53 protein-coding genes and 1 riboswitch (1 of these 54 only partly in view) are annotated in these 56,262 nt (G+C 70.2%); of the genes, 33 read left to right on the forward strand and 20 right to left on the reverse strand.

The genetic code is table 11. The annotated features are described in order from the left end of the window. Window positions 1-162 precede the first annotated feature (162 nt). Window positions 163-1,236, forward strand: a complete 1,074-nt coding sequence (locus tag BGO45_RS08670) for a hypothetical protein (RefSeq protein ID WP_292692962.1) — start codon at window positions 163-165, stop codon at window positions 1,234-1,236. A 233-nt stretch (window positions 1,237-1,469) separates the two neighbouring features. Here BGO45_RS08670 and BGO45_RS08675 read toward each other — a convergent pair whose 3' ends face one another. Both BGO45_RS08675 and BGO45_RS08680 read right to left on the reverse strand, forming a co-directional pair. Then, window positions 1,470-1,679 carry a DUF1653 domain-containing protein gene (locus BGO45_RS08675; RefSeq protein WP_292692965.1) on the reverse strand — a complete coding sequence of 70 codons (210 nt, stop codon included), beginning with the start codon at window positions 1,677-1,679 and terminating at the stop codon, window positions 1,470-1,472. 343 nt (window positions 1,680-2,022) lie between these two features. After that, window positions 2,023-2,280, reverse strand: coding sequence for a hypothetical protein (locus BGO45_RS08680; protein WP_292692968.1), 258 nt, complete (start codon window positions 2,278-2,280; stop codon window positions 2,023-2,025). A gap of 90 nt (window positions 2,281-2,370) precedes the next feature. On the opposite strand from BGO45_RS08680, the gene BGO45_RS08685 reads away from it, so the two are divergent. From BGO45_RS08685 to BGO45_RS08695, 3 genes are all read left to right on the forward strand, one after another. Then, a complete protein-coding gene (locus tag BGO45_RS08685) occupies window positions 2,371-3,270 on the forward strand; it encodes a LysR substrate-binding domain-containing protein (protein ID WP_292692969.1) in 900 nt (299 codons plus the stop codon). A gap of 150 nt (window positions 3,271-3,420) precedes the next feature. Continuing rightward, window positions 3,421-3,978, forward strand: coding sequence for a hypothetical protein (locus BGO45_RS08690; protein ID WP_292692972.1), 558 nt, complete (start codon window positions 3,421-3,423; stop codon window positions 3,976-3,978). After that, entirely contained in the window at window positions 3,975-4,817 is an 843-nt protein-coding gene (locus BGO45_RS08695) for a nucleotidyl transferase AbiEii/AbiGii toxin family protein (protein ID WP_292692974.1), read from the forward strand. The genes BGO45_RS08690 and BGO45_RS08695 overlap by 4 nt, the downstream gene beginning before the upstream one ends. A 54-nt stretch (window positions 4,818-4,871) precedes the next feature. Here the strand turns inward: BGO45_RS08695 and BGO45_RS08700 are convergent, their stop codons facing one another. From BGO45_RS08700 to BGO45_RS08710, 3 genes are all read right to left on the reverse strand, one after another. Beyond that, window positions 4,872-5,372, reverse strand: coding sequence for a small multidrug efflux protein (locus BGO45_RS08700; RefSeq protein WP_292692976.1), 501 nt, complete (start codon window positions 5,370-5,372; stop codon window positions 4,872-4,874). Window positions 5,373-5,516: 144 nt separating this feature from the next. Beyond that, on the reverse strand, window positions 5,517-6,179 hold the full coding sequence (locus tag BGO45_RS08705; protein WP_292692979.1) for a hypothetical protein: 663 nt from the start codon (window positions 6,177-6,179) through the stop codon (window positions 5,517-5,519). After that, the gene (locus BGO45_RS08710) at window positions 6,176-6,823 is read right to left on the reverse strand and encodes a hypothetical protein (protein ID WP_292692981.1); all 648 of its coding nucleotides are present in this window, start codon (window positions 6,821-6,823) and stop codon (window positions 6,176-6,178) included. Before BGO45_RS08710 ends, BGO45_RS08705 begins: the two co-directional genes overlap by 4 nt. A gap of 163 nt (window positions 6,824-6,986) precedes the next feature. On the opposite strand from BGO45_RS08710, the gene BGO45_RS08715 reads away from it, so the two are divergent. The 6 genes from BGO45_RS08715 (at window position 6,987) to BGO45_RS08740 (ending at window position 11,636) form a co-directional block, all read left to right on the forward strand. After that, the gene (locus BGO45_RS08715) at window positions 6,987-8,114 is read left to right on the forward strand and encodes a histidine kinase (protein WP_292692983.1); all 1,128 of its coding nucleotides are present in this window, start codon (window positions 6,987-6,989) and stop codon (window positions 8,112-8,114) included. Next, window positions 8,111-8,713 carry a DNA-binding response regulator gene (locus BGO45_RS08720; RefSeq protein WP_292692985.1) on the forward strand — a complete coding sequence of 201 codons (603 nt, stop codon included), beginning with the start codon at window positions 8,111-8,113 and terminating at the stop codon, window positions 8,711-8,713. The genes BGO45_RS08715 and BGO45_RS08720 overlap by 4 nt, the downstream gene beginning before the upstream one ends. A 70-nt stretch (window positions 8,714-8,783) precedes the next feature. Further along, window positions 8,784-9,461 carry a GyrI-like domain-containing protein gene (locus BGO45_RS08725; RefSeq protein ID WP_292692987.1) on the forward strand — a complete coding sequence of 226 codons (678 nt, stop codon included), beginning with the start codon at window positions 8,784-8,786 and terminating at the stop codon, window positions 9,459-9,461. Between the two features lie 16 nt (window positions 9,462-9,477). Then, the gene (locus tag BGO45_RS08730; protein ID WP_292692988.1) at window positions 9,478-10,371 is read left to right on the forward strand and encodes an alpha/beta fold hydrolase; all 894 of its coding nucleotides are present in this window, start codon (window positions 9,478-9,480) and stop codon (window positions 10,369-10,371) included. A 374-nt stretch (window positions 10,372-10,745) separates the two neighbouring features. After that, window positions 10,746-11,108 carry a hypothetical protein gene (locus BGO45_RS08735; protein ID WP_292692990.1) on the forward strand — a complete coding sequence of 121 codons (363 nt, stop codon included), beginning with the start codon at window positions 10,746-10,748 and terminating at the stop codon, window positions 11,106-11,108. Window positions 11,109-11,303: 195 nt separating this feature from the next. Next, the gene (locus BGO45_RS08740; RefSeq protein ID WP_292692991.1) at window positions 11,304-11,636 is read left to right on the forward strand and encodes a hypothetical protein; all 333 of its coding nucleotides are present in this window, start codon (window positions 11,304-11,306) and stop codon (window positions 11,634-11,636) included. 22 nt (window positions 11,637-11,658) lie between these two features. On the opposite strand, the gene BGO45_RS08745 is transcribed toward BGO45_RS08740, so the two are convergent. Both BGO45_RS08745 and BGO45_RS08750 read right to left on the reverse strand, forming a co-directional pair. Continuing rightward, window positions 11,659-12,234, reverse strand: coding sequence for a TetR/AcrR family transcriptional regulator (locus BGO45_RS08745; protein WP_292692993.1), 576 nt, complete (start codon window positions 12,232-12,234; stop codon window positions 11,659-11,661). Then, window positions 12,231-12,830 (reverse strand): NADPH-dependent FMN reductase, encoded by a 600-nt coding sequence (locus BGO45_RS08750; protein ID WP_292692995.1) that lies wholly within the window; start codon window positions 12,828-12,830, stop codon window positions 12,231-12,233. The genes BGO45_RS08745 and BGO45_RS08750 overlap by 4 nt, the downstream gene beginning before the upstream one ends. A 130-nt stretch (window positions 12,831-12,960) precedes the next feature. Here BGO45_RS08750 and BGO45_RS08755 point away from each other — a divergent pair, with 130 nt between their 5' ends. Beyond that, window positions 12,961-13,446, forward strand: coding sequence for a nucleoside deaminase (locus BGO45_RS08755; RefSeq protein WP_292692997.1), 486 nt, complete (start codon window positions 12,961-12,963; stop codon window positions 13,444-13,446). Next, the gene (locus BGO45_RS08760; protein ID WP_292692999.1) at window positions 13,443-13,760 is read left to right on the forward strand and encodes an antibiotic biosynthesis monooxygenase; all 318 of its coding nucleotides are present in this window, start codon (window positions 13,443-13,445) and stop codon (window positions 13,758-13,760) included. Before BGO45_RS08755 ends, BGO45_RS08760 begins: the two co-directional genes overlap by 4 nt. 24 nt (window positions 13,761-13,784) lie before the next feature. On the opposite strand, the gene BGO45_RS08765 is transcribed toward BGO45_RS08760, so the two are convergent. Further along, entirely contained in the window at window positions 13,785-15,026 is a 1,242-nt protein-coding gene (locus BGO45_RS08765; RefSeq protein WP_292693001.1) for an FAD-dependent oxidoreductase, read from the reverse strand. Window positions 15,027-15,272: 246 nt separating this feature from the next. On the opposite strand from BGO45_RS08765, the gene sucC reads away from it, so the two are divergent. Both sucC and sucD read left to right on the forward strand, forming a co-directional pair. Then, window positions 15,273-16,436, forward strand: a complete 1,164-nt coding sequence (gene sucC, locus BGO45_RS08770) for an ADP-forming succinate--CoA ligase subunit beta (protein WP_076491137.1) — start codon at window positions 15,273-15,275, stop codon at window positions 16,434-16,436. Between the two features lie 17 nt (window positions 16,437-16,453). Then, entirely contained in the window at window positions 16,454-17,356 is a 903-nt protein-coding gene (sucD, locus tag BGO45_RS08775; protein ID WP_076491136.1) for a succinate--CoA ligase subunit alpha, read from the forward strand. A gap of 337 nt (window positions 17,357-17,693) precedes the next feature. Here sucD and BGO45_RS08780 read toward each other — a convergent pair whose 3' ends face one another. Next, window positions 17,694-19,145, reverse strand: coding sequence for an NCS2 family permease (locus BGO45_RS08780; protein WP_292693005.1), 1,452 nt, complete (start codon window positions 19,143-19,145; stop codon window positions 17,694-17,696). A 65-nt stretch (window positions 19,146-19,210) separates the two neighbouring features. Between BGO45_RS08780 and BGO45_RS08785 the strand changes: the two genes are divergently transcribed. The 4 genes from BGO45_RS08785 (at window position 19,211) to purH (ending at window position 23,544) form a co-directional block, all read left to right on the forward strand. Beyond that, window positions 19,211-19,648, forward strand: a complete 438-nt coding sequence (locus tag BGO45_RS08785) for a nitroreductase family deazaflavin-dependent oxidoreductase (protein WP_292693008.1) — start codon at window positions 19,211-19,213, stop codon at window positions 19,646-19,648. Between the two features lie 135 nt (window positions 19,649-19,783). Then, window positions 19,784-21,280, forward strand: a complete 1,497-nt coding sequence (locus BGO45_RS08790) for a DUF6350 family protein (RefSeq protein ID WP_292693010.1) — start codon at window positions 19,784-19,786, stop codon at window positions 21,278-21,280. Window positions 21,281-21,284: 4 nt separating this feature from the next. Beyond that, the gene (gene purN, locus BGO45_RS08795; RefSeq protein WP_292693013.1) at window positions 21,285-21,878 is read left to right on the forward strand and encodes a phosphoribosylglycinamide formyltransferase; all 594 of its coding nucleotides are present in this window, start codon (window positions 21,285-21,287) and stop codon (window positions 21,876-21,878) included. A 55-nt stretch (window positions 21,879-21,933) separates the two neighbouring features. Further along, complete coding sequence (purH, locus tag BGO45_RS08800) at window positions 21,934-23,544, forward strand: bifunctional phosphoribosylaminoimidazolecarboxamide formyltransferase/IMP cyclohydrolase (RefSeq protein ID WP_292693015.1); 1,611 nt, start codon at window positions 21,934-21,936, stop codon at window positions 23,542-23,544. Window positions 23,545-23,780: 236 nt separating this feature from the next. Here purH and BGO45_RS08805 read toward each other — a convergent pair whose 3' ends face one another. Further along, window positions 23,781-24,296: a DUF1697 domain-containing protein gene (locus BGO45_RS08805; protein ID WP_292693018.1), complete on the reverse strand. Its 516-nt coding sequence runs from the start codon at window positions 24,294-24,296 to the stop codon at window positions 23,781-23,783. 64 nt (window positions 24,297-24,360) lie between these two features. Next, window positions 24,361-25,788, reverse strand: coding sequence for an NAD(P)/FAD-dependent oxidoreductase (locus BGO45_RS08810; protein ID WP_292693021.1), 1,428 nt, complete (start codon window positions 25,786-25,788; stop codon window positions 24,361-24,363). A gap of 214 nt (window positions 25,789-26,002) precedes the next feature. Here BGO45_RS08810 and BGO45_RS08815 point away from each other — a divergent pair, with 214 nt between their 5' ends. The 6 genes from BGO45_RS08815 (at window position 26,003) to BGO45_RS08840 (ending at window position 33,371) form a co-directional block, all read left to right on the forward strand. Further along, the gene (locus tag BGO45_RS08815) at window positions 26,003-27,028 is read left to right on the forward strand and encodes a LacI family DNA-binding transcriptional regulator (protein WP_292693024.1); all 1,026 of its coding nucleotides are present in this window, start codon (window positions 26,003-26,005) and stop codon (window positions 27,026-27,028) included. Between the two features lie 38 nt (window positions 27,029-27,066). Then, complete coding sequence (locus BGO45_RS08820; protein ID WP_292693027.1) at window positions 27,067-28,350, forward strand: extracellular solute-binding protein; 1,284 nt, start codon at window positions 27,067-27,069, stop codon at window positions 28,348-28,350. Between the two features lies 1 nt (window position 28,351). After that, window positions 28,352-29,326, forward strand: coding sequence for a carbohydrate ABC transporter permease (locus BGO45_RS08825; protein ID WP_292693029.1), 975 nt, complete (start codon window positions 28,352-28,354; stop codon window positions 29,324-29,326). After that, the gene (locus BGO45_RS08830) at window positions 29,323-30,150 is read left to right on the forward strand and encodes a carbohydrate ABC transporter permease (protein ID WP_292693031.1); all 828 of its coding nucleotides are present in this window, start codon (window positions 29,323-29,325) and stop codon (window positions 30,148-30,150) included. Before BGO45_RS08825 ends, BGO45_RS08830 begins: the two co-directional genes overlap by 4 nt. A gap of 2 nt (window positions 30,151-30,152) precedes the next feature. Then, window positions 30,153-31,220: a glycosidase gene (locus BGO45_RS08835; RefSeq protein WP_292693034.1), complete on the forward strand. Its 1,068-nt coding sequence runs from the start codon at window positions 30,153-30,155 to the stop codon at window positions 31,218-31,220. Between the two features lie 141 nt (window positions 31,221-31,361). Further along, window positions 31,362-33,371: a hypothetical protein gene (locus tag BGO45_RS08840; protein ID WP_292693037.1), complete on the forward strand. Its 2,010-nt coding sequence runs from the start codon at window positions 31,362-31,364 to the stop codon at window positions 33,369-33,371. Between the two features lie 148 nt (window positions 33,372-33,519). Here BGO45_RS08840 and BGO45_RS08845 read toward each other — a convergent pair whose 3' ends face one another. Then, window positions 33,520-34,392: a LysR family transcriptional regulator gene (locus BGO45_RS08845; protein ID WP_292693040.1), complete on the reverse strand. Its 873-nt coding sequence runs from the start codon at window positions 34,390-34,392 to the stop codon at window positions 33,520-33,522. A gap of 81 nt (window positions 34,393-34,473) precedes the next feature. Between BGO45_RS08845 and BGO45_RS08850 the strand changes: the two genes are divergently transcribed. The 5 genes from BGO45_RS08850 (at window position 34,474) to BGO45_RS08870 (ending at window position 42,038) form a co-directional block, all read left to right on the forward strand. Next, window positions 34,474-35,706 (forward strand): MFS transporter, encoded by a 1,233-nt coding sequence (locus BGO45_RS08850; RefSeq protein ID WP_292693043.1) that lies wholly within the window; start codon window positions 34,474-34,476, stop codon window positions 35,704-35,706. Window positions 35,707-35,931: 225 nt separating this feature from the next. Further along, window positions 35,932-37,449 carry an AlkA N-terminal domain-containing protein gene (locus BGO45_RS08855; protein ID WP_292693046.1) on the forward strand — a complete coding sequence of 506 codons (1,518 nt, stop codon included), beginning with the start codon at window positions 35,932-35,934 and terminating at the stop codon, window positions 37,447-37,449. Beyond that, on the forward strand, window positions 37,446-37,943 hold the full coding sequence (locus tag BGO45_RS08860) for a methylated-DNA--[protein]-cysteine S-methyltransferase (protein WP_292693049.1): 498 nt from the start codon (window positions 37,446-37,448) through the stop codon (window positions 37,941-37,943). Before BGO45_RS08855 ends, BGO45_RS08860 begins: the two co-directional genes overlap by 4 nt. A gap of 391 nt (window positions 37,944-38,334) precedes the next feature. Beyond that, the gene (locus BGO45_RS08865) at window positions 38,335-40,224 is read left to right on the forward strand and encodes an ABC transporter ATP-binding protein (RefSeq protein ID WP_292693052.1); all 1,890 of its coding nucleotides are present in this window, start codon (window positions 38,335-38,337) and stop codon (window positions 40,222-40,224) included. After that, window positions 40,221-42,038 carry an ABC transporter ATP-binding protein gene (locus BGO45_RS08870; protein ID WP_292693055.1) on the forward strand — a complete coding sequence of 606 codons (1,818 nt, stop codon included), beginning with the start codon at window positions 40,221-40,223 and terminating at the stop codon, window positions 42,036-42,038. The genes BGO45_RS08865 and BGO45_RS08870 overlap by 4 nt, the downstream gene beginning before the upstream one ends. Before the next feature lie 328 nt (window positions 42,039-42,366). On the opposite strand, the gene BGO45_RS08875 is transcribed toward BGO45_RS08870, so the two are convergent. Further along, window positions 42,367-42,819 (reverse strand): GNAT family N-acetyltransferase, encoded by a 453-nt coding sequence (locus tag BGO45_RS08875; protein ID WP_076491118.1) that lies wholly within the window; start codon window positions 42,817-42,819, stop codon window positions 42,367-42,369. A 242-nt stretch (window positions 42,820-43,061) separates the two neighbouring features. Here BGO45_RS08875 and BGO45_RS08880 point away from each other — a divergent pair, with 242 nt between their 5' ends. Beyond that, entirely contained in the window at window positions 43,062-45,281 is a 2,220-nt protein-coding gene (locus tag BGO45_RS08880) for an NADP-dependent isocitrate dehydrogenase (RefSeq protein ID WP_292693058.1), read from the forward strand. 183 nt (window positions 45,282-45,464) lie between these two features. Here the strand turns inward: BGO45_RS08880 and BGO45_RS08885 are convergent, their stop codons facing one another. From BGO45_RS08885 to BGO45_RS08895, 3 genes are all read right to left on the reverse strand, one after another. Beyond that, window positions 45,465-46,865 (reverse strand): L,D-transpeptidase family protein, encoded by a 1,401-nt coding sequence (locus BGO45_RS08885; protein WP_292693060.1) that lies wholly within the window; start codon window positions 46,863-46,865, stop codon window positions 45,465-45,467. Window positions 46,866-46,964: 99 nt separating this feature from the next. Continuing rightward, on the reverse strand, window positions 46,965-48,329 hold the full coding sequence (locus BGO45_RS08890; RefSeq protein WP_292693063.1) for an FAD-linked oxidase C-terminal domain-containing protein: 1,365 nt from the start codon (window positions 48,327-48,329) through the stop codon (window positions 46,965-46,967). Further along, window positions 48,326-48,712 carry a YrdB family protein gene (locus BGO45_RS08895; RefSeq protein WP_083696525.1) on the reverse strand — a complete coding sequence of 129 codons (387 nt, stop codon included), beginning with the start codon at window positions 48,710-48,712 and terminating at the stop codon, window positions 48,326-48,328. The genes BGO45_RS08890 and BGO45_RS08895 overlap by 4 nt, the downstream gene beginning before the upstream one ends. 94 nt (window positions 48,713-48,806) lie before the next feature. Then, a riboswitch (ZMP/ZTP riboswitch) is annotated at window positions 48,807-48,892 on the forward strand. Between the two features lie 58 nt (window positions 48,893-48,950). On the opposite strand from BGO45_RS08895, the gene glyA reads away from it, so the two are divergent. From glyA to BGO45_RS08910, 3 genes are all read left to right on the forward strand, one after another. Further along, window positions 48,951-50,225 carry a serine hydroxymethyltransferase gene (gene glyA, locus BGO45_RS08900; protein WP_292693068.1) on the forward strand — a complete coding sequence of 425 codons (1,275 nt, stop codon included), beginning with the start codon at window positions 48,951-48,953 and terminating at the stop codon, window positions 50,223-50,225. 182 nt (window positions 50,226-50,407) lie between these two features. After that, window positions 50,408-51,292 carry a bifunctional methylenetetrahydrofolate dehydrogenase/methenyltetrahydrofolate cyclohydrolase gene (locus tag BGO45_RS08905; RefSeq protein ID WP_292693070.1) on the forward strand — a complete coding sequence of 295 codons (885 nt, stop codon included), beginning with the start codon at window positions 50,408-50,410 and terminating at the stop codon, window positions 51,290-51,292. Between the two features lie 199 nt (window positions 51,293-51,491). Next, window positions 51,492-51,980 carry a cytochrome C5 gene (locus BGO45_RS08910; RefSeq protein WP_292693073.1) on the forward strand — a complete coding sequence of 163 codons (489 nt, stop codon included), beginning with the start codon at window positions 51,492-51,494 and terminating at the stop codon, window positions 51,978-51,980. 50 nt (window positions 51,981-52,030) lie between these two features. Here BGO45_RS08910 and BGO45_RS08915 read toward each other — a convergent pair whose 3' ends face one another. The 4 genes in view from BGO45_RS08915 to hpaE are tightly spaced (at most 9 nt apart) and all read right to left on the reverse strand, a layout consistent with a single transcriptional unit that may run on beyond the window. Then, window positions 52,031-52,831 (reverse strand): aldolase/citrate lyase family protein, encoded by an 801-nt coding sequence (locus BGO45_RS08915; protein ID WP_292693075.1) that lies wholly within the window; start codon window positions 52,829-52,831, stop codon window positions 52,031-52,033. Beyond that, window positions 52,816-53,601, reverse strand: coding sequence for a fumarylacetoacetate hydrolase family protein (locus BGO45_RS08920; RefSeq protein WP_292693076.1), 786 nt, complete (start codon window positions 53,599-53,601; stop codon window positions 52,816-52,818). Before BGO45_RS08920 ends, BGO45_RS08915 begins: the two co-directional genes overlap by 16 nt. 9 nt (window positions 53,602-53,610) lie before the next feature. Continuing rightward, window positions 53,611-54,756 carry a 3,4-dihydroxyphenylacetate 2,3-dioxygenase gene (gene hpaD, locus BGO45_RS08925; RefSeq protein ID WP_076491108.1) on the reverse strand — a complete coding sequence of 382 codons (1,146 nt, stop codon included), beginning with the start codon at window positions 54,754-54,756 and terminating at the stop codon, window positions 53,611-53,613. 1 nt (window position 54,757) lies between these two features. Further along, window positions 54,758-56,262, reverse strand: the 3' portion of a protein-coding gene (hpaE, locus tag BGO45_RS08930) for a 5-carboxymethyl-2-hydroxymuconate semialdehyde dehydrogenase (protein WP_292693080.1). The gene runs 10 nt beyond the window's last position; 1,505 of the gene's 1,515 nt are visible here — the last part of the coding sequence; its start codon lies off the right edge, out of view; the stop codon is at window positions 54,758-54,760.

A 56,262-nucleotide genomic window follows, 5' to 3' on the forward strand; every position in this document is an offset into this window, starting at 1 on the left:
CACACGGTGACCCGGCTTCAATCATCTCCAACACGGCCTCCGAGGGGATTTCCTGCGACGACCCCTACTTCGCCACCGATTCCACCGGATCAATTCCGGGGTTTGGCAACACGCCCTAGTGGGCTGGCCGTCGCCGGAAAAGAATCCACCGAGACCCTGCGGGTGGAGCTGAAGCAGAGGTATCAGCGCATCATAAACGAAGTTCAGTTGGCGCGCTTGAACAAAATGATGGACGTGCTGGACGAGGACATCTTGAGCTCGACGCAGGATTTCACGTACATAGTTATCGATGACCTAGACAAAGACTGGGTCGACGCAAAGCTCACCAACGAACTGATCATGGCTCTCTTCAAGACTGTGCACGATCTGAAGCGAGTCCGAAACCTCAAAGTGCTTGTCGCTTTGCGGACAAACATATTCCAGCACCTTGATTTCGGCGCCGCTAGCGGCGGGCAGGAGGAGAAGTTTCGGTCGCTTGTCCTGCCGATGAACTGGACCCGACAGCAACTTACGGACCTGATTGATCAGCGAATCCGCGTCGCGAGCCAGCGTCAAGATGCCGCCGTCGCCCGAGTTGTGGAGATTCTACCGAATCCCAACGCGCGGCGTGGTAATGCGTTGGAGTATCTGCTTGATCGGACACTGCTGCGTCCCCGCGATTTTATCTCTTTTGTTCGTGAATGCCTCGCGCAAAGCGAGGGGAAGTCGCAGATATCTTGGGATTCTATCCATCGCGCAGAGATTGTATATTCGGAGAACCGGCTTCTCGCGCTCCGAGACGAGTGGAAGACAAACTACCCAGGAATCGATCTTGTATTCGAGACGTTCCGGAACGCTGACGGTCGCATGTCTCGCGAGAACATGCAGCGGCGGCTGGATGACTGTATTATGTTGCTCGCCGAAGATCGATTCACCGGAGTTGGTTGGCTGACACCGCTTGGGGATGCCGTCTTGGGCGGCGCGGCCGAGCTGTCGTGGGCGCGGCGTTATGGTCCGATACTTCGAATGCTCTTCGACATAGGCTTCTTGGGTGTAAGTGCGGCCGGGAAGAGAACGCCTGTTTTTGCCGTGGACGAGCCAAACGCGTTGAAGTTCGATCAGCAGATCGACCGCATAGAGGCCTTCTACGTGGCGCGGGCCTATCACTCGGCGCTAGAGGTGAGGACCGCGGACTCTCGAAACGTTGGTTGGTCTAACGAGAGCCGCGACGATTCGGACGCGTCATTAGCTCTGTAATGCACCTCTTCTGGGATGGAGGCGACGTGCAAGTACCGATTCACTGCGGCGGTTCCTTCCCGCGGCGCGGTGACGATGGGGCGGCAATTGCTCGGTATTTCATTGAGGTTGCGCGCGGGCACGCGAGCGGGCACCACGCCCAGTCGCTGTAAATCTTCGTGCGCGTAAGCGTGGTTGTGGGCGTACTGGTTCGGCGGCGACTGGTGCCCCTGGTTGAGCGGGGCCGCGTCGAGCTACACAACCCGCCGAAACCGCGGCCCCGCATACCCGTCCCGCTCCACATCCCCCAGGAACATCTCCACCGGCCGCACCCAGTACGAGTAGTCGTCGTAGAGCTTCCGGTACGAGACGAAGACCTCCTCGGTCTCGGAGTGCCGCGCGATTCCGAACACCTCGTACCGCTGGCCCTTGAAGTGCTCGTAGATGCCGGGCTCGATCTTCATGCAGGCGTCTCCCATTCGTGGCGGTGAACCACGAAAGAGTCTGTCAGCCGGGCGAACCTTGGCACTGCGCCGACCCCTGTCGAGGCTCTCGGTGATCGTGATCCTCCGCCGTTCGTTCTCGCGCGGACCGCAGGGAGGGAACGATCACGGTCGCATCGAGCACATCTGGGGCCCGCGCACACCGTTCGCGCGAGGGGAGCGGTGGCCTGTCCGCGTCGACCTGAAGCCTGCGGACGCCCTGACCGAGGCCAACGTCGATCGCTGGGTGCAGTCCGTGTGCGTCCTATGCAGCAATGGGTGCGGTACCTCGACTAAATGATCAGTGGGTATGGGGTGCGCGCAGTCACTCCACCGGCGCGGACGCCGCACGGCGACTGTGCACGAGCCCTGCCGCGCCGATGCCGAACCAGACGACATTCAGGGCAGCGGACGGCCACGCCGACAATGAGACGCAGTTGACCAGGAGCGCGAGGCCTCCCACCAGGTTCATCGTCTGGTAGACCCATCCCCCGGCGGCCAGCCGACCGGCGGTCAACAGCGCGTAGGCGGCGACGAGAAGCACCGTACCCGCCCAGCCGACGATTCCCATCACGATCTCCACGGTGTTCTCCTCTGCTTGTTCGGGCAGGATGGCATTTACAGAGGCTTACGCGGTATCCGCTCTGCGTGAAGCAGGAGTAAAGGTGGGCTTATGGATGCTGACGTGCCGCGCTTGATGGTGTTGCGTGCCGTGCGTGATGCGGGCGGCATCCTCGCGGCGGCCGACGAGCTGGGCGTGAGTTCGTCTGCGGTGTCGCAACAGGTGTCGAAGCTCGAACGTGAGACCGGGCTCGTCCTCGTCGTCCGCAGCGCGAGCGCTGCGGCCCGGCTCACGCCCGCGGGGCGACGGCTCGCGGAACGCGCCGACGCGATCGCCGCCGAGCTCCGGTCCGTCCGGGATGACATCGCTCAGCTCGCGGGGGAGGGTCGGCGGACGGTGCGCGTCGGCGCGTTTCCCTCGGCTTTGCAGGCGCTGGTCATCCCTGCCGCGGCGGCTCTGTCTTCGACACTCGCGCTGGACGTTAGGGCGATCGAGATTCGTGATGAGGCGGTTGCGCTCGACGCTCGGCTTCGCGCGGGAGACTTCGATCTCGTGCTCACCAAGAAGGACGGACTTCGTCCGCCCGGCGCGGGCATTGTCGAAACCGTTCTGCGTGACGACCCGTACCGCGTCGTCATCCCCGCATCGTGGCCCGTACCCCACTCGGTAGCCGACCTCGTAGAGCGCCCGTGGACCGGGCATCCCGCGGGCACCCCTGGGCGAGCCGCACTCGACCGCCTCGCGCAGCGCGAAGGCGTCGTGCTGCGCATAGAACACGAATGCACCGAGTACCCGGTCGCCATCGCGTTGGCGGCGGCGGGCTTGTCGGCCGGCATCGTCCCTCAGCTCGCGCTGACGGCAGGCTCACCCGACGGCATCCGGGTCCTAGATCTTCCCGACGTCGGGTCACGCCGCATCGTCGCGCGCCACCGAGCCGACTTCGCCGCGTCGGTCGCAGTCACCGCGATGCTCGATCACCTCCGGCATCCGGAGTGGATGACGCTGTGCTGAACGCCAGTCTCGGCATCCGGGCGGCCCGTTCAACTGCTCGCCAGCGGGACGACTGGATCTGGGGCCCTTCGCTTCCATCAGGGGCCTGGCGGGACGATTCGTACCCAGATAAAGTTATCTGTATACGTTTTGTTCCACCGGAAGGAAGCCATGGACATCGTTACGCCAAAGTCCGCGGCGCGGGGGGAGAAGAGCCGTACGAGCTTCTATCGCAGCGCGAAGAGTGGCGGGTGGGAGCGGATCGCCCGCGGGTTGTACCTCCCCGTTGATTCCTCCGCGGCGGACTGGGATCAGCTCGAGGCCTCGGCCCGGCGCCCAGAAGCGACGATCTGTCTCGTCTCCGCGCTCGCCTATCACGACCTCACGGATACGATCCCGCAGGCGCTGGACGTTGCCATCCCTCGCGGCACCCGCACCCCGGCCTCGGCGGCCGCCATCGACTGGCATCAGTTCGACGCGGCGACGTTCGATCTGGAGCGAGAGAACATCGCCATCCCCGGCAGCGCTCAGAAGATCGGGATCTACACACCCGAACGAACGATCGCCGACTGTTTTCGGCTTCGGGCCAGCACCGGCTACGAGATCCCTCGCGACGCCCTCAAGGAGTGGCTGCGCCGCGGGGGGAAACCCGCGAAGCTGATGAAGATCGCGCGAGCGCTCCCGCGGAGCACGAAGCCCGTCCTCGACGCGTTGGAGATCCTGGCGTGAGCGGCGACGAGGCTTTCCGCGCGATTCAGCGGCGCGCCCGCGCCAACGCGGCGGCGAGCGGCACACCGGTGGCGACCCAGGAATACCTGCTGCGTCATGCGTTGGAGTCCTTTCTCGCGCGGCTCGCGATGACCGTCCACGGGTCGGACTTCGTTCTGAAGGGCGGTCTCCTCCTCGGGGCATATGGAGTCCGCCGACCGACGAAGGATGCGGACTCGAACGCCATTTCCGCAGACGTGACACCGGGGCATCTTCGGGAGGTCATTGCGGACGTCGCCGCAGTCGAGACCGATGACGGCGTGGAGTTTCTACTGGACAGCCTCACCGTGGAGGACATCCGAGACGATGCCGACTATCCGGGTGTTCGGGTCCGCCTCCAAGCTCGCGTGGCGAGCTGGCGCGGTGTCATCGCATGGGATGTCTCGACGGGAGACCCCATCGTGCCGGCTCCGCGCGAGGTGACTCTCCCTCGCATCCTTGGAGACCCGATCACGCTCGTCGGATACGCGCCGGAATCGACGATCGCTGAGAAGGGCGTCACAATTCTCGAACGAGGAACCACGAGCACCCGTTGGCGCGACTACGTCGACATCGTGACACTTGGCGAAGCGGGCGTCGACCGGGCGCAGCTTCAGCAGGCCGTTCGCGCCGTCGCGGCATACCGCGGTGTTGAGCTGAGTGCCATCGGTCCCGTGCTCGAGGGGTACGGCGATCTCAGTCAGCCCAAATGGGCCGCATGGCGACGACGAGAGCGTCTGGAAGACGTGTGCGAGGCGAACCTCGACGATCAGATCGTTCGGGTCGCAGCGATCCTTGATCCGGTATTCGACGAGGCATGATTTCGGTGCTTGCCGCCCCGATCGTGGCAGCGGATTCTTGTAGGCCGGCTCCCGTCACGCCGCGATCCGGATCAGTCCGAGCGCGACGAGGGTGACGCCCGTGGTCCACAGCGCGATCGCCGTAGCCTGCCACCCGAGCACGCGCGCGGGGGACACGCCCGTGGAGGTGAGCGCCGCGGCGGTGAACTGCGTCGGCAGCAGCAGAGGACCCAGCAGGCTCACGCCGGGGGTGCCGTAGCGGTGGTACGCCTTCTCGAACTTCTCGCGTCGGGCGGTCGGGGTCGTCGTGGGGGCACCGCGACGAGTCGTGACGGCCGCTCGGACCCGCGACGTCGCGAGTACGACGATCCCCACGCACAGCAGATTGCCGATGGCGGCCGCGAGCACGGCGACGAGCGGATGGATGCCGCCGATGATGCCGATCGCGGCGGCCCCCTCGCCTTCGATGAACGGCACCGCCCCCGCGGCCGCGATGATGAGCGGCTGCACGAGTTCCGGCACGGCGGCGACGAGGCCTTGGAATCCGAGGACGAGATCGCTGAGAGGGTTCGACATGAGGTCTCCTGGGGGATGAGTTCGCGGGCTTTCCGCGGTGATTCCATTCCATTCGCCGGGGATCGACGACGGCAGTGCCGGGGTGTCACTGATCTTCGGGAGGATGCGGGGCGGCAGGCGTGACGAATGTCACCGACGTGACGGTCAGTTCGCCAGGTCGTCCAGCCACGACGACCGCAGCCGAGACGCCCGCTCGACGCTCGCGGCCACGACGACGAGCGTGACGGCCAGGTTCACCGCGGGCGGAAGATGCAGCGGCCACGTGAAGGTGCCGATGTTCTCGGCGATCGGGGGGATGTGCGAGACGGTGTCGACCAGCTGCGGAACCGCGAGGCAGACCCCCGCGACCACGATCGCCGTCGACAGGATGCCGATGAGTCGACTCGCGGCGCGGTGATCCCTGTCGAGCGCGGCCCGGCGTCCTTCCGCGGAGCGGGGATGGGGGACGAGCTGGCGCTCGTCGCCGGCATCCGAGACGAAGTGGCACCGGCGGAGGCCGTAGCCGCCCACCGCGACCTCGATGTGCCCGCCGGGCACAGCGAACCGGGCAGGAAGGCGCGATACGGCGTCGAGGGCCCCATCGCGGTAGAGGCGTGCGCGTACGTCGCCGTCACCGCTGTCGCCGAGTTGATGCACATCGACGGTGTAGACGACCGTTCGACCGGTGGCATCCGGAATGGTCAGCGAGAGTTGCGACCGGCTCAGCACCTGCCACCAGCGGAACGGAGCGAGCGGTCGTCCGTCGCCGGCGCGCGAGCGCCGCTCGGCGAGCCGAGCCCGCAGGGAACGGGAGCGCGGGGCCGTCACAGCAGAACCTCGCTGAGAGGGAAGACGAGGTAGCGCAGAGAATATGCCTCCCAGACGGCCCCGATCACCAGCAGGACGACCGCGGGGATCGACAGGATGCCGAGACTCCGCAGGCCCCGCAGGTATCCGGCGCGTCGCGTCGGCGCGCTCACGCTCGCGGGACGGAGCCAGGCGCGTCCCAGCAGGAACACCCCGAGCGCGAGCAGCGCATACGCCTGGAGTTCGATGAGCACGGTGAGGGAGTGGGGGATCATCGCCACCCACGCGAGCGAGGTCGACGGAACGAGGGTGATGCCGGTCTCGACCAGCCAGTATCCGAAGAACGCGAGCCCGGCGAACGGCACGATCAGCGACGGGACGACGATCGTCAGCAGGCTGAGGCGCAGCACGTTCACCGCCAGGATCACGAGGGCGAACAGCGGTGCCGACTCGGCGACCGCGCCGACGAGGTCGCCCGTCCCGTCCGTGGCGAGCGTGGCGGCGCGAGCGGCGGGGAGCGCAGGGAAGAGCAGGCCGATCACGAAACCGATGACGAACAGCCCGTAGGTGGAGGCGGTGATGATCGCGTACGCGCGGCGGTTCTCGCGGAGCAGGGGGAAGGGCCGACGCCAGACCGGCGTGCGTGGGGTGGTGGGGGACGACATGCTTCCATCGCAGTCGCTTCCGCAACTGCGTGACAGTGTCGCGGCGTCACGACCCGGCATGACATCGGTCAGGGATGTCGTCGCCCGCGGGGCCACCCATGACGGATGTCACGCACGTACAGTGGCCGGGGTGATCACCCCGACCGCCGCCTACGCTCGTGACGTGAGCGTCACGTGGTGGTACACCGCGTCGTCGATCCTCTTCCTCCACGCGTTCGCAGCCGTCACGTGGACGATCGGGGTGTTCGCCGAAGGGACCCCGACCGTCCTCGTGCTGAACCTTCTCGGCGTCGCCGGGTCGCTGGCATCCGCGGTGCTCCTGCTCGTGCGCTACCGTCGCGAGCCGCTCGACGACGCCGATGTCATCGCTCGGCGGCCGGTGTGGCCGCTGGTCGTGTCGGGGATCGTGGCAGCCGCCGCGATGGGTCTTTCGACCGGCTCGCTCCTCCTGGGCGTGGGATTCGCCGCGCAGACTCTGTGCCTGGTGCGGTGGCGTGCGGGCGTGCGAGTGCGCCTGGCGGTGCTGTCGATCGTCGTGATCGTCGCGGTGTGGCTGATCGAGGTCACGCGCCTGCAGCCCCAGGGCTACGCGCAGGTGTTCGCGTTGCCCTTCTTCGTCGCGCTCCTGCCTCCGCTGACCGCGACCTCGCTGTGGTGGTGGGACATCGTGCGCGAACTCGATCGCGCGCGCCGGGCTGAGGGGCGCCTCGCCGCAGCCCAGGAGCGTCTGCGCCTCGCGGGTGACCTCCATGACCTGCAGGGCCACCACCTGCAGGTGATCGCGCTGCAGCTCGAACTCGCCGAGAAGATGATGACGCGCGATCCAGAAGCCGCTGCACAGCAGGTGCGTGCCGCCCGCGTCAGCGTCGACGACGCCCGCCGCGGGACCCGTGATCTCGCGGCGCGCTTCCGCGGTGTGCCCCTCCCGGACGAACTCGCCAACGCCGCCGACCTCCTCCGAGCTGCCGGCCTCACCGTCGACCTGATCGTGGACGTCAGCGCAGATCGTGCACCGGCAGACGTACTCGGACCGGTGGTGCGCGAATCGACGACCAACGTCTTGAAACACGGCGGCGGGGTGTCGGCATCCCTCTCTCTCGTCCGTCAAGACGGGGCCTGGGTGCTGGTCGTCGAGAACGACTCCCGGGCGGCCACGGTTCCCGTGAGCGACGGCGCCGGGCTCTCCGGAATCGCCGAGCGGGTCGGAGCGCTGGGCGGCGTCATGGATGCCACCCGCCTCGACGATCGTTTCCGCCTCACCGTCCGCGTGCCCGAGGAGGTCGCCGCGTGATCCGGGTGCTCATCGCCGACGACGAAGACATGATCCGCACGGCGCTCGCCGCGCTCCTGCGTCTGGAGGACGACCTCGAGGTCGTCGCCGAATGCCGCGACGGCGAGACGGCGCTCGCCGAGGCCGAGCGGCTGCGGCCCGACGTCTGCCTCCTCGACCTCGAGATGCCCGGCATGGACGGCATCGACACCGCCGCACGGATCCTGCGGCGCGTGCCGTCTCGGTGCGTCATCGTCACCCGCCACGCGCGGCCCGGCGTGCTGCGGCGCGCTCTCCGCGCGGGAGTGAACGGCTTCCTCCCGAAATCCCGGCCGGCGGATGACGTGGCCGCGGTCATCCGCGAGGTCGCTTCCGGGCGCCGTTACGTCGACCCCGAGATCGCGGCCGACGCGCTGAGCGACGAGCGGAGTCCGCTCACCGATCGGGAGCTCGACGTCCTCCGGGCGGGCGCCCGGGGGGAGACGGTCGCCGAGATCGCGGCATCCCTCCACCTCTCGGGAGGGACCGTGCGCAACCATGTCTCGTCGGTGCTCGGCAAGCTCGGGCTCGCGAGCCGTCAGCAGGCCACGATCCACGCGCGTGAGCGCGGCTGGATCTAGCGGTCCGCCGCGCCTGCCCCGCGCGGTGACGCCGCTTCTGCCAGGCTGACGAAGCGAGCGGAGGAGCACCATGACGGCCAAAATCGACTTCAAGAAGTCCCTCGACCGCTATCAGGCCAGGGTCGGCCGATTCAGGGTCATCGAGATCCCGGAAACGCGCTACCTGATGATCGACGGGCACGGCGACCCCAACACCTCGCCGGCTTACACGCAGGCGTTGCAGGCGCTGTACCCCGTCGCCTACGCGCTGAAGTTCGCGAGCAAACGCGACCTCGGCCGCGACTACGTGGTGCCCCCGCTGGAGGGCCTGTGGTGGGCGGACGACATGGATGCCTTCACCGTGGCGAGAGACAAATCGCGGTGGAGCTGGACGATGATGCTCATGGTCCCCGAGTGGATCGACGGGGCGATGTTCCCTTCCGCCGTCGACGCCGTGCGAGCCAAAGGAGCCGTCGACCAGCTGGATGAGGTGCGGATGGAGTCTCTCGCCGAGGGGCTGTGCGTGCAGACGTTGCACCTCGGCTCCTTCGACGACGAAGCAGACGTGCTGGAGGAGATGCACCACGGGTTCATTCCGGATCACGGGCTCACCATGAGCAGCACGCACCACGAGATCTACCTGAGCGATGCGCGCCGTGTCGCTCCGGAGAAGCTCCGCACCATCCTCCGCCAACCGGTGATCGAGACGGCGACTGCGCGGCATCCGGGCCCGGCGGAGCCCGAGTCCCGCGGGGAGGCCTCCGGCTGATCGCTACGGTGGTGACGTGGATCACGCGGTACAGGCCCTCTCCGACGCGACACCACCGATCGGCCGACTCGTCGACGTGGACGGCCGTCGTCTATGGGTGGACACCCGGGAGGGGCCGGGCCCGTGCGCCGTCTTCCTCCCCGGCTCGGGCGAGATGGGTCTCGACCTGTGGCAGAGCTACGAGAACGTGACTCGCTCTCGGGCCGGCGTCATCTATGACCGGGCGGGCACCGGCTGGAGTTCTCCCGTCGCGCTCCCGCGGACGGCGGCCGCCGTCGCGGAGGAGCTCGATTCGCTGCTGCGGGCGCTGGGTGTGCCGGGAGCCGTCGTCCTGGTCGCGCACTCCCTCGGCGGGGCGTACGCGCAACGATTCGCGCAGCTGTTCCCCGACCGCGTCGCGGGCATGGTTCTGCTCGACCCCGTTCACGGTGCATGGAACGAGGCGATGCCGGAGCGGCTCCGCATCGAAGCCAACGCCTCGACGGCCGTCGTCGTCACCGATGAGCATCGCGCTGCCGGTCGCCGATGGCGGGAGTCGGTCACCAGCGACCTGCCGTCCGAGGTTCGCGAGCTCGTGCGCGCTCGTCACGCCGCCGACGGCCTGCGGACCGGGCCGCGAGAAGGGGCGAACTTCACCGAGATCCTCGACGAGCTCGGGTCCGGACCCTTCGCCGCCCCGACGATCGTTCTCCGGGCGGGCGCGATCGATCCGCTCCAGGCGCAGTTCCGCAGCGGCGACGACCTCCACGAACAGGGTGCGGCCCTGCGCCGGATGTACGACGCGGCTCTGCCCGCGGGGTCGCTGTCTCGCGAACTGCCGACGGCGACGCACTCCGACATCGCCCTGCTGTTCGCGGAGGACGTCGCCGCCGCGGTGAACGACCTCGAAGCGGCACTGCGCACGCAGTGACGCGCGCAGAACGGCGAGGTGCGGCGCGTCGATCTCGACGACCGAACGCAAGCCGGCCCGCGTGTAGCCGAAGCGCTCGACGTCGGGATTGATGGTGTGGTCTGCGCTGGACACGATGCCCCGGGCAGGCTTGGTCTTCCACGCGGCCACCGGCGCCGGTTCGCCGAACGCCAGCGCGGCGAGCGGGCGCTGCGACACCGCGAGGACCTCTGCCGTCTCGAGGGGCACGCGGTGGGCGAAGACGTCGGGGAACGCGGGAGTGCGTCGTCCCTTTGCCCGCCATCGCTCCCCCGGTGTGGGCGTCGTGTCGCCTCATAGCGTTCCCAAAGCTGCCGCCAGGTCGGCGTTTGTGTCGCGCCGTCACAGTCGGTGCCATGACCGATCACTCCTTCATCCCGGCGACGCCGCCGGCGGATTCTTCGCCTTCGTCGGCGCGGCCGCGCCCCACGCTCACCCGACGGATGATCGTCGGGATCAGTGCGGGCGCGCTCGTCCTCGGCCTGCTCGTCGGGGGAGGAGCCGGGTTCGCGTTCGGCAACGCCTCGGCGGCGAACGCGAGCACCTCGAACACGGGGCCCGGCTTCGGCGGCGGCACCCGGCCCGAGATGGGCACCCCGCCCGACGGCGGGACCCCTCCCGACGGCGGGTACGGCGCTCCGCCGCAGGGCGGCTCGGACGGGTCGGACGGGTCGACGGGCGGAACGACCGACGGGTCGAGCAGCGGGTCGGCGAGCTGACTCGCGCTTCGGTGAGTGCGATCGGACGCTGTGTGGTCGCGCGGCTGCACCCCTCGGGGCGTCGCTGCGGCGGGCGACCGGAAAATCCGTCATGCGTAGACGAACGTCTAACGCCATTTTCGGAATGCTATTTCCTTTGTATTTCCTGAATGCCATTATTCTTCGTATCGCCGCAGGCGTGCGAGGGAGCGGCTGATGTTCTCGCTGACGGATTCGTCCCAACGCCCGACCTGGAAAAACGTCGAGGATGACTTCGTCATGGGCGTCTGTTCGCGCGGGCTGTTCGGTTACATCAGTCGCGACCCCGAGGGCGTCTGGACGGCGTTCGACCACGACGCGCAGGCGGTCGCGAGTGCGCCGGACCTCCCCGCGGTGTCGAAGACGCTGTGGTCGCGGCATCTTCCGATTCACCAGCAGCAGTGCGTTCCCACCGGCCGGCCGTCCTGGTGGCGACGGGTCTTTGGCCGCGGACCTTCGCCGGGCGGAACCACCGACGGTTCGGGTGGCGGCGCGGCCTCGGCGCGCTGACGTCGTCGGCGACGGGCCGAGCTCAGGAGCTGCGTACCCCGACGGCAGCAGACGCCAGCCGCTCCACCCGCCTGAGCAGGGCATCGCGATTGTCGTCTTGCTGGAGGATCGCCGCGTCGGCGAGCGCGGTGACGCCCCCGATGAGGAACGACGCGACCGCGCCGGGGTCATGGACGCCGCGAGCGTCCAGCACTTCGGCGAGAGAGTCGCTCAGGGTGGCATCCATGATCCGCTCGGCGGCGCGCGCGCCGACGCCGTAGAAGAGCATGTCGTGGACCTCGAGCTGGTCGAGGTACGCGGTCACCAGTGCCGTGCACCACGCTGACGCCGCGGTGGGCGCATCGGAACCGATGGTGGCGGCCCCTTTCACGGCGTCGAGGATGCGGGCGTCGAACTCCGCCTCGATGGCGTGAACGAGGTGCTGCTTGGTCGGAAACGACAGGTAGACCGTGCCCTTGGCGACGCCCGCGCGGCGGGCGATGGCATCCATGCTCGTCGCGGTGACTCCGTGCGCCAGGAACAGCTCACGTGCCGCGTCGATCACCGCTGCCCGGCGCTGATCCGGCGCGCGACGCGCGAGCTCGATCGTCGGACTCACGCGAGAACTCTCGGATGCCGTTGCGTCCATGCGACGAATCGTTCCATGTACTGGGCGAACCGGTGCGACATTCCGGTGTCGATCAGGCGACCGTCGCCGTCGAAGAGCTCGTAGCTGCCGCCGATGTACAGCTCGGGCTGCTGCATGGTCGGCATGTCGAGGAACACCAGCGACTGGCGGAGGTGGTGGTTCGCTCCGAACGCCCCCATGCGTCCGGGGGATGCGGAGACGACCGCGGCGGGTCGACCGGCGAACACGTTCTGATCGTGTGGAGCGGAGCCCACGTCGATCGCATTCTTGAGGGGTGCGGGGACCGAGCGGTTGTACTCGGGGGTCACGAACAGGACCGCGTCGGTGGCGCGCACGTCCGCGCGAAAGCGCGTCCACGGTGCGGGGGCCTCGCCGGACACCTCGATGTCGAGGTCTTCGTTGTAGAGCGGCAGGTCGGAGATATCGAGGAACCGCGCGTCGACGATGTCGGGGGCGGCGGCCACGAGATTGTCGGCGATGAGCCGGGTGACGGACGTGGAGCGGAGGCTGCCGACGACCACTCCCACGGAGAGGCGTTCGGCGGCGCGGGCGGGCAAGCGGACCATGACACCAACATACATGTTGACTGACCGTCAGTCAGTAGGCTCGGTGTGACTTTCGACGGGGGAAGCGACCGCGGGGCGATGACGTGGCCGGGAAACCTCGCCGCAATCCCTCGTCCCTAGGATCGTGGCCATGACGACCGACACCCTCGACCCGACCGAGACCGCGCACCTCCGACGTGCGATCCAGGTGTCGATCGACGCGCGCGCCCACGGCAACCACCCGTTCGGCGCGATCCTCGTCACCGCGGACGGTCGAGCGCTCGAGGCCGAGAACACGGTCATCACGGATCGCGACGTGACCGGCCACGCCGAGACGAACCTCGTGCGCCTGGCCTGGAAGGAACTGGATGCCACCGAGCTGGCGGCATCCACCCTGTACACGTCGTGCGAACCCTGTGCGATGTGCGCGGGGGCGATGTTCTGGGCGGGGATCGGGCGCATGGTCTACGCCCTGTCGGGACGAGGGCTCATCGCGCTCGCCGAATCGGGCGAAGACGGACGGGAGCTGGACCTGCCGTCTCGTGAGGTGTTCGTCCGCGGGAGCCAGCCGACCGCGGTCTCGGGACCGCACCTCGAAGACGAGGCCGCCGAGCCGCATCGGGGGTTCTGGCGGTGATCGTCCGCGTCTCGGAGGCGCACGTGCGGGACGGCCTCGCCGACGAGTTCCTGACGCTTCTGCGTGAACTCGTCGCGTCATTCCCCGAGCGGTACGACGGATTGCTTCGCCACGACGTGCTCGTCGACCTGGCCGACCCGAGCCGCGTGCAGTACGTCAGCGAGTGGGCGGACGAGGCCGCGCTCGTCGCCTACGCCGGGACGGACTGGCGCACCCAGCCGGTCACGTTCCCGGAAGAGGAGCGGTTCCTGCGGCGGCCGCTCGAGCTGCGGCACTTCGCGTCCACGCCGGTCGGACGCGCCGCAGCCCACTGATGCACCTCGGCGGAGTCCGCGCGCTCACACCTCGCTGAGATACCGGTGGGCGAGGGTCACGGCCATCGCCCCCTCGCCGACGGCCGACGCGACCCGCTTGATGGAGTTCGAACGCACGTCGCCGGCCGCGAAGATCCCGGGGACGGACGTCTCGAGGAAGAACGGGTCCCGTTCCAGGGGCCAGGTCGTCCGCTGTTCCGGGGTGAGGTCGGGTCCGGTGGCGACGAATCCCCGGGCGTCGAGATGGACGCCGGTGTGCGCCGCCCACCGGGTGTTGGGATCCCCGCCGATGCAGACGAAGAGGTGTTCGGCATCCCGTGTCGTCCGGGTGCCGCGTCGATCGAGCACGATCCGTCGTAGCCGTGCGTCGCCGTCCAGCCCGACGACGCGCGTGTCGGTGAGCACCCGGACGTTGGGTTGCGCGAGCACCCGGGTCGAGAGGTAGCTCGACATCGTCGACGACAGCGAGGGTCCGCGCACGATCAGAGTGACCCGCTGCGCATACGCGGCGAGGTTCATCGCGGCTTGGCCGGCGGAGTTCGCCCCTCCCACGACGTACACGTCCTGGTCGGTGCACGCCGGGGCCTCGCTCGTCCCGGCCCCGTAGTAGAGGCCGGCGCCGAAGAAGTCCGTCTCGCGTTCCAGGCCCAGACGTCGCCATCGGATGCCGGTGGCGCACACGGCCGCGCCCGCTGTCAGCCGCGAACCGTCGGCGAGGACGGCCCGCACGTCGTGGTCGCGGAACGTGCGGTCGACGCCCTCGCGCAGGAGGATGAACTCCGCGCCGAAACGGACGGCCTGCTGGCGCGCATGGTCGGCGAGCTCGGCGCCCGAGATGCCGTGCGGGAAGCCGAGGTAGTTCTCGATCAGGCTGCTGGACCCGGCCTGGCCGCCGACCGCGTCCCGCTCGATCACCGCGACCGACAGCCCTTCGGACGCCGCATACACCGCCGCCGACAGCCCGGCCGGCCCGGCACCGAAGATCAGGAGGTCGTACGTGCGCCGACGCGGGGGCATCACCCATCCGAGTTGCATCGCCACCTCGGTCGGCGTGGGATCCTCCAGCACCACCTCGTCGTCGACGATCAGGACGGGCAGCCGCCGATCCCGCAGAGGGATGCCATCGACCGCACCCGCGAACCCGGGCGGCACCGTCGAGAAGGCGAACGGGATGGCGCTGCGCGTCAGGTAGTCGCGGAGGGTGAAGCCGTCGCGGCTGTCGGCCACGTCGACGAGATGGAGGCGGGGCGCGATTCTTTCGCTCATGAGGGCTGCCGTTCCTGGTTCACGGTGCGATGCGCCCGAACGTAGCTCCGTGGCACGGTCGGCCCGTGCGACCCCCGTCGAAAGCTCCTGCGCGAACTGTCGGCATCCCGGATCCCCTCCGTCCGGAGGTACCCGCGTCCGGCTCGTTCAGCCCGGTCTAGTAGGGTTGTCGCTTGGCAAAGATCTCTTGATATCGAGAGATCTCACGCCTCCTCCCACCACCGATCGCCCAGCGAAGGATCATCCGTGGATCTCTACGAGTACCAGGCACGAGACCTGTTCGAAAAGTACGAGGTGCCGGTGCTCGCCGGCATCATCGCCGACACCCCTGAGGAGGCGAAGGCGGCCGCAGAGAAGCTCGGCGGTGTCGTCGTCGTCAAGGCTCAGGTCAAGACCGGAGGCCGCGGCAAGGCCGGCGGCGTGAAGGTCGCCAAGAACCCCGACGAGGCCTTCGAGGCGGCGCAGGCCATCCTCGGTCTCGACATCAAGGGCCACGTCGTCAAGCGCGTCATGGTCGCCGCGGGCGCCCGCATCGCCAAGGAGTTCTACTTCTCGGTGCTGCTCGACCGCGCCAACCGCTCCTACCTGTCGCTGTCCAGCGTCGAGGGCGGCATGGAGATCGAAGAGCTCGCCGTCGAGCGTCCCGAAGCGCTCGCGCGCGTCGAGGTCGACCCGCTCGAGGGCATCTCGCCCGAGAAGGCGCTCGAGATCGCGAAGGCCGCGAAGTTCGACGACGAGCTGGCCCCCAAGGTCGCCGACGTCTTCGTCAAGCTCTTCAACGTCTACAAGGGCGAGGACGCCACGCTCGTCGAGGTGAACCCCCTCATCCAGTCCGAGGACGGCGACATCATCGCCCTCGACGGCAAGGTCTCGCTCGACGAGAACGCCGGCTTCCGTCACCCCGAGCACGAAGAGCTCGAAGACAAGGATGCCGCCGACCCCCTCGAGGCCAAGGCCAAGCAGCACGACCTCAACTACGTCAAGCTCGACGGCCAGGTCGGCATCATCGGCAACGGCGCGGGTCTGGTCATGTCGACCCTCGACGTCGTCGCGTACGCCGGTGAGAACCACGGCGGCGTGAAGCCCGCCAACTTCCTCGACATCGGCGGCGGCGCCTCGGCCACGGTCATGGCCGCGGGCCTCGACGTCATCCTCGGCGACGAGCAGGTCAAGAGCGTGTTCGTCAACGTCTTCGGCGGCATCACCTCGTGCGTCGCCGTCGCGGAGGGCATCGTGAAGGCGCTCGAGATCCTCGGTGACGCCGCGACCAAGCCGCTCGTCGTCCGTCTCGACGGCAACCAGGTCGAAGAGGGTCGTGCGATCCTCGCCGCCGCCAACCACCCGCTCGTCACCCTCGCCGCCGGTATGGACGAGGGCGCCGACAAGGCCGCCGAGCTGGCCAACGCGTAAGGGATAGGGACAGAGAAATGTCGATCTACCTCAACAAGGACTCCAAGGTCATCGTCCAGGGCATCACCGGCGGCGAGGGCACCAAGCACACCGCCCTCATGCTCAAGGCCGGCACCCAGGTCGTCGGCGGTGTGAACGCCCGCAAGGCCGGCACGACCGTCACCCACAAGGACGCCGCCGGCAACGACGTCGAGCTTCCCGTCTTCGCGTCGGTCGAAGAGGCCATCCGCGAGACCGGCGCCGACGTGTCGATCGCGTTCGTGCCCCCCGCCTTCACGAAGGACGCGATGGTCGAGGCCATCGACGCCGAGATCCCGCTGCTCGTCGTGATCACCGAGGGTGTGCCCGTCGGCGACACCGCCGAGGCGTGGGCGTACGCCAAGTCGAAGGGCGAGAAGACCCGCATCATCGGTCCGAACTGCCCCGGCATCATCACCCCCGGCGAGGCGCTCGTGGGCATCACGCCCGCGAACATCACCGGCAAGGGCCCGATCGGTCTCGTGTCGAAGTCGGGCACCCTGACCTATCAGATGATGTTCGAGCTGCGCGACCTCGGCTTCTCGACCGCCATCGGCATCGGCGGCGACCCGATCATCGGCACCACCCACATCGACGCGCTCGCCGCGTTCGAGGCCGACCCCGAGACCAAGGCGATCGTGATGATCGGCGAGATCGGCGGCGACGCCGAGGAGCGCGCGGCCGCGTTCATCGCCGCCAACGTCACCAAGCCGGTCGTCGGGTACGTCGCGGGCTTCACCGCCCCCGAGGGCAAGACCATGGGCCACGCCGGTGCCATCGTCTCCGGCTCCGCCGGTACCGCCCAGGCGAAGAAGGAGGCCCTCGAGGCCGCCGGCGTGAAGGTCGGCAAGACGCCGTCCGAGACGGCCGCCCTGATGCGCGAGATCATCGAGAGCCTGTAAGCGCTTCTCCTTCGGGGCCCGGATGCCATGGCATCCGGGCCCTTTGCGTTCCCGGGCGGCGCGCTGCGCTGTGCGACAGGTTCAGTGTCCAAGACACGCGGACGGCGGGGCGGCGCATCCGCGTGTCTTGGACACTGAAACCCTGGGCGTCGGCACCCGCGGCGGCGGGCCCGGCGTGGCCGGCGGGGCGCTGCGCCGCAGGTTCGGTGTCCAAGACACGCGGACGAGGTCGCGGGGCATCCGCGTGTCTTGGACACCCACGCCCAGGGCGCGGGTCGTTGGCTACGCCAAAGGGGCCCGGATGCCGTGGCATCCGGGCCCCCTCGTGGGTACAGGGTCAGCCGAGCAGCGACTCCACGGGGCCGCGGGCGAAGAAGACGACGAAGCCGGCGGCGACGATCCACAGCAGCGGGCTCACGCGGCGGGCGCGGCCCGACAGCGCCTGGATGACGACCCAGCTGACGAAGCCCGCGCCGATGCCGTTGGCGATCGAGTACGTCAGGGGCATCACCGTCACGGTGAGGAACACCGGGATGAGCACGGACAGGTCGCCGAGGTCGACGTGGCGGATCTGCCCCATCATGAGCGCGCCCACGATCACCAGCGCCGCGGCGGCGATCTCGGTGGGGACGATGCTCGTGAGCGGCGTGAAGAACATCGCGAGCAGGAACAGCGCTCCGGTCACGACGTTGGCGAGACCCGTGCGCGCGCCCTCGCCGATGCCCGAACCCGACTCGATGAACACCGTGTTCGACGACGACGAGGTGGCGCCGCCGGCGACGGCGCCGATGCCCTCGATGATCAGGGCCGAGCGGAGGCGGGGGAACGTCCCGTCGGGAGCGGCGAGCCCGGCCTCGCGGGAGAGGCCCGTCATCGTGCCCATGGCGTCGAAGAAGTTCGTGAACACCAGCGTGAAGACGAGCATGAGCGCCGCGAGCACGCCGATCCGCCCGAACGAGCCGAAGAGGTCGACCTGGCCGACCAGCGACAGGTCGGGGAGGCCGACCCACTGCGTCGGCACGGTCGGGACGCTCAGGCCCCACCCGCCGGGGTTCTCGGCCGAACGCGGCCCGAGCTGGGCGATCGCCTCGACGATCACGGCGATCACGGTGCCGCTGAGCAGGCCGATCAGCAGGGCCGCCTTGACCTTGCGCACCATCAGCACGGCCGTGATGAGCAGCGTGAGCACGAACAGGGCGGTCGGGATCGTGGCGATCGAGCCCTGCACGCCGAGGCCGACCGGCGGCGACGACAGACCCGTCGCGGTGACCAGGCCGCTGTCGACGAAGCCGATGAAGGCGATGAACAGGCCGATGCCGACCGTGATCGCGGTCTTCAGCGCGAGGGGGACGGCCTCGAAGATCATGCGGCGCAGACCCGTGACCGCGAGCAGCACGATGATGAGGCCGTTGATGACCACGAGGCCCATCGCCTCCGGCCACGTGACCCCGCCGACGATGCCCACCGCGAGGAACGAGTTGATGCCGAGACCGGCGGCGAAGGCGAAGGGCAGCCGGGTGACGAGGCCGAAGAGCATGGTCATGACGCCGGCGGTCAGCGCGGTCACCGCGGCGACCTGCGGGAAGTCGAGGGCGTTGCCGGCGACGTCGGGCGTGCCCGACAGGATGATCGGGTTGAGGATGACGATGTAGGCCATCGTCACGAAGGTGACCACGCCGCCGCGCACCTCGGCGCCGACCGAGGAACCCCGGGCGGTGATCTCGAAGAACCGGTCGAGCGCGTTCTTCGGGGCGGGGGCGGCGGTGGTCTCGGGAGCGGGCGTGCTCATGGGGGCTCCAGGAAAGAAGAGGGACGCGATGCCGGGGTGGGGGGAGCGGGCCTATCGTGGGGGACATGCCACTCTCAGGAGAGTATCTGCCCAGCACCAGCGAATGGGCCCGTACGCAGGCCGAGACCTTCGAGGCCACCGGGGGCCAGGAGGCTGCGGAACTGCGGGGAGTTCCCATCATCGTCCTCACCACCGTCGGAGCAAAAACGGGCGGCCTGCGCAAGACCGCCCTCATGCGCGTCGAACATGACGGTCGCTACCTCGTCGTGGCATCCAAGGGTGGTGCGCCCGAGCACCCGGCGTGGTTCCACAACATCGTGAAGAACCCGACGGTGGAACTGCAGGACGGCGACGTCAAGCGCGAGTACCAGGCGCACCAGGCCGAGGGCGCCGAACGCGACGAATGGTGGGCCCGCGCCGTGGCGGTGTGGCCCGACTACGACGAGTACCAGAAGAAGACCGAGCGCCGCATCGAGGTCTTCGTGCTGGAGCCGGTCGCCTGACCGCTCGTGTGCGGGGTCGTCTTCTGTCGCTCCGCGGAGCTCGACGCGAAAGAGGATGACCCCTCACGTGCGGATGGGGGACGCCGCCGCGCCTGAGGAGCCGTGCGAGGAACCGCGGGTAGGGTCGGTCTGCTCATGCATCGTCTCCTCGTCGCTCTCCTCGCCGCCCTCGACGCCCTCCTGGCCGCCGCGGTCGGCATCGCCGTCGTGCTCGCGCCGCTCGCGCTGATGTGGGTCGTCGCCCTCGGCGACGCCGACTGGTCCGCGCTGTGGCCGTCCGCCGCGGCCGTGTGGCATCTCGGCCACTTCGTGCCGATCACGGTGACCCTTCCCGACGCCTACCTCGCCGCCACGGGCGTCGACCCGTCGCTGGCGACGTTCACCCTGTCGCTGGCGCCCCTGGCGTTCGCGGCGTTCACGGGCCTGTTCGCCGCGCGCTCCGGCATCCGGGCGGCGGAGTCCGGGGCGGCGCTGACCGGCTGGCTCTCCGGGACGGTGGTGTTCGCGGGCCTCGCGGCTCTGATCGCCCTCACGTCCGGGGCCCCGCTGGTCTCGTTCGAAACGTGGCAGGCGATCCTCTTCCCGTCGCTGATCTTCGCGGTCCCGTCGTTCCTCGGCGCCGTCGTGGGCGCGTGGCGCATCGGCGACGAAGGTCCGATCGACCTCGTCCGGGCCAGGATCGAGCGGATGCCGAGCGACTGGGCCGCCGTGCCGACACTCGTGCTGCGCGGTGCGGCGTTGACCACGCTGGGTCTCGTCGCGGTGGGAGGGGTCGTCGTGGCCGCCGGTCTCGTCGCACGCGGCACGCAGATCATCACCCTCTTCCAGGCGAGCAACGTCGACGGGATCGGGGCCACGGTCCTCGCGCTCGGGCAGCTCGTGTACCTGCCGACCCTGGTGGCGTGGGCGGTGGCGTTCGCCGCCGGCCCCGGGTTCGCCCTGGGCACCGACACCGCCGTGACCCCCGCGGCCACGCAGGTCGGCGCGGTTCCCGGCATCCCCATCCTCGGGATCATCCCCGAGTCGACGACGCCGTGGCTGCTGCTCCTGGCTCTGCTGCCGGTCGCGGTCGGCGCGCTGACGGGGTGGATCCTGCGTTCCGCGATGCCCGAACGCGCCGATCACGAACCGGTCGCCCCGCGGCTCGTCGTGGCGGTGGCGGTGGCCGCCGTCACCGGGGGAGGAGGGGCGGTGATCGCGATCTTCTCGAGCGGTGCCATCGGGCCGGGGCGTCTCGCGGAGACAGGGCCGCAGCCGGGCCCCCTCGCGCTCGCGCTCGGACTGGAAGTGCTCGTCGGCCTCGCGATCCTGCTCCTCGCGCCGCGGACTCCGCTTCCGCGTCGATCGCCGCGCGACCTCCACCCCGTCGACCGTGAACCCGAAGCCGTGCAGGCGTTCCGCGATCGTCCCTCCGAAGCGCTGCTCCCGGCCGCGGTGTCGGCGCCGTGGACGCCCGAGCCCGAGTCCGGGCGCGGCGGCGACGAGAACCGCACCGCGCCCGTGGACTCCGACGCTGATGTCCAGGCGCGGATCCGGGATGCGTGGGCGCGAGTGGAGCCGATGCCCGCCGAATGGCGCACCGAGGGCGGAACCGACGCGACCGATGGTCGCGGCGCGCGCCCCGTAGACTGACCCCGTGCTCACGGTCGCCGTCCTCATCTCCGGCACCGGCTCCAACCTCCGTGCCCTGCTCGAGGCGGCTGCCGCCCCCGACTTCCCGGCGCGTGTGATCGCGGTCGGTGCCGATCGCGAAGCCGACGGCTTCGCCCATGCCGAGCACTTCGGCATCCCGACCTTCCTCGTCCCGTTCGACGCGTTCGCCTCGCGCGAGGAATGGGGTGCCGAACTCGGTGCGCAGCTGCGCGTGTGGCGACCCGACCTCGTCGTACTCAGCGGCCTCATGCGCCTGCTGCCGGCCGACCTCGTCGCCGAGTGGGAGCCGCACATCATCAACACGCACCCCGCGTACCTGCCCGAGTTCCCCGGCGCGCACGGTGTCCGCGACGCGCTCGCCGCCGGCGTCACCCAGACCGGTGCGAGCGTCATCGTCGTCGACTCGGGAGTCGACACCGGCCCGATCCTCGCGCAGGAACGTATCCCCGTGCTCCCCGGCGACGACGAAGCGGCGCTCCACGAGCGCATCAAGCCCGTCGAGCGGCGTCTGCTCATCGACGTCGTCCGTCGGATCGCCGAGGGCGACCTCGACCTCGCGGCACCCCGCACCCCCTGATCCCCCGCGGGTGGACGCCCGCTTCCGCATCCCACGAGACACAGGAGCCGCAGCCATGGCCGGACCCCGCCACGACCCCGCCGACTACCGTCCCCGTGACGTCGTCCCGATCCGCCGCGCGCTGGTGTCGGTGAGCGACAAGACCGGTCTGCTCGAACTCGGCGAGGCGCTCGCAGCGGCGGGCGTCGAGATCGTCTCGACCGGCGGTTCGGCGACCCTGCTGCGCGACGCCGGCTACGACGTCACCGACGTCTCGGCCATCACCGGCTTTCCCGAATCGCTCGATGGGCGCGTGAAGACGCTGCACCCGAACGTGCACGCGGGCCTCCTCGCCGACCTGCGCCTCGCCAGCCACGAGACGCAGCTCGACGACCTCGGCATCCTGCCCTTCGAACTCGTGGTCGTGAACCTCTACCCGTTCGTCGAGACCGTGGCATCCGGAGCCGAGGGCGACGACGTCGTGGAGCAGATCGACATCGGCGGTCCCGCGATGGTCCGCGCGTCGGCGAAGAACCACGCCAACGTCGCCATCGTCGTCTCGCCCGAGTCGTACCCGGCGATCATCGACGCGCTGCGGTCGCAGGGCGGTACGAATCTCGTGCAGCGTCGCGAGCTCGCCGCCCGCGCCTTCTCGCACACCGCCGCGTACGACACGGCGGTCTCGACGTGGTTCGCCGAGGGCACTCTCGGCGACGACATCGACCTGCCGGCGCACCTCACGATCCAGGCGGAGCGCCTGTCGACCCTGCGGTACGGCGAGAACTCGCACCAGCGCGCGGCGATCTACACGCGTGTCGGCGGTCACGGCATCGCGCAGGCGACGCAGCTGCAGGGCAAGGAGATGTCGTACAACAACTACGTCGACGCCGACGCCGCGCTGCGCGCCGCGTTCGACATGGTCAAGCCCGCCGTCGCGATCATCAAGCACGCCAACCCCTGCGGCATCGCCGTCGCGGCGCCGAACGCGCTCGATCCGATCGCCTCGGCCCACCTGCGCGCACACGAGTGCGACCCCGTCTCGGCGTTCGGCGGCGTCATCGCCGCCAACCGGACGGTCACGCTGAAGATGGCGGAGAACCTCCGCGACATCTTCACCGAGGTCATCATCGCGCCCGACTTCGAGCCCGAGGCACTCGAGGTCTTCAAGCTCAAGAAGAACCTGCGCGTGCTCCAGCTCCCCGCCGACTGGCGCCAGGAGCCGATGGATGTGCGCCTCGTCTCCGGCGGCCTGCTGCTGCAGGACGCCGACCGCTTCCCGGACGACATCGAGTCGGTCGCGAAGGACTGGGAGCTCGTCTCGGGCGAGCGTCCCGCCGACGAGGACATGACGAACCTCATCTTCGCCTGGAAGGCGTGCCGCGCCGTGAAGTCCAACGCGATCGTTCTCGCGCAGGGCTCGGCCACGGTCGGCATCGGCATGGGCCAGGTCAACCGCGTCGACTCGTGCCGTCTGGCCGTGGAACGCGCGGGTGACCGCGCGGCCGGCTCGATCGCGGCATCCGACGCCTTCTTCCCCTTCGCCGACGGCCCCCAGGTGCTCATCGACGCGGGCATCTCGGCGATCATCCAGCCCGGCGGTTCGGTGCGGGATGCCGAGGTCGTCGACGCCGCGCGCGCGGCCGGCGTGACGATGTTCTTCACGGGCGAGCGCCACTTCTTCCACTGAGCTCCGGCTCACCCCCGCCCCCGCGACTTCGGCCGCGGGGGCGGCTGCGTTTTCCCCGGCCGTGGGCGGGGGTGCTGCCGATTCCCGGAGCAGGGTCGTGGGGGCGGTTCCTCGCGATAAACGCGATTCCCGCCCAGAAACGCGCCGGCGTCGCGTTTCTCGTCGTGGATCGCGTTTATCGCTGTTTAGGGCGGGCAGCCGTGGCGGCGAGGGTGCGGCGCCGGCGCCGGGATGCGTCAGGCGCTCAGCGCGATGAGCTTCGCGATCGTGTTGGCGTTGCGAGCCGTACCGGTCACACCGAGGCGTTTCTCGAACCATCCGGCCTGGAGCTTCGACCCGCCGATTCCCTCGGGGTACCGAACGAACACCTCCCGGCCCTCGAGCACCGCGTCTTCCGGGATGCCATCGGGCACCTCCAGCGCGATGGTGGGCGCGGCGTCGAGGAACACCGTCTGCACCCACCGTCCCTCGGCAGCGTCGGCGAACGGGTTGCGGGCGTGCGCCTCACGCAGTTCGCTGTGGGAGCGCACGATCACCGGAAGGTCGTGGCCGAACGCCGTGCGCACGGCATCCCGGATCGTCCCGGCGATCTCATCGGGGGAGCGGCCGCCGTCGTCGAGCACGACGTTGCCCGCCACCTGGAGCGTCACGACGTCACCGAGACCCGCGGATGCCAGGACCTCGCGGAGCTCCGGCATCTTCAGGGCCGTGGGGCCACCGACACCACGGATGAGCGCGACGGTCTTCGGCATACCGTGCCCTTTCTGCTCGTGTGGCTCGCCTGGAAATGTTGCTGTACCGGCGCTGCCGGGCGACTCACGCGGAGTCGCGACCGAGCGTCTCGAGCAGACGCAGCCAGACCTCGCTGACCGTGGGGTACGACGGGACCGCGTGCCACAGCCGCTTCACCGGTACCTCGCCGACGATCGCGATCGTCGCGGAGTGCAGCAGCTCGGCGATGTCGGGGCCGACGAACGTCGCGCCGACGAGGACGCCGCGGTCGAGGTCGACGATCGCGCGGGCCTTGCCGATGTAGGCGTCGGACTGCTCGCTCGACCCGGCGACGTGGGCCAGGTCGTAATCGAGCACCTTCACGTTCAGGCCGCGCTTCTCGGCGCCGGCGGCGGTGAGGCCGACGGACGCCACCTCGGGGTCGGTGAACGTGACCTGCGGAACGGCGTCGTGGTCGGCGGTCGCGACGTGGGCTCCCCACGGGCGGTCGTCGACCTCGCCGCCCCGGGCGCGTGCCGCGATGACGTCGCCCGCGGCGCGAGCCTGGTACTTGCCCTGGTGGGTGAGGAGCGCGCGGTGGTTCACGTCGCCGACGGCGTACAGCCAGTCGAAGCCGCGTACGAGGAGCGTGTCGTCGACGTCGAGCCACGACCCTTCTTCGAGGCCGATGGTCTCGAGGCCCAGGTCGGTGGTGCGCGGCACGCGGCCGGTCGCCACGAGCAGCTCGTCGGCGGTCACCGCGGTGCCGTCGGACAGCTCGAGCACGCGGCGCCCGGCGTCGTCGCGGCGGGCGGCTGTGGCATCCACTCCCGTCTTCACCGTGACGCCGCGTGCGCGCAGCGAGTCGGCGACGAGCTCGCCGGCGAACGGCTCGGTGCCGCCCAGCAGGCCCGAGCGCGCGATGATCGTGACCTCGGCGCCGAGGCTCGCGAACGCGGTCGCCATCTCGGCGCCGACGACTCCGCCGCCGAGGATCGCGAGCGACCCCGGGATGCTCTGCACCGCGGTCGCTTCGCGGCTCGTCCACGGCTCGATGTCGGCCAGGCCCGGGATGCCGGGGAGCAGCGCCGCGGAACCCGTGCACACCGCGACCGCGTGGCGGGCGACGAGGTCGGTGACCGTGCCGTCGTCGGCGGTGACACGCACGGTCTTCTCGCCCGTGAGGCGGCCGTGGCCGCGCACGAGTTCGATGCCGGCGCCCTCGAGCCAGGAGACCTGGCCGGCGTCGTTCCAGTTGCTGGTCATGGAGTCGCGGCGGCGGAGGACCGCGGCGACGTCGAGGTCGCCGGTCACGGCCTGCTTCGCGCCGTCGACGTCGCGAGCGGCGCGCAGTGCGGCACCGCTGCGCAGCAGCGCCTTCGACGGCATGCACGCCCAGTAGGAGCACTCGCCGCCGACGAGCTCGGACTCGACGATGACGGCCGTGAGTCCGGCCTGCACCGCCCGGTCGGCGACGTTCTCACCGACGGGGCCGGCGCCGATGACGATCAGGTCGAATTCGCGTTCGCTCATGCCCCCACGCTATCGAGGGGCACCGACACGGGGGAGGGGTTGCGGTGCTTCTCCGGCACTGGTGCACGCATCGGTGTCCGCCGTGGCCCCGGGGCCACCTGCGGCGCCCCGGGGCCACGGAGCGCCCTTCAAGGGTTGACGCCGCGACTGAACCGGTTTAGGCTCGACCGCACTGAACCGGTTTAGAACGACGGATGCCACGACGAGGTGCAGCATGACGAACGAGACGCGACCCACGATCGCCGATGTCGCGCGGCGCGCCGGGGTCAGCAAGGGCCTGGTGTCGTTCGCGCTGAACGGCCGCGCCGGCGTCGCCCCCGACACCCGCGACCGCATCCTGTCGGTGGCCGCCGAGATGGGCTGGAGCCCGAGCCTGCGCGCCCGTTCGCTCAGTGTCGGCCGGGCGTTCGCGTGCGGCTTGGTCATCGGCCGCAGCCCCGACGTCATCGCCGCCGACCCCTTCTTCCCGTCGTTCATCGCGGGCGTCGAGGACGAGTTCTCCGTCTCGGGCCAGGTGCTCGTGCTCGCCGCCGCCACTCCCGGCCGCCACGAGGAGGAGACCTATCGCGGACTCGCGGCCGACCGTCGCGTCGACGGCGTGATCCTCTCCGACCTCCGGGCCGACGATCCGCGGATCGACCTCGTCGCGAGCCTCGGCATCGCCGCCGTGACCCTGGGCGTCCCCGACGTCGACAGCCCGTTCACCTCCGTCTCGGTCGACGACGGCGCCGGCATCCGCCTCGCGGTCGACCACCTCGCCGACCTCGGCCACACCGACATCGCGCACGTCGCGGGACCCTTCGCGATGCTGCACGGGCGCCATCGCGCAGCGGCGTTCGAAGACGCGGCGCGGGCACGTGGCATCCGGGCCCGTGTGATCGAGACGGACTTCAGTGCCGCCGACGGGGCGCGGGCCACCACCGCGCTGCTCGACGCCGAGATCCCGCCCACGGCGATCGTCTATTCGAACGACAACATGGCTGTCGCGGGGCTCGGCACGGCGCAGCGCCGCGGTCTGTCGGTGCCCCGCGACCTCTCGATCACCGGGTTCGACGACACCGAACTCGGCCGTCACCTGTTCCCCGCCCTCACGAGCGTCTCCACCGACGCGCGGGGCTGGGGGGCGGCCGCGGCGCGCGCACTGCTGCAGGCGATCGCGGGGGGAGAGCCCGAGGCGCTCGCGCTCGCCGACCCCGGTCTGCAGGTGCGCGACTCCACCGCGCCGCCGACTCGAAGCTGACACCCGCGGGCCCCCGCCCGCCCCACAAGGAGGAAGACATGCGACGACGCATTCTCGCCACAGCAGTAGCCGCCACCGGCATCCTCGCCCTCTCCGCGTGCAGCGGAGGCGGCGGGGGAGCATCCGGAATGGATGCCAAGGGCCCCATCACCATCTGGTACTCCAACAACGCCGCGGAGATCGCGTGGGGCCAGCAGATGGTGGCGGCCTGGAACGCCGACCACCCCGACGAGCAGATCACCGCGCAGGAGATCCCCGCCGGATCGTCCAGCGAAGAGGTCATCGGCGCGGCGATCACCGCGGGCAACGCCCCGTGCCTGGTGTTCAACACCTCGCCCGCGGCGGTGCCCGGCTTCCAGCGCCAGGGCGGCCTCGTGAACCTGTCGGACTTCCCCGACGGCGAGCAGTACATCACCGACCGCAGCGGCGACCTCGCCGACCAGTACCGCTCCGACGACGGCGGCTTCTACCAGCTGCCGTGGAAGAGCAACCCGGTGATGATCTTCTACAACAAGGACCTGTTCGCCAAGGCCGGTCTCGACCCCGAGAAGCCGCAGCTGTCGACGTACGACGAGTTCCTCGCCACGTCGCAGAAGCTGAAGGCGGCGGGCGTCTCGGACTACGCCATCAACCCGGCGCCCACGAGCGAATTCTTCCAATCCTGGTTCGACTTCTACCCGCTGTACGCCGCGCAGACCGGCGGGAAGCAGCTCGTCGAAGACGGCAAGGCCACCTTCAACGACGCCGACGGCGAGGCCGTGGCGAACTTCTGGCGCACGATCTACGCCGACAAGCTCGCCGGCAACGAGCAGTACCAGGGCGACGCGTTCGCCGACGGCAAGGCCGCGATGGCGATCGTCGGGCCGTGGGCCGTGTCGGTCTACAAGGACAAGGTCAACTGGGGCGCCGTGCCCGTGCCGACGGAGAAGGGCACCGCGGCCGACCAGACCTGGACCTTCAGCGACGCGAAGAACGTCGGCCTGTTCACCGCGTGCCAGAACAAGGGCACCGCGTGGGAGGTGCTGAAGTTCGCCACCAGCCAGGAGCAGGACGGGAAGTGGCTGGAGGAGACGGGGCAGATGCCGCTCCGCACCGACCTGACCACCACGTACGCCGACTACTTCGCCGCCAACCCGGCGTACCAGCAGTTCGGTGACCAGGCCGCGCGCACCGTCGAGGTGCCCAACGTCGTCAGCTCGGTCGAGATCTGGCAGGCGTTCCGCGACGCGTATTCCAAGTCGGTCATCTTCGGCGAAGAGGACGTGAACACCTTCCTCTCCGACGCCCAGACCCAGATCGACCAGCTCGCGGCGGGGAAGTGACATGACCGTCGATCTCACCCGCACGTCCGGACGGACCGGGGGCGACCCCGGCCGGTCCGGACGTGCGGGGGGAGCGGGGGATGCCGGGAAGAAACGGCGCCGCCTCCTCGGGGCGCAGCCGCTCGGCATCCTGTTCTCCGCTCCGTACGTGATCTTCATCGGGGTCGTCTTCGCCTACCCGATCGTGTTCGCGGTGTGGATGTCGTTCCACGACTACTTCTTCACCGCCCCGGGAGCGCAGGTCGACCGGCCCTTCGTCGGCCTCGACAACTACGTCACCGCGCTCAGCGACCCGGCCGTATGGCGGTCGTTCGGCAACGTCGGGATCTTCCTGCTCATCAACGTCCCGCTGACGGTCGTGCTGTCGATCGTGCTGGCCACGGCGCTGGACCGCGTGGTGCGCGCCCGGGCGTTCTTCCGCGTCGCGTTCTACGTGCCCTACGTCACGGCGTCCGTCGCGGTGGTCGCGGTGTGGCTGTTCCTGTTCTCGAACTCGGGGCTGATCAACAACGCCCTCGGCCCGCTCGCTCCGAACCCGTCGTGGTTGGTCAACTCGGCGCTCGCGATGCCGACGATCGCGCTGTTCGTGACGTGGAAGGGGCTCGGGTTCTACATCCTGCTGTACCTCGCGGCGCTGCAGAACGTCCAGCGCGAGCTCTACGAGTCGGTCGCGGTCGACGGCGGCGGACGCCTTCGGCAGTTCTTCTCGGTGACCGTTCCGGGCGTCCGCCCGGCGACGTTCCTCGTGGTGCTCCTGGCCACGATCACCGGCGCGAACCTCTTCACCGAGCCGTATCTGCTGACCAACGGCGGCGGCCCCAACGGGGCGTCCACGTCGCCCGTGCTGCTGATCTACCAGAAGGGCATCGAGCAGCAGAACCCCGACGTGGCCGCGGCCATCGGAGTGGTTCTCATCATCTTCGTGCTGATCATCGCGGCGCTCCAGCGCCGGTTCGTGGGGAGGGAGGAATCATGAAGTCCAAGGTCGTGACCTACGGCGTGCTCACGCTCGGCGCCCTGGCGTTCCTGTTCCCCTTCTACTACATGGTCGTCGGCTCGCTGCAGACGAACCCCGACACCTCGATCGCGGGGGCGTTCCCGCACCCGTCGAACCTGACGCTGGAGAACTACACGGCGATCGACGGGCGCATCAACCTGCTGAAGGGCCTGGTCAACTCGGGCATCTTCACCGGGGGAGTGATCCTCGGCACGATCGTGTTCGGCGTGCTCGCCGGGTACGCGTTGGCGGTGCTGAAGTGGCGCGGCCGCTCGGCCACGTTCGCGCTCGTGCTGCTGGTGCAGGTGATCCCGTTCCAGCTGCTGATGATCCCGCTGTACGTCATGATCGCCCGCGACTACGGGCTGAGCGACAGCTACCTCGGCATGATCCTGCCGTTCTTCATCAACTCCACCGCGGTGGTGATCTTCCGGCAGTACTTCCTGCAGCTCCCCAAGGAGCTGTTCGACGCCGCCCGGATCGACGGGGCGAACGAGTTCCGGCTGCTGTGGAGCGTCGCGCTGCCCCTCGTGCGGCCGGCGTTGCTCACCGCGGTCCTGCTGACCTTCATCGGTCCGTGGAACGAGTTCCTGTGGCCCTTCCTCATCACGAAGGATGCCGCGATGCAGCCGCTGGCGGTGTCGCTGGCGAACTTCATCTCCACGATCGCCGCCTCCACCACCAACCCCTTCGGCGCGATGATGGCCGGCGCCGTCGTGCTCGCCGCCCCCGCGGTGGCGCTGTTCCTGATCTTCCAGCGCTACTTCACCTCCAACGACCTCGGATCCGGAGTGAAAGGATGACAATGACCCCCGATTCCCCCGTCCCCTACCGCCTCACACGTGTGGGTGTGGTGATGACCCCCGAACCCGGCAACGCCGACGAAGCCGAGGGCGTCCTCAACCCGGCCTCGGGCCGCGGCCCGGACGGCGAGCTGTACCTGCTGCCGCGCCTCGTGGCCGAGGGCAACGTCTCGCGCGTGGGCCTCGCCCGCGTCGTCGTCGAGGACGGTGTGCCCGTCGCCGTCGAACGCGAGGGCGTGGTGCTCCAACCCGACCGTGGCTGGGAGCGCGGTGCCGAGAACGCCGGAACCGAAGACCCGCGCACGACCTGGATCGAAGCCCTGGGCCTGCACGTCATGACGTACGTCGCCTATGGCCCGCTGGGGCCGCGCACCGCCGTCGCCGTCTCGGAGGACCTGCGCGACTGGCGGCGTCTCGGACCCGTGCTGTTCCGTTACCAGGACGACCTCGACATGGACCTGAACCTGTTCCACAACAAGGACACGGTCTTCTTCCCCGAGACGGTCACGGCCCCCGACGGCAGCGAGGCGTTCGCCGTGCTGCACCGACCCATGTGGGACCTCGGCGAGACCAAGCCCGGGCAGGGCGTGCGGGTGCCGGCCGGCGTCGAGGACGAGCGGCAGTCCATCTGGATCAGCTACGTGCCCGTGGCATCCGTCCGCGAGGACCTCGCGAACCTCGCGCTGTGGGAGCAGCACCGGTTCGTCGCGGGCCCGGCGTTCCCGTTCGAGGCCGTGAAGATCGGCGGAGGACCGCCGCCGCTGCGCATCCCCGAGGGGTGGCTCGTGCTGCACCACGGCGTGACCGGCGTGATCGACAGCGCGTTCTCGCAGCAGCAGAAGGTCAACTACGCCGCGGGTGCGTTGATCCTGGATGCCGATGACCCCAGCCGCGTGATCGCGCGGACGCCCGAGCCGCTGCTGGCCCCCGAGACCGACGACGAGCGCAGCGGCATCGTGCCGAACGTCGTCTTCCCGACCGCGATCGAGGAGATCGACGGCCGCCACTTCGTGTTCTACGGCATGGCCGACTCGAAGATCGGCGTCGCCCTGCTCGAGCGCACCGACTGAGCGTCGCGTCGCGTCCGGCGCCGCGACGGCCCGGGCGCGGCGCGGTCACGACTCCTGCGGGACTGCCATCACCGCCGCCCTCGGGCGACCGGCGGGCGGTTTCGCAGGGGTTGCGCCCCACCCCCATCGAAAGGATCCCCCATGAACGCACGATGGAGTGCACGCGGCCTGGCCCTCGCGGGCGCGGTCGCCCTGGCGGTGCCGCTGAGCGCTGCGCCGGCGTCGGCGCTGGCCCCGGCGCAGACCGCTCCGGCCGCGGCCGCGACGACCTCGCCGCTGACGAACCTCGACCACCTCGACTTCCTCCTCGGTTCGCCGACGCCGGCCGGCGTCGAAGGACACACCACCTACCGCCTCGCCGAGGAGCCGACGCTCCTCGCGCCGTGGACCTACGCCGACGCCCGCGACGGCGGGACGTTCGAGCGCATCGGCGGCGGCACCCTCGACCCCGCGACCGGTGACTGGAGTCAGGGTGCGTACAACGCCGACGACACCACCCGCGCCGCCGTCGTCTACCTGCGCCACTGGCAGCAGACCGGTGACACCGACAGCCGGCACAAGGCGTACGAACTGCTGCGCACGGTGGCGTACCACCAGACCACGGACGGTCCCGACGCGGGCAACGTCGTGCTGTGGATGCAGCCGGACGGCGAGCTGAACCCCTCCGCCGAGCCGGTGGAGCTGCCCGACCCGTCCGACTCCGGCCCGAGCTACTGGCTCGCCCGCACGGTGTGGGCGCTCGGCGAGGGCTACGCGGCGTTCGCCGACGACGACCCCGACTTCGCCGCGTTCCTCCAGGAGCGCCTGGCGCTGTCGCGCGGCGCGATCGAGCGCGACGTCCTCTCGAAGTACGGCCAGTACGTCGAGTCGGACGGCAAGAGGGTGCCCGCGTGGCTCATCGTGGACGGGGCGGATGCCTCGGCCGAGGCGATCCTCGGACTCACCGCCGCTGTGCGGGCGGGGGATGACTCCTCGACCACCGCGGCACGGGAGCTCGCCGAGGGCGTGGCGGCCATGGCATCCGGGTCCTCGCGCGAATGGCCCTACGGCGCCGTGCTCCCGTGGGCGCAGTCGCCGGCGATGTGGCACGCGTGGGGCTCGCAGATGCCCGCGGCGCTCGCCGTGGCCGCCGACGTGCTCGACGACCCTGCGCTCGCCGATCCGGCGATCGCCGACGCCACCGGTTTCACCACGACGCTGCTGACGGCGGGCGGTCCGGACAACGGCTGGTTCCCGAGCCCCACCGACCGCGTGCAGATCGCCTACGGGGCCGACTCGCGCGTGCAGTCGCTCGTGGCGCTCGCCGACACGACCGGGTCTTCGGCGTTCGCTGATCTCGCCGGCATCCAGGCCGCCTGGTTCTTCGGCGGCAACCACGCCGGTGCGCGCATGTACGACCCCGCGACGGGCGTGACGTTCGACGGGCTGCAGCCCGACGGCACGGTCAACCGCAACAGCGGCGCCGAGTCGACGATGCACGGACTGCTCACCGCCCTCGCGCTCGACGCGCACCCGACGATCGCCGCGCGGGCCACGGCGCTCACCTCGGTCACCGATCGCGTCGGCCTCACGTTCGTGCAGGCGGAGGATGCCACGTCCACCGACGGCACCGTGTCGACGCCGGCGTCGTGGACCGGGGAGTCGAGCTGGTCGGGCGACGCCCTCACGCTGAAGGCCGGGCAGAGCGCTGCGTGGGACATCGGTTCCGCCGACACGAAGCGCTGGGTCGAGCCGGTCGTGTTCACGCGGCCGGGGGAGCAGTCGTTCTCGCGCTGGCGCGGGAACGGTGTGCTGAAGATCACCGGCCCCGCGCAGGGCATCTCCCCGACGCCCGGTGCGCTGCTGCCGCACGCGCTCACCGCGGCGGTGTCGGAGCGCCAGACCGAGCTGAACGTCACCGCGCAGCGCGGCGACCTGGTGCTCGACGGGCTCATCGTGCGGCCATTCGTGTCGCGCCTGGTGCTGGAAGGTGCCGGGGGCCGTAGCGAACTCGTGCAGTCGAGCGCGCCGGGCGCGCAGCGGACGACCGTCTCCGGGGGCGGAACCGTCCGCGTCTACGACGCCCGCGGCACGCTGCTGCGCACGAGCGCGTTCGACGGCGAGATCACGGTGCTCCTGCCGTCGGGCGGGTTCGCGGTCGCGGAGCGCTGATACTCCGGTGGCGCCGACCTTCCTCGGTTCGGCGCCGCCGTGGCATCCGTGATGCGGGGTTCGGGGCGTGATTCCCCGTTCGGGGCGTGAGATCCGCGCCCCGGACGGAGGAATCCGCCCCGAACCGGGATGCCACGACCCGGATGCCTCAGTGCGGGGCGTGGATCGCCTCCACCACCGCCTGCACGTGCCGTCGGCGCACCGCGGCCGGGCCCACGGTCAGCGACACCGTCCAGGGTGGGAGGTCGTCGGCGACGGGGCGGACGCGACAGCCGGATGTCGGCACGACGTCGGGGATCACGGCGACACCGAGTCCGGCGGCGACGTACTCCGGGACGGCGGCGAGCTCGCCGACCTCCGCCATGACGTGGCGCGTCACCCCGCGGCGCGCGAGTTCGCCGTCGAGTTGCACGCGGTTGCCGAAACCGGGGAGCACGTCGATCCAGTCGTCGCCCGCGAGCTCCGCCAGGGCGATCGGGCGGTCGTCCGGGGCGAGCGGGTGCGTCTCGGGCAGGACGGCGACGTAGGGGAAGGAGGCCAGAGGTCGCGACACGGCACCGGATGCCGGGGGTAGAGCCGTCAGCGCGAGATCGAGACGATCGCGGTCGAGGTCGTCGAACAGCCCGAGCGACCCCGTGGCCGAGACCGTGACCCGCACGTCGATGAGCGGGTGCGAGCGGCGGAGGCGCGCGAGGACTTCGGGGAGGTCGAGGACCCGCAGCCCCGCGAACGTGCCGATGCGCACGAGTCCGCGGACGCCGGTGCCGGACTCGGATGCCACGCCGCGCAGCGCGTCGACGTCGGCCAGGAGTGCGCGGGCGTACGGGAGGAGCGCCTCGCCCGCCGCCGTCAACCGCACGGACTTCGTCGAACGTTCGAACAAGCGCACCCCGAGGTCACGCTCGAGGCTCGCGAGGCCCGCGGACACGGTCGACTGTGCCGCGAACAGGCGGGCGGCGGCGGCGGTGACGTTGCGTTCGGACGCGACGGTCACGAAGTACTCGAGGAGGCGTGTCTCCATGCGGTGATAATAGACTCAATCGATCACTCTGATCGAAAACGTTCGTTTCCCTCGATGCGATAGGCGGAGCATCCTGGGGTCATGACTTCCTCCATCGCCCTTCCGGTGGCCGCCCCGGCGGCCTCCGCGCGTCTCTCGCACCGGACCGGGTTCTGGGTCACGGCCGCCACGTTCCTCGCGCTCATGGCCTTCAACACGGTGCCGACGCCGCTCTACGCGCTGTACCAGGCGCGGGACGGCTTCCCCACGTTCCTCCTCACCGTGATGTTCGCCGCGTACTCGATTGGCGTCATGGTGTCGTTGTATCTGGCCGGGCACCTCAGCGACCGTCTCGGTCGCCGCCCGCTCATCCTCGCGGCCACGGTGCTCGAGATCGTCGCGGCCCTGGTGTTCGTGCTGCGTGCCGACGTCGGAAGCGTCATCGCCGCGCGCCTCGTCGCGGGGCTGGGCATCGGTCTCCTGACCGCCTCGGCCACCGCGCACCTCGCCGATCTGCGCCGCGTGTCGCACCCGGCATCCCCGACGTTCGCCGCGACGATCGCCGGGGTGGCCAACATGGGCGGGCTCGCCCTCGGCCCCCTGGTCGGGGGACTCTACGCCGAGTTCAGCCCGGCACCCCTCGTCCTGCCGTACGTCGTGTTCCTCGTCGGCTTCCTCGCGCTGGGCTCTGCCTACGCCTTCGTCCCCGAGACCGTCGAGGTCGACCGGACGTACCGCTATCGGCCGCAGCGGGTGCGGATCCCCGCCGACGCCCGGCGCGCGTACTGGGCCGCGGGAACCGCCGCCTTCGCGGCCTTCGCCGTGACGGGACTGTTCGGCTCGGTCGCCCCGACGTTCCTCGCCGGCCGGCTCGGCGTCACGGATCACCTCGTCGCCGGGGCCGTGTCGTTCTCGGTGTTCGGTGCCGCCGCGGTGGCACAGGTCGTCTTCGCCGGCCGTTCCACCCGCACGCAGCTGCGCCTCGGTCTCGTGGCGATGATCGTCGGACTCGTCACGCTGGGCGCGGCGGACCTCTCGACCTCCGGCATCCTCTTCGTGATCGGCGGGATCGTCGCGGGCGCCGGTGTCGGCCTCCTCTTCCGCGGGGCGCTCGCCACGGCCGGGTCGCTCGCCGACCCCCGCACCCGCGGCGAGATCACGTCGGGCGTCTTCCTCCTCGCCTTCGCCGGGATGACCGTGCCTCCGCTGGCCGTCGGCGTGGCGCTCCTGGTCTTCCCGCTGGTGCCGGTGTTCCTCGGCTTCGTGGTGCTGGTGCTGGCCCTGTCGGTCTGGGGCGGCCTGGTGATCCTCCGCGAGACCGCGCGGATCGCCTGACGTCGCGGTCGGGTCGGCGTCCACCCCGTCCCGCCCCGTCCCCGCCCCGCCCCGCCCCGCCCCGCTGAGTGTCCAAGACACGCGGATGCCGCACGGCCCGGTCCGCGTGTCTTGGACACCGAACCTCCGCGGGCGCCACGCCCGCGCCCGAGGTCGCGGCGCCGCCCCACCCTCGTGTCCGATTTCCGCCGGTGCATGTCGGTGGTCGATGGCAGGGTGGATGCCATGACCCTCAACGCCGCCGTCGCTCGGGGCTTCGACGAGCGCTATCGCGTGATCCAGTCGCGCGATCGGCGCTTCGACGGGCAGTTCGTCACGGCGGTGCGCTCGACCGGGATCTACTGCCGTCCGAGCTGTCCCGCGCGCACGCCGAAAGAGGCGAACGTGACGTTCTACGCCACGTCGGCGGCGGCGCACGAGGCGGGCTACCGCGCATGCAAGCGCTGCCTGCCCGAGGCCGCGCCGGGGTCCCCGGCGTGGGACGTCCGCGGCGATGTCGCCGCCCGCGCGATGCGCCTCATCGCCGACGGCGTCGTCGACCGCGAGGGCGTGCCGGGCCTGGCCCGGCGGCTCGGGTACTCCTCCCGTCACCTCGGGCGACTGCTCACGGCCGAACTCGGCGCAGGTCCCCTCGCCCTCGCGCGGGCGCAACGCGCCCACACGGCCCGCGCGCTGCTCGTGGGCACCGACCTCTCGGCATCCGATGTCGCGTTCTCGGCCGGCTTCTCGAGCGTGCGGCAGTTCACCGAGACGATCGGTGAGGTCTTCGGGATGTCGCCGACGGCGCTGCGCGCACGGAGGTCGCGCGCCGCGGGTGCCGTCCCGGTCGGCGAGATCGATCTCGCACTCCCCGCCCGCGGCCCCATCGACACGGTCGGGCTCCTCGGCTGGATGCGTGCGCACGCGATCCCCGGTGTCGAGGTCGGCGGCGACACGTCCTTCGCGCGCGTCATCCGGATGCCGGGCGGACCGGCGTGGTTCGAAGTGCGCCGCGATGCCGATTCGCGTCTACGCCTGCGCGCGCGCCTCACGGCCCTCGCCGACCTCGGCACCCTGATCGCGCGCGTCCGGCGTCTGTTCGACCTCGACGCCGACCCGCTCGCGGTCGACGAGGCGCTCGTCCGGCATCCCGAGCTCGCCCCGGCGGTCGCCGCGATCCCGGGGGTGCGGGTGCCGGGGGCGATGGATGCCGCCGAGATGCTGCTGCGCGCGATGATCGGGCAGCAGATCAGCGTGGCCTCGGCGCGCACCATGCAAGGACGACTGTCGGCCGAGCTCGGTGAGCGCACCGACGTCGGCGGCATCCCGCTGACGCTCTTCCCCGATCCCGCGGTCATCGCCGAGCGCGGCTTCGACGTGCTCCGCGGACCCGAAGCACGCCGCCGCGCGATCGTCGAGGCCGCCGCGGCCCTCGCCGACGGCTCGTTGTCGCTCGGACCGGGCGACGACGGCGTCGAGCAACGCGCGCGGCTGCTGGCGATGCGCGGGATCGGACCGTGGACCGCCGACTACGTGCGGATGCGCGTGCTCGGCGACCCCGACGTCCTGCTCCCCGGCGACGTCGCCGCGCGCGCCGGTGCCGCCGCGTTGGGGCTGCCGTCCGATCCCGCGGGGTTCACTCGGTGGTCCGAGCGCGCGGCTCCCTGGCGCAGCTACGCCATGGCCCACTACTGGTACGCCGCCCCCGTGACGCGGGCGTGGCGCACCCCGACCCCCTCGACCGAAAGCGAGCCCGCCCCGTGACCACCGCGACCCTTCAGTTCGTCGACACCCCCGACGGCCCCTTCGCGATCCTCGCCGACGACACCGACCGCGTGCTCGTCGCCGGATGGACCGATCAGGTGGATGCCGTGCTCGCGCGGCTCCGCCCGGCCCACCGCCCTGCGGAGGTCATGCCGGGCGAGACGGGGGCTGCCGCCGCCGTCGCGGCGTACTACGACGGCGACCTCGCCGCGATCGACGACGTCGAGGTCGTGCAGTTCGGCACGCCGCTGCAGCAGCGCGGATGGGCGGCTCTGCGGACCATCCGCCCGGGGGAGCCGCTCACCTACACCGGGTTCGCGACCGCTCTGGGGTCTCCCGCGGCGGTGCGGGCGGCGGCATCCATCTGCGCCCGGAACGCTCCGGCGCTGTTCGTCCCGTGCCACCGCGTGCTGCGCGGCGACGGCACGATGGGCGGCTTCGCGTGGGGCGTCGATGTGAAGCGCCGGTTGCTGGAGCGCGAAGCCGCGGCCTGACCCGCTCTCGCGCGGCGCACGCTCAGCGATTCGCGCATCTTCAGCCGGATCGGGCGGATGCCGCTGAGTTTGCGCAGATCGCCGAGGTTGCGCGGCGCGCGCGGTGCCCGCCGCCCCTACCGAATCCATCCTTGCCCCCGGTCGACTCGCGGGCATATCCTGAAAAGCTGCCGCGCCCCCGGCGGCTGTGCACCGACCGAGGAGGATGCCATGGACCAGATCGACTTCCCCGTCGTGCGTGCCGCCTTCTCCGTCGCCGCGCGCCTCGCGCGTCGCCCGTAGCGCTCCGACCGCTCCCGCGTCGCACGTTCCGGTGGCTCTCCACCGGACCCCCTGGCATCCCCCCTTCCCGCGCCACACTCCGGCGCGTCGCTTCGACCCCACGAGGATCATGACCACCGCAGAAAACCGCCCTCAGCTGTCGACGCTCCGTTCCCTCGCGCGGCTTCTGCCCATCGCGCGGCCCGTGCTTCCCCGGCTCGTGCTCGGTGCCGTCAGCGCTCTCGGCGCGAGCGTCCTCGCGCTCGCCATCCCGCTCGTGCTCGAGCAGATCGTCGCCGGTCCCATCGGCTCGGGCGACCCGGCCCAACTGGCGTGGGGTGCCGTCCTCATCCTCGCCCTGGGGCTCGCCGAGGCGGGCATGGTGTGGTTGCGGCGCTGGTTCGTCCTGGCGCCCGCGACCCGCGTCGAGTACGACCTGCGCCAGTCGTTCTACTCCCGCCTGCAGCGCCTTCCGGTCGCGTTCCACGATCGCTGGCAGTCGGGTCAGCTGCTCTCGCGCATGATGCAGGACATCAGCATGCTGCGCCGCTGGCTCGCGTTCGGTCTCATCCTGCTGATCGTCAACATCCTCACGATCGCGATCGGTGCGGTGCTGCTGTTCCGCTGGCACTGGCTGCTCGGGACGCTGTTCCTCGTCGCCTCCGCGCCCCTCTGGTACGCCGGTTACCGCTTCGAGAAGCGCTACGGCGCCCTCACCCGGCAGAGCCAGGACCAGGCGGGAGACCTGGCGACCTCCGTCGAGGAGAGCGTGCACGGCATCCGCGTCCTCAAAGCCTTCGGGCGCGGCAAGCACGCGCTGCAGAAGTTCACGCGGCAGGCCGAGTCCCTCCGCGAGACCGAGCTCGGCAAGGCGCGCGCCGTCGGCTGGATCTGGTTCTGGCTCGTGCTGCTCCCCGACATCGCGTTCGCGGTGTGCCTGGGCGCGGGCATCGTGCTCACGCAGCTCGGCCAGCTGCAGGTCGCCGAGCTCGTGGCGTTCTTCGCGATGGCCACCGTGCTGCGCTGGCCGATGGAATCGATCGGCTTCCTCTTCTCGTTCCTGCTTGACGCGCGCACCGCGACCGACCGCATCTTCGAAGTGTTCGACGAGCAGAACACGATCGTCGACCCGGCCGAACCCCGCACGATCTCGGTGCCCCGCGGTGAGCTCGTGCTCGAGGGCGTGCACTTCCGGTACCAGGATGCCGCGGACTCCGAGCCCGACCTCCTCGACGGCGTCGACCTGACGCTGCGGCCGGGGGAGACGATGGCTCTCGTGGGTCTGACCGGTTCGGGCAAGACCACGCTGACGACCCTGCCCGGACGCCTGTACGACGTCACCGGCGGCCGCGTGCTGCTCGACGGCGTCGATGTGCGCGACCTGCGCTTGTCGGAGCTGCGGCGCCACGTCGGCATGGCCTTCGAGGATGCCACGCTGTTCTCGCAGACCGTCCGTGCCAACGTCCTGCTCGGCCGGGAAGACCTCGAACCGGGGTCGCCCGAAGCCGAAGCGGTGCTCACCGAGGCGCTGCAGGTCGCGCAGGCGCACTTCGTCCACGACCTCCCCGACGGGCTCGACACCGTGATCGGCGAGGAGGGGCTGAGCCTGTCCGGCGGACAGCGTCAGCGACTCGCGCTCGCGCGTGCGGTCGCGGCGCGGCCCGCCGTGCTCGTGCTCGACGACCCGCTGTCCGCGCTGGACGTCGACACCGAGGCCCTCGTGGAGGACGCGCTGCGCGAGGTGCTGAGCGAGACCACCGCGCTCGTCGTCGCGCACCGCCCGTCGACGGTGACGCTCGCCGACCGGGTCGCCCTGCTGCAGGACGGCCGCATCACCGCGGTCGGTACCCACTCCGACCTGCTGCGCGAGAGCGAGGCGTACCGGCACGTCATCTCGAGCCTGGAAGAGGCGGAGGCCGAGCGCGAGGCGCAGACCGGTGCGATCCCCGTGATCCGCTCCGGCGCGAGTGCCGAGGCATCCACCGACGAAACCCAGCCCGCGAAGGAGGCGACCCGATGAGCGCGACCACCGTCACCGGGACGAGCGGCGAGGACCGCTCGGACTACACGCGCGAAGAGAGCCGCGCGATCCGCCGGCGTTCGCTGCGGCTCCTCGGCTCGCTCGTGTCGCCGCTGCGCTGGCGGCTCGTCCTGGCCGCGGCCGTGCTCGTGGTCTCGACGGCGCTGCGCGTCGCCGGGCCCGCGCTGATCGCGATCGGCATCGACACCGCGCTGCCCGCGGTGATCCAGAACAACGACTGGATGCCGACCATCCTCGTCGTCGCGATCTACCTCACCGCCGGCATCGGCGGGGCGGTGCTGATCGGCTGGTACGTCGTGGTGGCGGCGCGGTTGACGCAGGCGATCATGCTCGATCTGCGCAAGCGCATCTTCCTCCACACCCAGCGCCTGAGCCTGGAGTTCCACGAGTCGTACACGTCCGGCCGCATCATCTCGCGCCAGACGAGCGACCTCGACACGATCCGCGAGCTCCTCGACGGTGGGCTCAACGAGCTCGTGTCGGGGGTGCTGTACGGGTTGTTCACGCTCGCGGCGCTGTATCTCCTCGACTGGCAGTCGGGTCTCGTGCTGACGGTGATGGGCATCCCGCTGTACCTGCTGATGCGGTGGTTCTACCGCCGTTCGCAGGTCGTGTACCGGGAGTCGCGCGTCGTCAGCGCGCAGGTGATCGTGAAGTTCGTCGAGACCATGACCGGCATCCGCGCGGTGAAGGCGTTCCGGAAGGAGCCCCGCAACGACGAGGAGTTCGGTGACCTCGCCGGCCAGTACCGCGACGTCAACATGCGCTCGATCCGGCTGTTCGGAACGTTCGAGCCGGCGTTGATGGCCGTGGCATCCGTCTCGGTCGCCCTCGTGCTGCTGTGGGGCGGCGGCCGCGTGATCGGCGGTGCGCTGGAGATCGGTGTGCTGGCGGCGGCGGTGCTGTACGTCCGGAACTTCTTCGCCCCGCTGCAGGAGGTCGCGTTCTTCCTGAACTCGTACCAGTCGGCGACGGCGGCGCTCGAGAAGGTGTCCGGTGTCCTGGAGGAGGAGCCCACGGTCCCCGACCCGGTCGACCCCGTCGACCTGTGGAGTGCCCGCGGGCACGTGCGCTTCGACGAGGTGACCTTCGGATACTCCGAGGGGCGCGTCATCCTGCCGCACTTCTCGCTCGACATCCCGGCGGGGCAGACGATCGCGCTCGTGGGGACGACGGGCGCGGGCAAGACGACGCTCGCGAAGCTCATCTCGCGGTTCTACGACCCGAGCAAGGGCGCCGTGACGCTCGACGACGTCGACCTGCGGCGCCTGCACCCCAAGGATCTGCGGCGCGCGATCGTCATGGTGACGCAGGAGGCGTACCTGTTCAGCGGGACGGTGGCCGACAACATCGCCCTCGGCAAGCCCGACGCGACGATGGACGAGATCCGCGCGGCCGCGCGGGCCGTGGGCGCCGACGGCTTCATCGAGAAGCTGCCCGACGGGTACGAGACCGACGTCAACAAGCGCGGCGGGCGTGTGTCGGCGGGTCAGCGACAGCTGATCTCGTTCGCGCGTGCGTTCCTCGCCGACCCCGCGGTGCTGATCCTCGACGAGGCGACCGCGTCGCTCGACATCCCCAGCGAGCGGCTCATCCAGGACGCCCTGCAGACGCTGCTCGCCGACCGCACGGCGATCATCATCGCCCACCGCCTGTCGACGGTGGCGATCGCCGATCGCGTACTCGTCATGGAGCACGGGCGCATCATCGAGGACGACAGCCCGGAGGCGCTCATCGCCGGAACGGGCAAGTTCGCGCAGTTGCACGCGTCGTGGCGGCAGTCGCTCGTCTGACCGAGCGGGAGGGATGCCACGGCCTCGGGGTCGTGGCATCCCTCCGCTTCTTCTGCGCGGCGTGCCGAGCGGACGGGTGACTGTGCGGGGCGCACGGGTGATTCGACTGACGGCACCCGGCGCGGCATGTATACGTTGGGCGGGCTGGTCGACCCGAAGGCCAGTCCGACGCGCTCGGGCCGCGCGTCGAGGGGAGGCGGACCCGCCGGGCGAGTTCCAGCCGTGACGATCGGCCGGGGCCGCCTCCCCTCCACTTCGCGGCGAGAAGGGTGGCGATCAGCGGGAAGGGCGTCGCTCCGAATCACCCGTCAATCGGGCGATATCGCCCTCAGACGCGGACGCGGGCGACGGTCTCGCCGTACTCGGTCTCTCCGACGGGCTCGAAGCCGGCGCGGAGGAAGAAGGCCTCGGGACCGCCGACGCCGGGTTCGTAGATGACATCGACGTGGTCCATGCCGCGGCGACGTGCCTCGTCGAGGAGCTGCCCCAGCGCGAACCGGCCGACGCCGCGGCCCTGGTCGTCGGCGTCGACGTTGATGCGCCACAGCACCGAGCGGAAGTGCTCCTCGTGCGCCTCGGGGTCGAAGTTCGCGCTCACGAAGCCGACCACTTCGTCGCCGTCGAGCACGACGCGCTGCCACGAGGTCTGCGGATCCATCACCGTGGCGGCGATGCCGTAGCTGACCGGAGCGAGGAACTGCTCCTGCCCGGGCTTCAGCGACAGGTTGTTCACCGCCACGATCGTGGCGGCGGAGAGTTCGACGAGACGAAGGTCGGCCATGCGCCCAGGCTATCCGCCCCGCCGATACTCGCAACATTCCGGATGCCGTCGCGTCGGCGACCACTCGATAAACGCGATCCGCGACCAGAAACGCCACGTCCCGCCGTGTCTCGTCGCCGATGGCGTTTATCGGTGTGCGGAACGCGGACCCGCGGGCCGCGAACTATCTCGATATCAAGAGACTTTGCGTCGGTGCGATAGGCTGAACAGCAACCCTGGCCGCCTCTACGGAGAGATTCGACGTGCCCGATTCCACCATCATCTACACGTACACCGACGAGGCGCCGGCGCTTGCTACGGCGTCGTTCCTGCCCATCGTGCAGGCCGTCACGACGCAGGCGGGTGTCCACGTCGAGACCCGCGACATCTCGCTCGCCGGCCGCATCCTCGCCGCCTTCCCGCAGCGTCTCACCCCCGAGCAGCACGTGGGCGACGCCCTCGCCGAGCTCGGCGGTCTCGCGACGCTCCCCGAGGCGAACATCATCAAGCTGCCCAACATCTCGGCGTCCGTCCCGCAGCTCAAGGCCGCGATCGCCGAGCTGCAGGCCCAGGGCTACGACATCCCCGACTACCCCGACGACGCGACGAGCGTCGAAGACAAGGACGTGCGGGCGCGCTACGACCGCATCAAGGGCTCCGCGGTGAACCCGGTGCTCCGCGAGGGCAACAGCGACCGACGTGCCCCGCTCGCGGTGAAGAACTACGCCAAGAAGCACCCGCACCGCAACAAGCCGTTCGCCGACGGCTCGAAGACGCGCGTCGCGACCATGGGCCACGACGACTTCAAGAGCAACGAGAAGTCGTGGGTCGCCGCCCATGACGACGTGCTCACCATCCGGCACACCGCCGAAGACGGCACGGTCACGGTCTTCAAGGACAACCTGAAGGTCCTGCCGCGCGAGATCGTGGATGCCACCTTCCTCTCGGCCGCTGCCCTCGACGCGTTCCTCGCCGAGACCGTCGCGCAGGCCAAGGCCGATGACGTGCTGTTCTCGGTGCACCTCAAGGCCACGATGATGAAGGTCAGCGACCCGATCATCTTCGGCCACGTCGTGAAGGCGTACTTCGCCGATGTGTTCGCGCAGTACGGCGACAAGATCGCGGCGGCGGGTCTGAACCCGAACAACGGCCTCGGCGGCATCCTGTCGGGCCTCGGCTCGGTCGAGGGCGGCGACGAGATCGCCGCGGCGTTCGAGAAGGCCGTCGACACCGCCGCGCGCGTGTCGTACGTCAACTCCGACAAGGGCATCACGAACCTGCACGTCCCCTCCGACGTGATCGTGGATGCCTCGATGCCCGCGCTCATCCGCAACGGCGGCAAGCTCTGGGGCGTCGACGGGGGAGAGGACGACACGCTCGCCGTGATCCCCGACTCCTCGTACGCCGGGGTGTACCAGGCCGTGATCGACGACGTGATCGCCAACGGTCCCCTCAACCCCGCGACCATCGGCACCGTCCCGAACGTCGGCCTCATGGCGCAGGCGGCCGAGGAGTACGGCAGCCACGACAAGACGTTCGAGATCGCCGCGGCCGGCCGCGTCGAGGTCGTCGACGGCGACGGCAACGTCGTCATCGAGCACGACGTGCAGCCCGGTGACATCTGGCGCGCGACGCAGACGAAGTACGTCGCGATCGTCGACTGGGTGAACCTCGCCGTGCGTCGCGCCCGCGCCACGGGCGTCCCGGCCGTGTTCTGGCTCGACGTGAACCGCGCCCACGACGCGCAGATCATCGCGAAGGTCTACCAGGCGCTGGCCACGATCGACACCCACGGCCTCGAGCTCCTGATCCTGCCTCCGGCCGAGGCCACGCGCTACACGCTCGCGCGTCTGCGTCACGGCCTCGACACCATCTCGGTGACCGGCAACGTGCTGCGCGACTACCTCACCGACCTGTTCCCGATCCTCGAGGTCGGCACGAGCGCCAAGATGCTCTCGATCGTGCCGCTGCTCGCCGGCGGTGGACTGTTCGAGACGGGTGCCGGCGGCTCCGCCCCCAAGCACGTGCAGCAGCTCCTCGAAGAGGACTACCTGCGCTGGGACTCGCTGGGCGAGTTCTTCGCCCTCGCCGCTTCGCTCGAGCACTACGCCGGCTTCACCGGCAACGCCCGCGCGCAGGTGCTGGCCGACACGCTGGACGCCGCGACCGGCACGTTCCTCGAGAACGACAAGTCGCCCGGCCGCGCGCTCGGCACGATCGACAACCGTGGCAGCCACTTCTACCTCGCCCTGTACTGGGCGCAGGAGCTGGCGCAGCAGACGACGGATGCCGACCTCGCCGCGGTCTTCGCGCCGGTGGCCGAGGCCCTCGCCGCGAACGAGTCCACCATCGTCGAGGAACTCCTCGCCGTGCAGGGCCACCCGGCCGACATCGGCGGCTACTACCGCCCCGACTCCGCGCTGGTCGAGAAGGTCATGCGTCCCTCGGCGACGCTGAACGGGATCGTCGACGCCCTGCGCTGATCGACCGACCCGAGAGGGGCGGATGCCACACGGCATCCGCCCCTCTCTTCTTCTGCGCGCACAGCTCCTGCGGGACCGGCGCCCGGCGCCTCAGCGGTGCACGACGCCGGAGTTGCGCCGATCGCCGTCGCAGAGACGACGAAGGGGCCGGATGCCATGGCATCCGGCCCCTTCGTGGGTGGCTCAGTAGTGCACCGACACCTCGGTGCCGCGGTAGGCCCAGTCGTACAGCTCTTTGGCCTGCGGAATGGTCATGTTGATGCAGCCGTGGCTCATCGGGGTGCCGAAGTTGTTGTGCCAGTAGGTGCCGTGGAAGCCCTCGTCACCGTTGAAGTACGACACCCAGGGCACGTCCTTGGTGCAGTAGTCGTATCCGGGGACGCAACCCATGTTCTGCATCTCGGTCTTCCAGCCGATGCGGAAGTTACCGGTGTGGGTGGCGTGATCGCCGGCGCCCGACGAGATCGTGTACGTGCGGTACACCTGCCCGTTCTGGTAGAGCGTCGTCGTCTGCGTGCTCAGGTTGACGTCGATGCGGCGCTCGGTCTTGGTCGTCTCGAAGGGCGTCTCGGCGACGGTCAGGGCGAACTTCCCGTTGGCCTGGGCCAGCTGCGCGGCGAAGGCGGCGGCGATACCCGAGGTGTCGCCCAGCGTGCGGCCGGTCTGCCCCTCGGTCAGGGTCTTGATCACCTCGCCGCCGGTGTCGACGATGACGTCGGCGTTGACGGCGCCGCGGTCGATCTGGCCCGCGAGCCCGTCGACCACCTTCTGGATGCCGGCCTGATCGGCGGTGAGCGGGAAGTCGCCCTTGCCGTCGGAGGTGACGGTGAGCCACGACGCGGCGGTCGCACGGTCGACGGGCACCGTGCGCTCGTCGCCGATGTAGAAGCCGATCGTGTCGAGGATGCCGTTGAGGGCCGTCACGGCGGTGTCGGCCTTCTCCGTGCTCACGGCGGCGTCGACCGGCACGAGCCCGGCCTTCACCGACGTGGTCGAAGCGCCGGCGTCGAACGCGGACTGGAGCGCCTCGGTGACGGCCGCGACGTCGATGCCCTCACCGGCCTCGGCGGGAGTCGATACATAGGACTGCGAGACGGAGTCGAAGGCGACGGTCGCGTCGACGGGGGCGCGGTAGGTGCCCGGGGCCTTGTCGCGCAGCATCGCCGCGGCGGCAGCGGGGTCGACCTGGACCTCGACACCGGTGCCCGCGGGGAACCACGCCGACGGTTTCCACATCGGGTTGTCGGCGAAGGCCTTCTCGGCGATCGCCGTGGCGTCGACGGTCGCGCCGAGATCGGCGCCGGTGACGGTCACCTCGCCCGCGGGGCTCTCCACGGTCACCTCGGTCGTCGAGAGACGGGCCGAGATCGCCTGTGCCGCGGCTCCCGCGGTGAGGCCGCCGATCTGCACACCGGCCACCGAGGCGCCGGGTGCGATGAGCACGAGCGAGGCCGCGATGAGGGCGACCGCGGTCGCGCCCGCGGGAATGCCGATCCACAATCCCGAGCGGTTCTTCCGCTTGGCGGGCTCGGGCGGAGCCCAGGCGTAGGTGACGCCGTCGGTGCCGTTCGCGCCGTCGGTCATGAGTGAACCCCCCGGGAAAGTCAGTCTTTCCATGGTAGGCGGGCGCCCTTCATCCCAGCCGTGAGGTTTGTCACGTTCTGGTCACGCCGGGGGCGGGCGTCAGGCCGCGAAGACCTTGCCCGGGTTGAGGATGCCGAGCGGATCGAAGACGCGCGCGATGTCGCGTTGCAGACGCCACTGGTCGTCGCCGAGCTCGTCGGCGAGCCAGCGCCGCTTCAACACCCCGATCCCGTGCTCCCCGGTGAGGGTTCCGCCCAGAGCGAGGGCGGCGCGGAACAGGTCTTCGGCTGCGGACCAGACGATCTCGGGAACGTCGGGGCCCTCGAAGACAAAGTTCGGATGGAGGTTGCCGTCACCGGCGTGCGCAACGGTCGGGATCACCAGCGCGTACGCACGTTCGATCCGGGCGATCTCGTCGAACATGGCGGGAAGGGCGCTCCGCGGCACCGACACGTCCTCGATGAGCGTGGTGCCGAGGGTCTCCATCGCGGGGTGGAGGGCGCGGCGCACCGCGAGCAACGCCTCTCCCTCGACGTCGTCGGCGGCCACGGCGACGCGGCCGCCGGCTCCGCGCAGGATCTCCGCGATGGCGTGGGCCTCGTCCGCCGCGGCCGGTCCGTCCGTCTGGATCGTGAGTTGCGCCGCGCCCGCCGGCGGTGCGGCGAGCGACAGCAGACGGTGCACGGCCGCGAGGCTCGTGGCATCCATCAGCTCCATGATCGCGGGCTGGATACCGGATGCGGTCACCGCGGCCGACGCCACCGCCGCGGACCGGACGCCGTCGAACAGCGCCGTGAGGGTCACGCGTTCCCCGGCGACGAGGCGTCGCAGCTTCAGGGTGGCGCCGACGACGACGCCCAGGATCCCCTCGGACCCGATGACGAGCGAGGTCAGGTCGAGTCCGGTGACGCCCTTGACGCTGCGGTGGCCGAGATGGAGGAGGCTGCCGTCGGCCCGCACCAGGTCGACGCCGAGCACCGCGTCGCGCACCACGCCGTACTTCGCGCACAGCAGTCCGCCGGCGCCGGTCGCGATGTTGCCGCCCACGGTCGAGATCGCGCGGCTCGCGGGATCGGGCGCCCACCACACCCCGTGGGGCTCGAGCAGCGCGTTGAGGTCCGCGTTCAGGATGCCGGGCTCCACCACCGCGAGCAGGTCGTCGGGGCGGACCTCGAGGACCCGATCCATGGCGCGCAGCGACAGCGAGATCTCGCCGCCGCCGGTGTTGGCGCCCCCGGCCAGACCCGTGCCCGCGCCGCGGGGCACCACGGGGGTGCGGGTCGCCGTCGCGATCCGGAGGACCGCCTGGACATCGGCGACGGAGGCCGCGTGCACGACCGCGAGGGGAGTGCCGGACGCGGCGTGCCCGGACTTGTCGGCGCGCGCCGCGGTCAGCGCGGCGGGGCTGACGTCGACGCGGTCGCCGAGCTCGGCCCGGAGGAGCGCGACGACGTCGGCGCTCACGCCAGGCGCCGGCGGCCGTTCAACGCGCCGAACGTCACGGCGACGATCGCGAAGATCAGTCCGATCCAGGCCTGGCCCATGCTCCACCAGGCGATCGTCGCAGCGGCGTACACGAACAGTTCGACGATCGCGCGGACGAACGGGTGCACGGCGAGCACGGCGCGAGGTGAGACGAACAGCGCCCACACCAGGATCGCCAGGAGCGGCGCGCCGATGCCGGCGACGATGTTCCAGGGGAACGGCCAGCCGGTGAAGCCCCAGATGGCCAGGGTGACGAACGCGGCGATGCCGCACAGGACGCTGCCGATCTCGACCGCCGTCGGGCGCGGGCGCATGCCGGGGGCGAGGGGCGCCTGCGCGCGGACGTGGGGAGTGTCGGTCACGCCGCCATTTTACGCGGGTGGCGGGCGGCGGCATCCGGGATACCTCGCGGACGAGCGACCCGCCCGGGCGCGTCGCAGGGGAAACCGGGTAGGGTGAGGGCGTCGCGACTGGCGTTGAGGTGGGGAACCACCGGGGAGCGACCGCCTGACGGTATCCGACCGCACGCCTGGGTCGGTGCGGTATCTCCGCGGACTCGCCCGAGCCTGCGGCATCCGGAACCATCGTCAAGGAGATCGCATGACCGATCCGTACTTCAACGCCCCGCTCTCGGAGGTCGACCCCGAGATCGCCCAGGTGCTCGAGCGCGAGCTCGACCGCCAGCGCGGTTACCTCGAGATGATCGCGTCCGAGAACTTCGTCCCCGTCTCGGTCCTGCAGTCGCAGGGTTCCGTGCTGACGAACAAGTACGCCGAGGGCTACCCGGGTCGCCGCTACTACGGCGGCTGCGAAGAGGTCGACGTCGCCGAGGAGCTCGCGATCGAGCGCGCCAAGGCGCTGTTCGGCGCGGCGTTCGCGAACGTCCAGCCGCACTCGGGCGCGTCGGCGAACGCCGCCGTCCTGCACGCGATCGCCCGCCCCGGCGACACCCTGCTCGGCCTCGCCCTCGACCAGGGCGGTCACCTCACCCACGGCATGAAGATCAACTTCTCGGGCCGTCTCTACGACATCGTCGCCTACGGCGTCGACCCCGAGACCTCGATCATCGACATGGACGAGGTGCGCCGCCTCGCTCTCGAGCACAAGCCCAAGGTCATCATCGCCGGCTGGTCCGCGTACCCGCGTCAGCTCGATTTCGCCGCGTTCCGCGCGATCGCCGACGAGGTCGGCGCCCTGCTGTGGGTCGACATGGCGCACTTCGCCGGTCTCGTGGCCGCGGGCGTCCACCCGAGCCCGATCCCGCACGCGCACGTCGTCTCCACCACCGTGCACAAGACGATCGGCGGCCCCCGTTCGGGTCTCATCCTGACCAACGACGCCGACATCGCCAAGAAGATCAACACCGCGGTCTTCCCCGGCCAGCAGGGCGGCCCGCTCATGCACGTCATCGCGGCGAAGGCGACGGCGTTCAAGCTCGCGATGACGCCCGAGTTCAAGGAGCGTCAGGAGCGCACCCTCCGAGGTGCGGCGATCCTCGCCGACCGCCTCACCCAGGACGACGTCAAGAACGCCGGCATCGCCGTGCGCTCGGGCGGCACCGACGTGCACCTCGTGCTCGTCGACCTCCGCGAAGCCGAGATCGACGGCAAGCAGGCCGAAGACCTGCTGCACGACATCCACATCACGGTCAACCGCAACGCCGTTCCCAACGACCCGCGTCCGCCGATGGTCACGTCGGGTCTGCGCATCGGCACCCCGGCCCTCGCGACGCGCGGCTTCGGCGACGCGGAGTTCACGGAGGTCGCCGACATCATCGCGCTCGCGCTGATCCCCGGCGCCGACGTCGAGGCGCTGCGCACCCGCGTGGCCGCGCTCACGGCGGCTTTCCCGCTGTACCCCGACCTGCGGCAGTGACCGTCCGCCGAGACGGGGTCGCGTGCCGCGGCCCCGTCTCGGAGAGCTCCGTCCGCGATAAACGCGATTCGCGGCGAGAAACGGCTTGCCACGTCGTTTCTCGTCGTAGATCGCGTTTATCGGAATGAGGCGCCGACCCACCTCGGCGCCGCACCGACCCACATCACAGAACGAGGGATGCCATGACGGCGACGATTCTCGACGGCAAGGCCGCTGCGGCGGCGATCAAGACCGAGCTCGCCGAGCGGGTCGCGGCCCTGCGCGAGCGCGGGATCGTGCCCGGCATCGCCACCGTGCTCGTCGGCGCCGACCCGGCTTCGCAGCTGTACGTGGGCATGAAGCACAAGCAGTCCGAGGCGATCGGCATGAACTCGATCCAGGTCGAGCTCCCCGCCGAGTCCACGCAGGAGGAGGTCGAGGCGGTCATCGACGGCCTCAACGCCGACCCCGCGTGCCACGGGTACATCGTGCAGCTGCCCCTGCCGAAGCACCTCGACACCGACGCGATCCTCGAGCGCATCGATCCGGCGAAGGATGCCGACGGCCTCCACCCCACGAACCTCGGGCGTCTGGTGCTCAACGTCAACGCCCCCATCACGACGCCGCTGCCGTGCACGCCGCGCGGCGTCATCGAGCTGCTGCTGCGCAACGACTACGACCTGACGGGCAAGGAGGTCGTGGTCGTCGGGCGCGGCGTCACGATCGGCCGCTCGATCGGGCTGCTCCTCACGCGTCGCGAGATCAACGCCACGGTGACGCTCACCCACACCGGCACCGTCGACCTGGCGAAGCACCTGCGCGACGCCGACGTCATCGTGGCCGCGGCCGGCGTGAAGCACATCGTGCGCGCCGAGGACGTCAAGCCCGGAGCGGCGGTGCTCGATGTCGGTGTGACGCGGGAAACGGACCCCGAGACCGGCAAGAACCGCGTCTTCGGTGACGTGCACCCCGACGTCGCCGAGGTCGCCGGCTTCCTCTCGCCGAACCCGGGCGGGGTGGGCCCCATGACGGTCGCGCTGCTGATGACCAACGTCGTCGAGGCCGCGGAGCGCGCCGCGGGTCTGTGATCCGCTGCCGCCGCGTCCCGCGCTCCGGAGTTCTGGTGTCCTCGGGGTGGTGGGTCCGCTCTGGCGGGGGAAACGAGCGGAGTTCTCCGGAGCCCGGCACGATCGCGGACGGTGAACCACCACCCGACGCCGGCTGAACAGACGGAGCGCCGGGCGCAACGGGGAGGCGCCGACCGCGCGGACGTGTCAGAGTTCATTCATGACTGAGTCCGTGCTGAACGATCTCCTCCGCCGCGTCACCGACAGCGGCCTGCTCGACGAGCCGACCATCGACGAGGACACCGTCGTGGGTCTTGCCCACCTGGATGCCGCGGGCGTCGAGGTGGAGGTCGACCTCGATCCCGAGATCGACGACGTCGACGAGCCCGACGTCGACGCGATCATGACGTCGCTGTCGGACATCCTGTCGGTGGGCGAGGACCGCTGGCGGGCGATCGTCGACGAGGTCGCGACCGAGATCGAGGACGCGCTCGAGGACGACGAACTCCCCGCTGATGTCGACCTGCGCACCGATCTCGAGGCCGTGGGCGTCGGCGTCTTCGCGGACGCGATCATCGTGGTGTTCGCCGGGGCGACGGCGTTCCCCGACGCGCTGGTGCACGTGCAGCTGACGCCCGAGCTCGAGGTCGAGGACATCGAGATCGTCGGCGACGACGACGAGGACGATGAGGACGACGACGAGGACTGACTCGTGACGAGAGGGGCCGGACGCGATCGTCCGGCCCCTCTCGCGTGCGGTCAGTAGCTTCCGCGGGTGGTCTCGCCAGGGTGGACGAACCGCGCGGCCAGCGCTTCGGACGCGCGGGCGAGGAGGGCGACGTCGGCGCCGACCGCGACGAAGTCGGCGCCCGCGTCCAGGTAGGCCTCGGCCACCAGCGGGTCGAACGCGTTCACCCCGACCGCGACACCGGCGGCGTGGGCCGCCTCGAACACGCGGTGCACGGCGGCCACCACGTCGGGGTGCGACTGCTGCCCCAGCAGCCCCATCGAGGCCGACAGATCGGAGGGGCCGACGAAGACGGCATCCACCCCCTCGACGGCCGCGATCTCGGCCGCGGCGTCCACCGCTGCCGCGGTCTCGATCTGCACCGTCAGCGAGACGTGCTCCGTGGCCGTGGCGAGGTAGCCGTCGACGCGGTTCCAGCGGGCGCTCCGAGCCAGGGCGCTGCCGACCCCCCTGATCCCCGCGGGCGGGTAGCGGGTCGCGGCGACGGCGGCGCGGGCCTCCGCGGCCGTGGAGATCATGGGCACGATGAGGTTCTGCGCGCCGACGTCGAGCACGCGCTTGATCGTGACCGCGTCGTTCCACGGCACACGCACGACCGGGGTGACGGGGTAGGCCGCGGCGACCTGCACCTGCGCGAGCACGGAGTCGAGCGACGTGGCCGAATGCTCCATGTCGATGAGCAGCCAGTCCAGGCCCGACCCCGCCGCGATCTCGGCGACCGTGGCGCTCGCCGAGCACACCCACATCCCGGCGAGCGGGCGATCGGATGCCGCGAGCGCGGCGCGGAAGGTGGGGGTCAGACGAAGCGACACGTGATGGTTCCCATCGGTCCGAAGTCGCACGACACGTCGTCGCCGCGCGACACCCACATCGGGCGTGTGAACGATCCTGCCAGGATGATCTCGCCCGCCTCCAGGCGCGCGCCGTGCTGGTGGAACTTGTTCGCGAGCCACGCGACGCCGGTCGCGGGATGGCCGAGGACGCCCGCGGCGACCCCGGTCTCCTCGATCTCTCCGTTGCGGCTGAGCACGCCCGGCACCCACCGCAGGTCGATCTCGTCGGGGCGCTTGTGCACATCGCCGAGCACCATCGCGCCGTAGGCGGCGTTGTCGCTGATCGTGTCGACGATCGTGCGGCCCTCGAGCTCGATATGCGAGTTCAGCACCTCCAGCGCCGGCACGGCATAGTCGATCGCGGCGAGGGCGTCCTCGAGCGTGCAGCCGGGGCCTTCGAGCGGCGTCCTCAGCACGAACGCGAGTTCGACCTCGATCCGGACGTTCGAGAAGTGGTCGACCGGGATGTCGTCGCCCGAGCGGTAGACGGTGTCGTCGAACATGACGCCATAGTCGGGTTCGGTGATGCCGGTCGCCTGCTGCATCGCCTTCGACGTCAGGCCGATCTTGCGGCCCACGAGAGTCCGACCCGCCGCGATCTGCGTGTCGCGCCAGCGGCCCTGGATAGCGTAGGAGTCTTCGACCACGGCATCCGGGTACCGCGCGGTGATCCGCGGAATGACCGAGTGCGCGCGGTCGGCCGCGGCGAGCTCGGCCGCGATGGCGTCGATCTGTGCGTCGGTGAGCATGGGTTCTCCTCAGAGCTGATTGCCCAGCTTGAACTCGCCGTCGCGCTCCTCCGGGGCGCGCGTGTAGCTGAAGCCGTCGGCGCCGATCGTCACGGCCATCTCGCTCGCGTCGGTGCGGGCGCGCACCGGCTGCGGGTTGCCGTCGAGGTCGAGCACGAGCGAGCCGTCGGTGTACCAGGACGGCACGACGGGGTTGCCCCACCAGTCGCGGCGCTGGTTGTCGTGCACGTCCCACGTGACCACCGGGTTGTCGGGGTCGCCGGTGTAGTAATCCTGCGTGTACACCTCGACGCGGTGGCCGTCCGGGTCGCGCAGGTACAGGTAGAACGCGTTCGAGACGCCGTGGCGGCCCGGGCCGCGCTCGATGGCATCCGATCGGCGGAGGGCGCCGAGCTTGTCGCAGATCGCCAGGATGTTGTGCTTCTCGTGCGTCGCGAAGCACACGTGGTGCATGCGGGGGCCGTCTCCGCCGGTCATCGCCGTGTCGTGCACGGTGGGCTTGCGGCGCATCCACGCGGCGTAGACGATGCCGTCCTCGTCCTGGATGTCCTCGGTCACGCGGAATCCGAGCGACTGCATGAAGTTCACCGCGCGGGGCACGTCGGGGGTGATCTGGTTGAAGTGGTCGAGGCGCACGAGCTCACCGGGGGAGTACAGGTCGTAGCGCCACGAGAGGCGTTCCTGGTGCTCGGTGTCGAAGAAGAACTCGTACGGGAAGCCGAGGGGGTCGACCACGCGCACCGAGTCGCCGATGCCCTTCGTGAAGCCGTTCGGCTCACGGCGCACGTCGCAGCCGAGCTCGGTGTAGAACGCGACGGCTCTGTCGAGGTCGTCGGCCGAGCGCACGCGGTACGAGAACGCCGCGACCGCGGCGACCGGACCCTGGCGCAGCACGAGGTTGTGGTGGATGAACTCCTCGGTCGATCGGAGGTAGATCGCCTCGTCGTCCTCCTCCGTGATGTGCAGGCCCAGGATGTCGACGTAGAAGACGCGGGATGCCGCGAGGTCGGTGACGACGAGCTCCATGTAGGCGCACCGCAGGATGTCGGGTGCCGGCGACGAGGGGGTGGGGATGGGGTTGTCCGACTCGATCGGCGCCTCCTGCGAGACGAAGAACCCGGAGGAGGTGCGGGTCATCTGGCTGCGGTCGGTCATCTCAGGCTCCCTTGCCGAAGGTGGGGTTGTGGGCCGGGCCGAGCGTGATGTGCACGGCCTGCTGGTCGGTGTAGAAGTCGATCGAGCGGTAGCCGCCCTCGTGCCCGAGGCCCGAGGCCTTCACGCCGCCGAAGGGGGTGCGGAGGTCGCGGACGTTGTTGGAGTTCAGCCACACCATGCCGGCCTCGACGTTCTGCGCGAACAGGTGCGCCCTCTTCAGGTCGTTGGTCCAGACGTAGGCGGCCAGGCCGTACTTCGTGTTGTTCGCGAGGGCCAGGGCTTCCTCATCGGTGTCGAACGGGGTGATCGCCACGACCGGGCCGAAGATCTCCTCCTGGAAGATCCGCGCGTCGGGGGCGACGTCGGCGAACACCGTGGGGCGGACGAAGTTCCCCTCCGGGAACTCCTCGGGGCGGCCGCCGCCGGCGACCAGGCGTCCCTCGGTCTTGCCCAGCTCGACGTACGACATGACCTTGGCGTAGTGCTCGGGGTGCACGAGTGCGCCCACCTCGGTCGCGGGGTCGTCGGGGAGGCCCACCTTCACACGATCGGCCTGGGCGGCGTAGCGCGCGACGAACTCGTCGTACACCTCGCGCTGGACGAGGATGCGGCTGCCCGCGGTGCAGCGCTCGCCGTTGAGGGAGAACACCCCGAAGATGGTGGCGTCGATCGCGGCGTCCAGGTCGGCATCCGCGAACACGATCGCGGGGCTCTTGCCGCCCAGCTCCATCGACAGGCCCTTCAGGAAGGGCGCCGAGTTGGCGAAGATCAGCTGCCCCGTCGAGCTCTCGCCCGTGAAGGAGATCAGCGGAACATCGGGGTGCTTGACGAGGGCGTCGCCGGCATCCTCTCCGAGACCGTTGACGAGGTTGAACACGCCCTCGGGAAGCCCCGCCTCCTCGAAGATCCCGGCCCAGAGCGATGCCGACAGGGGCGTGAACTCCGCGGGCTTGAGCACCACGGTGTTGCCGGTGGCGAGCGCGGGGCCGAGCTTCCACGACTCGAGCATGAAGGGGGTGTTCCACGGCGTGATGAGCCCGGCGACCCCGATCGGCTTGCGGTTGACGTAGTTCAGTTGGCGACCGGGCACCTTGAAGGCGTCGTCGGTCTGGGCCACGATCAGGTCGGCGAAGAAGCGGAAGTTCTCGGCCGCGCGGCGGGCCTGACCGAGCGCCTGCGTGATCGGGAGCCCCGAGTCGAAGGACTCGAGCTCCGCCAGCCGCGCGTCGCGCGACTCCACGATGTCGGCGATGCGGTGCAGCACCCGCGAACGCTCGCGCGGCAGCATCCGCGGCCACGGGCCTTCGGTGAACGCCTTCCGGGCGGCGGCGACGGCGAGGTCGATGTCGGCCTTCTTGCCCGCGGCGGCCCGCAGATAGGTCTGGTTGGTCACGGGGTCGAGCACGTCGAACGCATCGCCGTCGACCGAGTCGACGAAGCGTCCGCCGATGTAGTGCTGGATGCGCTCCGGCAGATCGGCCGGGACCCGGCGGGCGGTGGTGAGCG

This window comes from Microbacterium sp. 71-36 (assembly GCF_001898305.1).
Classification (GTDB): domain Bacteria; phylum Actinomycetota; class Actinomycetes; order Actinomycetales; family Microbacteriaceae; genus Microbacterium.

Excerpts from the sequence above, each read along its gene's own strand:
- BGO45_RS08675 (WP_292692965.1), bottom strand. The coding sequence starts at position 1,679 with ATGAAGATCGAGCCCGGCATCTACGAGCACTTCAAGGGCCAGCGGTAC.
- BGO45_RS08685 (WP_292692969.1), top strand. The coding sequence starts at position 2,371 with ATGGATGCTGACGTGCCGCGCTTGATGGTGTTGCGTGCCGTGCGTGAT.
- BGO45_RS08690 (WP_292692972.1), top strand. The coding sequence starts at position 3,421 with ATGGACATCGTTACGCCAAAGTCCGCGGCGCGGGGGGAGAAGAGCCGT.
- BGO45_RS08700 (WP_292692976.1), bottom strand. The coding sequence starts at position 5,372 with ATGTCGAACCCTCTCAGCGATCTCGTCCTCGGATTCCAAGGCCTCGTC.
- BGO45_RS08710 (WP_292692981.1), bottom strand. The coding sequence starts at position 6,823 with ATGTCGTCCCCCACCACCCCACGCACGCCGGTCTGGCGTCGGCCCTTC.
- BGO45_RS08725 (WP_292692987.1), top strand. The coding sequence starts at position 8,784 with ATGACGGCCAAAATCGACTTCAAGAAGTCCCTCGACCGCTATCAGGCC.
- BGO45_RS08735 (WP_292692990.1), top strand. The coding sequence starts at position 10,746 with ATGACCGATCACTCCTTCATCCCGGCGACGCCGCCGGCGGATTCTTCG.
- BGO45_RS08740 (WP_292692991.1), top strand. The coding sequence starts at position 11,304 with ATGTTCTCGCTGACGGATTCGTCCCAACGCCCGACCTGGAAAAACGTC.
- BGO45_RS08750 (WP_292692995.1), bottom strand. The coding sequence starts at position 12,830 with ATGGTCCGCTTGCCCGCCCGCGCCGCCGAACGCCTCTCCGTGGGAGTG.
- BGO45_RS08755 (WP_292692997.1), top strand. The coding sequence starts at position 12,961 with ATGACGACCGACACCCTCGACCCGACCGAGACCGCGCACCTCCGACGT.
- BGO45_RS08765 (WP_292693001.1), bottom strand. The coding sequence starts at position 15,026 with ATGAGCGAAAGAATCGCGCCCCGCCTCCATCTCGTCGACGTGGCCGAC.
- sucD (WP_076491136.1), top strand. The coding sequence starts at position 16,454 with ATGTCGATCTACCTCAACAAGGACTCCAAGGTCATCGTCCAGGGCATC.
- BGO45_RS08780 (WP_292693005.1), bottom strand. The coding sequence starts at position 19,145 with ATGAGCACGCCCGCTCCCGAGACCACCGCCGCCCCCGCCCCGAAGAAC.
- BGO45_RS08785 (WP_292693008.1), top strand. The coding sequence starts at position 19,211 with ATGCCACTCTCAGGAGAGTATCTGCCCAGCACCAGCGAATGGGCCCGT.
- BGO45_RS08790 (WP_292693010.1), top strand. The coding sequence starts at position 19,784 with ATGCATCGTCTCCTCGTCGCTCTCCTCGCCGCCCTCGACGCCCTCCTG.
- purH (WP_292693015.1), top strand. The coding sequence starts at position 21,934 with ATGGCCGGACCCCGCCACGACCCCGCCGACTACCGTCCCCGTGACGTC.
- BGO45_RS08805 (WP_292693018.1), bottom strand. The coding sequence starts at position 24,296 with ATGCCGAAGACCGTCGCGCTCATCCGTGGTGTCGGTGGCCCCACGGCC.
- BGO45_RS08810 (WP_292693021.1), bottom strand. The coding sequence starts at position 25,788 with ATGAGCGAACGCGAATTCGACCTGATCGTCATCGGCGCCGGCCCCGTC.
- BGO45_RS08815 (WP_292693024.1), top strand. The coding sequence starts at position 26,003 with ATGACGAACGAGACGCGACCCACGATCGCCGATGTCGCGCGGCGCGCC.
- BGO45_RS08820 (WP_292693027.1), top strand. The coding sequence starts at position 27,067 with ATGCGACGACGCATTCTCGCCACAGCAGTAGCCGCCACCGGCATCCTC.
- BGO45_RS08825 (WP_292693029.1), top strand. The coding sequence starts at position 28,352 with ATGACCGTCGATCTCACCCGCACGTCCGGACGGACCGGGGGCGACCCC.
- BGO45_RS08830 (WP_292693031.1), top strand. The coding sequence starts at position 29,323 with ATGAAGTCCAAGGTCGTGACCTACGGCGTGCTCACGCTCGGCGCCCTG.
- BGO45_RS08835 (WP_292693034.1), top strand. The coding sequence starts at position 30,153 with ATGACCCCCGATTCCCCCGTCCCCTACCGCCTCACACGTGTGGGTGTG.
- BGO45_RS08840 (WP_292693037.1), top strand. The coding sequence starts at position 31,362 with ATGAACGCACGATGGAGTGCACGCGGCCTGGCCCTCGCGGGCGCGGTC.
- BGO45_RS08845 (WP_292693040.1), bottom strand. The coding sequence starts at position 34,392 with ATGGAGACACGCCTCCTCGAGTACTTCGTGACCGTCGCGTCCGAACGC.
- BGO45_RS08850 (WP_292693043.1), top strand. The coding sequence starts at position 34,474 with ATGACTTCCTCCATCGCCCTTCCGGTGGCCGCCCCGGCGGCCTCCGCG.
- BGO45_RS08855 (WP_292693046.1), top strand. The coding sequence starts at position 35,932 with ATGACCCTCAACGCCGCCGTCGCTCGGGGCTTCGACGAGCGCTATCGC.
- BGO45_RS08865 (WP_292693052.1), top strand. The coding sequence starts at position 38,335 with ATGACCACCGCAGAAAACCGCCCTCAGCTGTCGACGCTCCGTTCCCTC.
- BGO45_RS08870 (WP_292693055.1), top strand. The coding sequence starts at position 40,221 with ATGAGCGCGACCACCGTCACCGGGACGAGCGGCGAGGACCGCTCGGAC.
- BGO45_RS08875 (WP_076491118.1), bottom strand. The coding sequence starts at position 42,819 with ATGGCCGACCTTCGTCTCGTCGAACTCTCCGCCGCCACGATCGTGGCG.
- BGO45_RS08885 (WP_292693060.1), bottom strand. The coding sequence starts at position 46,865 with ATGACCGACGGCGCGAACGGCACCGACGGCGTCACCTACGCCTGGGCT.
- glyA (WP_292693068.1), top strand. The coding sequence starts at position 48,951 with ATGACCGATCCGTACTTCAACGCCCCGCTCTCGGAGGTCGACCCCGAG.
- BGO45_RS08905 (WP_292693070.1), top strand. The coding sequence starts at position 50,408 with ATGACGGCGACGATTCTCGACGGCAAGGCCGCTGCGGCGGCGATCAAG.
- BGO45_RS08910 (WP_292693073.1), top strand. The coding sequence starts at position 51,492 with ATGACTGAGTCCGTGCTGAACGATCTCCTCCGCCGCGTCACCGACAGC.
- BGO45_RS08920 (WP_292693076.1), bottom strand. The coding sequence starts at position 53,601 with ATGCTCACCGACGCACAGATCGACGCCATCGCGGCCGAGCTCGCCGCG.
- hpaD (WP_076491108.1), bottom strand. The coding sequence starts at position 54,756 with ATGACCGACCGCAGCCAGATGACCCGCACCTCCTCCGGGTTCTTCGTC.